The following is a 47,341-nucleotide window of genomic DNA, read 5'->3' as shown; positions in this document are numbered from 1 at the left end:
CTGGCTTTCTCTCGTGACAGTGCTCCAGTTCCTTCCCAGGTGCCGCAGGTTCCAACTGGCAAGGCCGTACAGTCGGATACGTCCCTCAAAACGGTATTATCCAAACCGGAAGCATGGGGACCGCTTGGTGGGCTGATTACCGGCATTGATGCAGTGGCTGTCCCGGATGGGCAGGGTGTCGCCTCTCATAATGCATTCGGGAAAGCGGCGGGGTGCTGGAAGTGACGCCAATGGATGATGAAGCTCGAACCGTCAATCGCATGGGTGAGCTACCAGAGAGGACGAAGGAGTTTCTCTCCAAGCTGGATGAGGACGATACAGAAACGCTGGAGGACGCCATGCAGTTCTATTCTACCGTACGTAACCTTGGCCGGCTTGGCAAATGGACGGTCCTAAACATTCTTGCCATCATCGTTGGCATTGTCTCTCCCTATGAGAACCTTCTGAAAATGTGGGGGTGGTTTCACAAATAAGGCTGTGTCGTGGGGCAAAAATCCCACGATGCAAAAAGTCCCACGAAAATCACTGTGAGACTTACAGTAAAGCCAGCAACGTATTGTTTCTGTTTTGAAATTGGCTCTCAGGGGACTTTTGCCCCAGTCAAGTGCGCTACCGGGCTGCGCTACGCTCCGAGCCGGAGAAAGCCCTAGATTATAACGACTTGGCACGCAAGGGCTAATTTGCCGAAACCGACAAATTGCACATGAGTTTGGTGCAATGTTTCAAATATCAGGAGCGCGGCCCAAAGAGGATGATGCATGTACCCGCGAATGCCATGCAGGCCCCGGCCACATCCCAGCGGTCGGGGCGGGCGCCTTCGGCAAACCAGATCCACAGGATCGAAGCGATGATATAGATGCCGCCATAGGCAGCGTAAGCGCGGCCCGCGACATTACTTTCAATGAGGGTCAGAAGAGAAGCGAACAATGCCAGGCATACCATGCCCGGCGCCAGCCAGAGCGCTGACTTGTCGAGCTTCAGCCATGCCCAGAAGGCAAAGCATCCGGCAATCTCAAACAGCGCTGCTGCGGCGTATATCGCGAATTGCACGATGCTGCTCTCCTGAATGGACTCTGGATCGAAGCGAAAGCTGATACTTGTATTCCAGCCCCGCACAACCCCAGATGATGCCGAAAAGCAGATAAAAATGGCGCCAGTGATCGGTGTCGATGACATTGCCGATCAGGACATGCCCGAGATAGGTTGCGTAGGCGACCAGAAGAAACGGCTGCCAGGGGCGGTTGCGAAACAGAAGCCTGAAGCCGATCCCGAGCGTCAGGAATGTCAGCGTCAGAAAGGCGATGAAGCCGATCCAGCCATAATCGAGCACGGCCTTTAGCCAGATATTGTGCGTGTCTTCACCGAACATGGGGCCGAATTCCAGCGGGCCGATGCCGAGCGGGTGTTGTGTGGCAAGGATCATTCCGAGCCAATGGCGCGCGAAACGTCCAAGCCGCGCACTGTCATAGCTTTGTTCCAGACGCGCGCGCTCGCGCAAGAAATCGCCGACGCCTGGAATTTGCAGGATGATCAGGATCGTGAGGATGATCGCAACGATGGCAAGAAGGCCGATTGCGATCAGGCGCAGCCGAAAGCGGTTGCTGTTGCTCTGGAGAAAAAGCACGCCGAACAATATGGCGAAGGAGAGGGGAACCATCGCCCAGGCCGCGCGCGAGAAGGACACCAGGACGCCGAGCGTGAGCAGGCAGCAGAATGGCAGATAGATCGTCACATCGCGCAAGTTCCCGCGCATGATGCGGTAGAGCGTCCAGGTCAGCGGCAATATCAGGAATGGCCCATAGACATTGGGGTCCTGAAACGCGCCTTGCGCCCGCCCGTAGCGGGTGAAGATATCGGCGCCGGGAAACAGCCCGAGATAGCCGGCAATGCCAAGGAAGGACGACAGTACGCCGACAACAAGATAGGCGTTGAAGATCACCCGCAGACGCCTGTAATCGCCTTCTATGGCAGCGGCGAAAAAGACCGATGTAAAAGCCAGAAACAGCGAAACGGCAATATAAAGCGGGGCCTTCTTCACATCGGCCATCTGCATGACGGAAATCATCCCGCCAAAATTGAACATGGCAAAAAGCGCCAGCAGCACAAGGCTGGTGCGGGTCAGCCGCAGTCCGAACAGCAAGGCCAATGCAATCAGGCCGACCATGTAAAGTTCATAAGGTGCTGGTTCGCTCATCACGAAGCCGAGCAGAAAAACGCCAAACCCGATTGCACAATTGGCGATGAGGCGGTTGAGCGCGCGTCTTCGCGCCACATCCGCCCGCAGCGCCATGGCCGGGGGCGGATTGTCGTCAAGCCTGTGCGCCGCGCCGGTCAATAGGCGTTTTCCGTATTGAGAAGCCGTATCGGCGTCAGGAACAAAATCTTAAGGTCGAGCCAGAGCGACCAGTTTTCGATGTAGTAAAGATCGAATTCCGTGCGCATGCGGATCTTGTTTTCATTGTCGATTTCACCGCGCCAACCGTTGATCTGCGCCCAGCCGGTGACACCCGGCTTTACGCGATGGCGCGCGAAATAACCGTCAACCACCTCATTATAGAGCACATTGTGCGAATGGGCGGCAACCGCATGCGGGCGCGGGCCGACGAGCGACAGGGAACCGGCCAGAACATTGAAGAACTGCGGCAGCTCGTCGATGGAAGCCTTGCGGATGAAGCGTCCGACACGCGTGACGCGAGGGTCGTTCTTGGTCACGGCCTGCTTGGCGGTCGGGTCGCACATTTCGGTATACATGGACCGGAACTTCCACACATTGATGACTTCATTGTTGAAGCCGTGCCGCTTCTGCTTGAAGATCACCGGGCCCTTGCTGTCGAGCTTGATGGCGATGGCCGTGCCCAGCATGATCGGCGACAGAAGAACGATGCCGAGGATGCTGAAGACAACGTCGAAGATGCGCTTGGCGACCGAATCCCAGTCGTTGATGGGCTTGTCGAAAATATCCAGCATCGGCACCGCGCCGACATAGGAATAGGCGCGCGGACGGAAACGCAGGTGATTGTTGAGCGCCGACAGGCGGATATCCACTGGCAGAACCCAAAGCTTCTTGAGCAGGGCCAGCACGCGCGCTTCGGCACTGATCGGCAGGGACACGATCAGCATGTCGATATGCGCGATGCGGGCAAACTCGATCAATTCGCTGATATTGCCAAGCTTTGGATAGCCGGCAATGATCGGCGGCGAGCGCTTGTCGTCCCGGTCGTCGAAGATGCCGCAGATGCGGATATCATTGTCGGGCTGCTGTTCCAGCGAGCGGATGAGCGCTTCGGCATTCGGACCGCCGCCGACGATGACGGCGCGGCGTTCCATTGTGCCATTGCGCGCCCAGCGCTTGATTTTCCAGGCGATGAACATGCGCGAAAGCAGAAGCAGTACGAAGGCGCTCAGCGCCCAATAGAGGAACCAGCCACGGGAAAAATCCGAGGAAGCCTTCATCAGGAATCCGGCAATGGCAAGCGTTCCAAGCACGGCGGCCCAGCTGATGATAAGCCGTCGCAGATAGCGTCCGGGGCTGCGCATCACATTGATCTGGTAGCCATCGTTGATTTGCATCAGCAGCACGAAAAGCGCGCCGCCCGCGACGACGATGAGCGGATAATAGAAGACGAGATGTGTTTCGATGCCCACATAAAACAGAAAGCTCGCAATGCCGGATAAGAAGACGAGCCCGAACTCCACCATGCGGATGACACCGCTCAGCATCAGCGGCGAAAACGTATCGCGCTGATATTGCTCGGCCATCCGGCGCGCCAGCGGACTGAGCTCCACCGGTACATGCGGTGTGGAATCCTGCCCCGTGCCCTGCTTTCCGCTGGCTTCTATGGCTTTGCGGCCAAAAGGAGAGAGCGCATCATTATCTCGCACAACATTGCCCCTGATCGTAAAATGTCGGCATGACAATTAGACCGACAGTTCTAAGCAGAATATAAACATCGCATGGCAAGTTTTGGACTTAGGTAAACATGCAATTAAGTCTCTGACTGGCACCGTTATTATTAGTGATAACTAAAATAACATGGCTCCTGTTCATTCTGCTACAGTATGGCCGCTGCACCCGAAACCGGATGCGACGCTTGCCTTATCCAATTATATTGCCTAGGACGGTGATATGAAACCGTTGGAAGACAAAGCTGCAAGCGGCATTTCGCCCTCGAACTATTCGGCCCATATTGCCGCCAACAGACCGGCTCTCTTTCCACTCCTGATCGGCACCAGATCGGACGATGTCATGGGGTTGCTGCGCGCCTGACGCACAGCGACCCAAAAAATCCTGATGAGAGCAATTCATGCCGCGATCTTCCGAGGTCGCGTTAACTGTTTGTTTTAATGCGCTTTATGCAAATGCCCTTCGGGCATTGCGGGGCGCGCTGGGGTTGAACATGACAATCTGGGCCGAACTGGCGAGGGCGGGCAATGATGCCGGCGATGAAATTCTGTTGCGAAAACGCGATCACATTTATGAAATCCGTTATAACGGCCTGGAATTGATGTCGAACGTCAATTTCCAGTCCGAGACTGTGCTGGCCGAAAGGTCGCTGCGCCTGCACGGCCGAAAGGTGTCGCATATGCTGATCGGCGGGCTCGGCATGGGCTTCACGCTTCGGGCCGCGCTCGACTTGCTCGGCCCCGATGCGCGCGTGACTATATGCGAGCTTGTGCCGGAGATCGTGGACTGGAACCGGACCCATATCGGTCATCTTGCCGGCCATCCGCTGTATGACCCGCGCGTCGATATCCTGGTTGCCGACGTGATGGATGTTCTGCGCGGCCAGCCCGGCCAATACGATGCCATATTGATGGACACGGATAACGGGCCGGATTTTACGGTTCGCGCGGCCAAATGGCGCCATTTACGGGGATGACGGCCTGCGGCTGGTGAAAAGGGCGCTGAAACCGAATGGCGTTGCCGCCTTCTGGTCGGCCACCGTATCGGAGCCGTTCGAAGACAAGCTGGACATGCTGCCCTGGCAATGGCGGCGCGAGGACATCTCGCTCATCGGCGGGCGCGCCGATGCCTTCCATTATATCTATTTTGCGGCGCGAAGCGGGTTTCGGTTACAATTCGACGGGGCGGTATCCGCAGCCGAACCCCTGGCTGCGATGGCGGGTTGAGGGAATATCCCTCACTCGTCCGGCGCTGCCCGGTCCGGATGCGCCTCGTAATAGATCGTCTCGATCGAGTGCGCCATGGATTGCAGGCTGAAACGCGCCCGCAACCGTGTCGGATCGGGCATTGCGGCGCGAAATGCGGCTTGGTCATCCGCAGCGCCCAGCATCCTGTCTGCAAGTGCCGCCGCCTCGGGCTCGACCAGTGCCGGGGATTGCGGCCCGAACACTTCGGGAATGCCACCGACATTGCCGGCGATGACGGGCTTTCCGGCGGCGAGCGCCTCCAGCACGATATAGGGAAATGCTTCGGCGCGCGATGGAACGACCATTGTATGCCCGAGGGCAAAGGCGTCCCGCGCCGCCATTCCGGGCAGAAAGCGAATTTGCCCGGAAACTCCAAGATCGCCGGCCAGGCTGACGAAATCGGGCTTTTCCGCGCCGTCCCCGACAAGCGTTGCGGTGAAACTGCGCCGGTGTTGGTCGCGCAGATGCGCAAGCGCGCGGATCAGAATGTCAGGTCCTTTCAGGCCGCGCATCGTGCCGACGAAAAGAAAATCGCTGGCATCGGGCGCGTCGGCGACGGGCATGAATTCGGCTTCGGTCAGGCCGTTATAAATGACGGCATGGAGGCCATGGGGCCGTCCGACCTTTTCTTCATAGATACGCTTTTCGAAGCTGGAAACGAACATCACCGCGTCGGTCAGCGGGGCCAGCATCCTTTCGACCAGAAAGACTGCACCGCCACGGCGCGTCTTTCGGTCGAAATGCAGGCTGCCGCCATGCGGTGAATAGATACGGGCTACGCGAGACCTGAAAACCCGTAGGACTGAGCCGAACAATCGCGCATAGACGCCGCCTTTGGCGCCATGCCCGTGCAATATGTCCGGCCGCAATTTCTTGACGATACGATATGCCTTGTATGCCGCCGCCGCGTCGCCCAGCCCGACATGGCGCTGCATGGCAATGCGATGAAGGCCGAGCGCGAGCTTTGGCCGCAATTCCTCCAGCAGCGCGTCTTCGCGCGGACCGCCGGTCGTTGCATCGCAGACGATGCCGACCGCGTGGCCTTTTTCCGCCTGCATGCCCACGAGATCGCGAACATGGCGAAAAAGCCCGCCGGTCGGTTCGCGGAAACAGTGAACGATGCGCAGCGCGGAGACATGGGTGTCATCAGCCATCAATCGCCATCAGAACAGACGTTCGCGCACATAGATCGTGTCGCCCGGCAGGATAGGATCGGAAATCAGCACACGGCCGGTCAGGACCTTGCCGTTGAACTGGCGCGTGATGTCGACATTCTCCTGATTGGCGCGCGGGCTGAAACCGCCGGCAGCGGCGATTGCCTTCTGCGCGGTCATGCCCGGAACATAGGAATATTGGCCGGCGGCCCCCACTTCGCCCATCACGAAGATCGGGCGATAGCGGTCGATTTCCGCGCTCACATCGGGATCGCGCAGATAGCCGCCGCGCAGCTTCGATGCGATGATGCCTTCAAGTTGCTTGGATGTCTTGCCGCGCGCCGGAATGCTGCCCACGAGCGGAAAGGCGATATAGCCGGCCTGATCGACGCTATAGGTGTTGGTGAGGCTCGGCTGCTCGAAAACCGTGATGCGCACGCGATCCCCGGCATCCAGCATATAGGGCTGGTTCAGCGCCTCATGAAAAGCGGGCGGGGCAGGGCGATAGCTGGAGCAGGCGGAAAGCGTCATGGCGGCAAGGCCGAGCGCCACGAGCACGGCATGGCCTTTGCGCTTGTTGTGGATTGTCTTCGCCGTCATCTTCCGCCTCGGTTCTTCCGAAAAGCAATAGTCTTAACGCTCGCAATCGGCGCGGCATTGCCGGCGCGATTACGAATATCGGTTGCAAGCGTTATCGATTGATTAGGGTTAATGGCTGGTAAAGAAGTACGGGTTCGGCGGAAAAACTTTGCATCTCGCCGGAGTTGGGAGCTTATCCTGTTTAACCCTCTGGTTACCTTGTTCCTTTACGGTTCCGACAGGAAAACGGGGGGCATTCCCCCACACGGGCGAGAGCGATCATGCGCACAGGCGCATTCGCAAAGCCCATGGAGAATGGGGAATGGCAGAAGTCGATCCTTTGTCAAGGGACGCAGATATCGATATCGGCGCGCTGTTCTCCAGCCTGCGCCGTCACTGGCTGTTCATTGTCGTCGGCGCGCTTCTCATGGCGGCGGTCGCATGGGCCATCTGCCTCCTCCTGACGCCGGATTATCGTGCCGAAGCCCGCATCATGATCGAGGCTCGCGAATCCGTCTATACCCGCCCCAATGGCGAGACGGCAGCCGAACGCCCCGTCTTTGACGCGGAGGGCGTGAAGAGCCAGGTGGAGGTGTTTTCATCCGGCGATCTTCTCAAGAAAGTCTCCGACGAACTCAATCTCACCGGCAATGAAGCCTTCACGACGACGCAGGTGAAGCCGTGGACCCGCGTTCTGATCTGGCTTGGCATGCGCACCGACCCCGCGCGGCTGACCCCGGAAGAACGTGTCTTGCAGAAGCTGCGCAAGAACATGCAGGCTTTTGCCGTCACCGCTTCGCGCGTCATCGTAGTGCAATATCATTCGGCAAGCCCGCAGACGGCGAAGAACGTCGCCAATGCGCTGGCCAATCAGTATATCCGGTTTCAGCAGGCCGCGAAGCTGGAATCGAACGACGATGCCACCGGCTGGCTGGCCCCTGAAATCGATGACCTGCGCAACCGTGTCCGCGATGCGGAAAAGAAGGTTGCGGATTATCGTGCCTCGCGCGGGCTCCTGACCGGGCAGAGCAACAGCACGATTGCGACACAGCAGCTTTCGGAAGTTTCCACCGACCTCACACGGGTTCGCACCGGTCGCGCTTCGGCGGAGGCAAAGGCGGAAAGCATTCGCAAGGCGCTCGACTCCGGCGTGCCCATCGACACGCTGCCGGATGTGGTGGCCTCCGGCATGATGCAGCGCCTTGCCGAAAAGCGCATCGAACTCAATGCCGAGATCGCCGATCTTTCAACGACACTTCTGGACGGTCATCCGCGCATCAAGGCATTGCGCTCGCAGCTTGCCGATCTCGACCGGCAGATCGTGATCGAAGGCCGCAAGCTCGTGGCAAGCCTCGATAATGAAGTCTCCGCGGCAAAGCTTCGGGAAGAGGAACTCAACCGCGAACTGAACCGCGTGAAGGCGCAGGCCGCGCAGGCGGGCGATCAGGAAGTTGAATTGCGCGCATTGGAGCGCGAGGCGGCGGCACAGCGCCAGCTTCTGGAAACCTATCTGACGCGCTATCGCGAAGCCGCATCGCGCACCGACCGCAATTATGTGCCGGTGGATGCGCGGGTGTTCTCTTCCGCCGATAGGCCGGCGGTGCCCTATTATCCGATGATATTGCCGATTGTCGGCGCGACCTTTGCGGCAGGCCTGCTCTTGCTGTCGATCTTCGTTCTCCTGCGGGAACTGTTCAGCGGGCGTGCTTTCGTGGTGGCGGATGGTCAAAGGGCTGCCGCTGTCGAGGAAATCGAAATGCCGGTTATCGCCGCAGCCGTTGAAGCCGCGGCGGTGCCACCATCCGGATCAGCACCTGTTGAGGCCGTTTCCGACGAAACGATTGCGGCGCGACGCCGTTCATGGACGATGCCGTTTACCGCAGGATCGTCGGTTTCCGAAACAAGGAAATCCGTGGAGGAATTTCCCATGATGAAGCAGGGTGACACCAGGCAGCGCAATCCCAACGGCGTGGCGGCGGTTGCCGATCTGCTTGCAGGCGGAAAGCTGAAGCGCATCGTGGTGGTTTCTCCCGAGGGGGATCAGGCATCGGCGGCAACGGTGCGCCTGCTGCGTGAATTCGCCGACCGGGGCAAACGCGCCATTCTGGTCGACATGACCGCGCAGGGAACTGTCGGCCTTGCCATGCTGGACGGCGCGCATCTGCCCGGTATTACGGAGCTTCTGTCCGGCGAGCGCCGCTTCAACGAGGTCATCCACAGTGACCGGTTCTCGCAGGCTCATGTCGTGCCGCTGGGCGAGGCCGATCCCGAACTTGCCATGCGCTCGGCCGATCGCCTGCCGCTCATTCTGGATGCGCTGGAAACGGTCTATGATTTCGTCGTGGTGGAATGCGGTCCGTCGTCGTCGGAACAGATCAGGCGCATCGCCGATGGACCGGCTTCCGTGGTGATGAGCATCGTCGATCCGGATGACAGGGGCGTTGCGCTCGCTGCTCTCGATCTCGATCAGGGCGGTTATGAAGATGTCGTTATTCTGATGGAAGAAACCGATTCAGGAACAACGCATTAGGCTGCGCTCCTGAATCAGCTTGCCAACGGCTTCTACCGCTTTGCCAGCCTGCTGCGCAGCCTCTTGGCAAGGCCCCACAGACGCGGATTGCGCTTGAGACTTCCGGCAATCGCATTGCGGGTTGATTGCAGCGTCGTGAAAAGCCTGCCCCTGGCGGAAAGCGGCACCAGCGTGTCATGGATCGTGCGCTCGATATCGCACCATTCGCGCTTGTACGGCTCATCCCCTATGCCGAAACTGTAGACCGAATGGCCCTCGGTGCAACTGCGGCTTATATCCTCGAAGAAGAGAAACTCGCCCGGACTGGCCGTTATCAGCTCGTCTTCCGCGATTGCGCCGAATTCAACGGTCGGTCCCGCATCGCAGAACAATTTGCCGATGATCGAGCGCACGGTCCCGCCGACTTCCAGAAAGCGCAACGCATTCAGTTCCTGCCCTTTCGCCAATCCTTCGCCGAAGAAAGCCTTGAAGAAATGGCGCACATTCTCGTCGGCAAAAGGATCGCTTATCCCCATCTTCTGGAAGCGCTGTGCCTTCATCGCAAAATAGAGGTCGAGAACCGCGTCCGATTCCGCGCGGTTTTGCGGCCCGGCAATTCTCCAGCCTCCGCTTTCTTCATAGCGGCGGCTGTGCTGGCGATGTTTTTTCAGCTTCCGCTTGCGATTGGCGCGGTCAAGCACGGCATCAAAGCCGCCACTGAGCGAAGCGGCGAGGACCGGGTTTGGATTGGGGGCTTGTCCGAGAGCAAGCAGCGGATTGGCCGCGCCTTGCAGGTCGGAAAGCTGGCGTGTCAGTGACAGCGCATCGATATCAGGCCGTGCCTTGCGGATAGCCTCGGTCAATTGCCGGACGGCTTCGGGTCCGGGAACGCCATCATATTCTTTTCGCAGCCATGGGAAATTGCAATTGGCGTGGCTTCCGCCGGGAAAGCGCGCAATTTTCGCGCCGTTCTGGCGGACGACTTCCAGTGGCACAGCCAAGATTGGACCATCGCTGTCAAAGAGCCCGGCGATAAAACTGTCGGCATTGACGAGTGCGCGCCAGTTATCAATCCACGCAAATGATTGCGGCGCGCCGTGAATGGCGGCAGCACCGGTCCAGAGCCGTTTGACCTCGCTGAAATCCGTCAGAATGCGCGCTGCAACTTCGCCCGCCATCGTCTGCAACATCCTGGAACGGGATCAGTGTTGTTTCTTGCGTGGCGGCTGCGCCATCCACCAGATGATGCCCATGGCTGGCAGAACCCACAGAATGCCGGTCACAAGAAAATAAAGGAGATGCACCCAGGCGCTCGATTGCGCGAGATGCGCCACGGCGATAATGGTCGCGAACACCGCATAGATGATGACCAGTGAAACCAGCAAGAAAGTGCCGATCAGTTTCTTCAGCCGAACGGGCATGATGCATCTCTCCTTTTCCCAGCTCATCACTACCGCGTGAGAAGGGGCAGCGAAAGGGCAAAAACGCGGCGGCATGTCGCGTGACGTCAGCTTGTAACTCAAGGATTGATGCGGCATGTATCCTTCGGCTCATAATCGAAGGGTATATGGCATGACGGCAGCAGCGGCGCAGCGTACAGGGCAGGGTTCCAGGTCATCGAAAGAGGACCGCGACCGCCGCCTTGTGCGATACTGGCTCTATGCGGTTTTCGTCGTGCTGATCGCCATCGTCATGGTCGGCGGCGCCACCCGCATGACGGGGTCGGGCCTTTCCATCACCGAATGGAAGCCCATTCACGGCGTCATTCCGCCGCTTAACCATGCCGAATGGGTGGAAGAGTTCGACAAGTATCGCCAGATCCCGCAATACCAGCAGATCAACAAGGGCATGTCGCTGGAAGAATTCCAGTACATCTTCTGGTGGGAATGGGCGCACCGCCTGCTGGCCCGCTTCGTGGGCTTTCTCGTTGCGGTTCCGCTGGCCTTTTTCTGGGTGACGGGGCGTCTCAAGGGCGGCCTCAAATATCGTATGCTGGGCCTGCTCGCGCTTGGCGGCCTGCAAGGCGCCATCGGCTGGTGGATGGTCGCTTCCGGCCTCAGCGAGCTTACCAGCGTCAGCCAGTATCGTCTGGCGATCCACCTGACGACGGCCTGTATCATCATAACGGCGGTATTCTATATCGCGCGCGGGCTTGTCACCTATAGCGAGCGACCGGCGGACAGGTCCATCCAGCGCTTTGCCGGATGGATCGTATTCGCGGTTCTGGTGCAGATTTATCTAGGCGGTCTGGTGGCCGGACTTCACGCCGGTCTGACCTATAATACATGGCCGCTGATGGATGGTGCCATCATCCCGTCCGATCTGTTCATCCAGTCGCCCTGGTGGCGCAACCTGTTCGAAAACCCGAAAACGGTGCAGTTCGTGCACCGCATGTTCGCCTATACGGTTTTGGTTCTGGCCGTCCTGCATTCCTTGCAGGTCTGGAAACAGGCCCCCGGCACCACCCATGCGCGCCGCACGATTGTTCTGGTTGCTCTCATTCTCGTGCAGGCCATCATCGGCATTGCGACGCTTTTGATGAGCGTTCCGCTGCATCTGGGCCTGACGCACCAGTTCTTCGCGCTGGTCGTGCTGGCCTTCGCGGTGGCGCACTGGCGCGCAACCAAGGGTGCTTATGCCGCATAAAGCAAAGCCCGGCTGCGTTTTTGCGCTGCCGGGCTGAAAACCGGGTATATTGGGCTTATCTGCCAAGCATGAGGTTCATGTTCTGGACGGCTGCGCCCGATGCACCCTTGCCGAGATTGTCGAGCAGCGCCACCAGATTGACCTCACCGTCGCCTTCGGTGCCGAAAACGAAAAGCTTCATGCCGTCCTTGCCTGCGAGTTCCTCCGCATCGACGCGCGGAAGTTTCGCGCTTTCCTCAAGCGGCACGACCTCGACAATATCCTGACCGGCATAATGCTCCGTCAGTGCTGCATGAACCTTGGCAAGCGACGGTGATCCTTCGAGTTCGCTCAGGAACAGCGGAACCTGCACGATCATGCCCTGCGGGAAGCGCCCGACGCTGGGCGAAAAGATCGGACGGCGATCCAGACGGCCATGCAATTGCAGTTCGGGCACATGCTTGTGCCTGAGCGGAAGGCCATAGAGGAAGTTGTTTGCCGCCAGATAATCCGGATTGTTCCTGTCCTCCATCTGGGCGATGAGCTGCTTGCCGCCGCCCGTATAGCCGGAAACCGCATTGACGCTCACCGGATAATCGGCAGGCAGCAGGCCCGCATCGCGCAGCGGGCGCACAAGCGCAATCGCGCCTGTCGGGTAGCAGCCCGGATTGGCAACGAGGCGCGCCTCGGCAATGCGTTCACGCTGGCCCTTGGCCAGTTCCGCAAAGCCATAGGCCCAGTCCGGGTGCACGCGATGGGCGGTCGAGGTGTCGATGATGCGGGTGGAGTTATGGCCTTCGAGCAGGGAAACCGCTTCCCTGGAGGCATCGTCCGGCAGGCATAGGATCGCAATATCGGCAGCGCGCAGATAGTCGGCGCGCAAGTCCTTGTTGCGCCGCTCGGCTTCCGGGATGGAAATCACCTCAAGATCGTCGCGCGCGGCCAGACGGGTGCGGATTTGCAGGCCGGTGGTGCCGTGTTCGCCATCGATGAAGATTTTCGGTTTCATGCGTTTTGCCTTTGAATTCAGAAAGTTGCGACGATATTCGGAATCAGTTTTCGAGCTGCTTGAATCAATCTATGAACAAGCGTGACGCTTCATCGTCGTTCTTTCCGTTCGGCCAGAAGGCCCAGATAGTACATTGCGATCGTCGCTCCCGCGATGGCTGTTATATCGGCATGGTCATAGGCCGGTGCAACCTCGACCACATCGGCGCCCACAAAGTCAAGAGCCGTCAGCTTGCGCAGGACAGACAGCATCTTTGCCGAGGAAGGTCCACCTGCGACCGGCGTGCCGGTTCCAGGCGCAAAAGCCGGATCGAGACAGTCGATGTCGAAGGTCAGATAGGTTTTCCGTCCATTGGTGCGCTTCAGGATTGCATCGGCAATCGCCGCCGCCGGCATATCCTCGACCTCATGGCCATAAATGATCCTGACGCCGCAATCTTCCGGTGCATGCGTGCGGATGCCGATCTGGATCGAATGGTCGGGATCGATGATGCCGTCACGCACCGCGCGGGCCACGAAGGAGCCGTGGTCGATCCGCTTGCCATCATCGAACCATGTATCCTGATGCGCATCGAACTGGACCAGCGCCAGCGGACCATATTTCGCGGCATGGGCCTTGAGAAGCGGCCATGTGATGAAATGATCGCCGCCGAGCGTCAGCAGGAATGCATCGGATTTCAGGATTTTTGCCGCTTCGCGCTCGATAGTGGCTGGGGTCTTATAGTGATTGCCATAGTCGAGCAGGCAGTCGCCATAATCGATGACGGCGAGATTCTCGAAAAGGTCGCGCTCGAACGGATATTGCGGGTCATTGTCGAAGATTGCCGATGCCCGCCGGATCGCCTGCGGGCCGAAGCGCGCGCCGGGCCGGTTGGAGACGGCGGCATCGAAGGGAATGCCCCAGACAACCGCTTCCGCGCCCTTCAGCGACTTCGTGTACACGCGCCGCATGAAGGACTGCACGCCCGCATGGGTCGGGTCCGTGGCTGCGCTTGTCAGGCTGCGGGCAGTGATCGCGTGGTCGATGGTCTTTGAGGGCATGGCCGCTTCCCCGATGATAATCTGGCTTCTATAGCGCTTTCACGCGCCCTTGGCATCAAATCCGTAAGCGCGTTCCACACGGGCAATGCGCACGCGATAGGCTTCGTACCATTTCTGGCGACCAAGCTTCTGCGCTACCAGATGATCCACGTCGCGCTTCCATGCGCGGATGCTTTCCTCATCGGCCCAGAAGGAGTTGGTGATGCCGAAGCCTTCCGCGTCGCGGGCACTTTCAATACCGAGATAGCCCGGCTGTTTGGCCGCAAGTTCTCCCATCTGCACTGCCATGTCGCCATAGCCGTCATCCTCGCCCGTAATACGCTGCGAAGCAAAGGTGACGATCAGATAGGGAGGCTCCGGTGTGGCGGCAAAACGACTGGATGACATTCGGCTGGTTCCGTGCTGGCTTGAGTCTCCTATTACATAACAAAAAAGCGGACCCGAAGGTCCGCTTTTCTGTAAGTCCAAAGCGACAGATATTAGCGCTTCGAGAACTGGAACGAACGGCGGGCCTTGGCCTTACCGTACTTCTTACGTTCAACGACGCGGCTGTCGCGGGTCAGGAAGCCACCCTTCTTGAGAACCGTGCGCAGGCCCGGTTCGTAGTAGGTGAGGGCCTTGGAGATGCCGTGACGAACAGCACCGGCCTGACCGGAGAGACCGCCGCCGGCAACGGTGGCAACGATGTCGAACTGACCAGCGCGATTCGAAGCAACGATCGGCTGCTGCAGGATCATCTGCAGGACCGGACGTGCGAAATACTTTTCGAATTCCTTGTCGTTGACGGTGATCTTGCCGGTGCCCGGCTTGACCCATACGCGTGCAACGGCGTCCTTACGCTTGCCGGTGGCATAAGCGCGGCCCTGTGCGTCCAGCTTCTGGACATGAACCGGAGCGGCAGCTTCGGTCTTGGCAACAGTGCCGAGTTCTTCGAGCGAGTTGAGCTGCTCAGCCATGATTATGCATTCCCTTTGTTCTTGCGGTTCAGCGCTGCGACGTCGAGGACTTCCGGCTGCTGAGCTTCGTGCTGATGGTTCGGGCCTGCATAAACGCGCAGGTTCTTCATCTGGCGACGGCCGAGCGGACCACGCGGGATCATACGCTCAATTGCCTTCTCCAGAACGCGTTCCGGGAAACGGCCTTCGAGAATCTGACGAGCCGTGCGCTCCTTGATGCCGCCCGGATGGCCGGTGTGCCAGTAGTATTTCTTGTCGGCATATTTGTTGCCGGTCAGAACAACCTTGTCGGCATTGATGATGATGACATTGTCGCCATCGTCGACATGCGGGGTGAAGGTTGCCTTGTGCTTGCCACGCAGGCGATTGGCGACGAGCGATGCGAGACGGCCGACGACGAGACCTTCGGCGTCGATCAGCACCCACTTCTTCACCACTTCAGCCGGCTTCTGAGAGAAAGTTGCCATTGAAGTCTTCCTTGACTTGATCCCCGATCTTGAAAATCAGGGCTTTTTTTGTTGCTTGTGTTGGATATTTTCCAACCCGAACGGGCGGGCAAAAGTTTCCTTTCACTCGCTTCCGGCGGGTCGATACACAATGTCCGGGCGCGCGTCAAGCCCTATATTCAAAGCGCTGTTTTAAAAATCAAGCAAAATCAATAGGTTGCTGTATTGGTATTATAATACCTTATCTTTTTGCCCGTTTATCGCGGTGGAATCGAATAGGTTGCGGTTGCATGGGCAACCAGTTCTCCATTTGCGCCATCGGTCAGGCTGATATCGAGAACGGCAAGGCGCTTGCCGAGTTTCAGGAGATGCGCCACGGCCTCCACCGTGCCGGGCGAGGGTTTGCGCAGAAAGTTGATGTTGAGGTTCGTCGTCACGGCAAGGGCTACCGGGCCGATATGGGCCAGAATGGCGGCATAGGCGGTAACGTCGGCAAGCGCGAAAAGCGATGGGCCGGAAACCGTGCCGCCGGGGCGCAGATGCTGTTCATCGGCATGAAGCCGCATTGTAGCCGACCCCTCATCCACGGCCACGACCTCGAAAGCATTGCCAAGCTGCGGAAACTCGCGCTGCATGAAAGCCCGCAGTTCATCGAGGCTCATGACGGGGCTGACGCTTGTAAGCTGCGCGGTATTGATATTCATGCATTCCTCCCAAATTTATTCATCAATAGAGGCAGCGGCGGCTTTCATGCAAGTGCTGGCTCAGGCGATTGAAGAGGACAAGATGCAAAACCCATCCGACGACCAGATCCGCGAAATCCTCCTTTCCGTGAAAACGATTGCGCTTCTCGGCGCATCGCCGAAGCCGGAACGCCCGAGCAATGGCGTGATGGAGTTTCTTCTGTCCAAAGCCTATCGCGTGATTCCGGTCAATCCGGGGCAGGCGGGAAAGCATATTCACGGTGAGCTGGTCGTGGCGCGTCTGGCCGACATCGAAGAGCCGGTGGATATGGTGGATGTCTTTCGCGAACCTTATTCGCTGCCGGGCATTGTCGATGAAGTTCTGGCGATGAGGCATCGGCCGAAGGTCTTGTGGACGCAGCTTGGCGTCGTGCATGAAGAAGCGGGAACGAAGGCGGCTGAGGCAGGACTGACGGTCATCATGGACCGTTGCCCGGCCATCGAATACCCCCGTCTGATCGGTCAATGAGAACTTTCGGATTTAAATTCTGCAATTGCGGGATTGAACGAAAAATCCTCCTTTGCTTTCCTGGCCGCAACGCCTAACGTCCGGTCACGATTGGGGTTTGGGACACAGGAGGAAATGATGTCAAAACGCTCTCCCGGAATTGAAACGCTTGCGGTTCACGCCGGCGCACGGCCAGATCCGACGACAGGCGCGCGCGCAACGCCGATCTATCAGACGACGTCTTTTGTATTCGAGGATGCCGACCACGCGGCCTCCCTGTTCGGGCTTCAGGCGTTCGGCAATATCTATACGCGCATCACCAATCCAACCACCGCCGTTCTGGAAGAACGCATCGCCGCGCTTGAAGGCGGAACGGCAGCGGTGGCGACGGCATCCGGCCATGCCGCGCAGCTTCTCGTCTTCCATACGCTGTTGCAGCCGGGCGATAATTTCGTCGCCGCGCGCCAGCTTTATGGCGGCTCGATCAACCAGTTCGGCCAGTCGTTCAAATCCTTCGGCTGGCAGGTGCGCTGGGCCGACGCCACCCATCCGACCGATTTTGCCAAGCAGATCGATGACAGGACGCGCGCCATCTTCATCGAAAGCTTTGCCAATCCCGGCGGCATTGTGGTGGATATCGAGGCGATTGCAGAAATCGCACACAGGAATGGCCTGCCGCTCATCGTGGACAACACGCTTGCCTCGCCCTATCTGGTGCGCCCGATCGAGCACGGCGCGGATATCGTCGTGCACTCGCTGACCAAGTTCATCGGCGGGCACGGCAATTCCATGGGCGGCATTCTGGTTGATGGCGGCACGTTCGACTGGGCCAAATCCGGCAATTATCCGCTTCTGACCGAGCCGCGCCCGGATTATGCCGGGCTGGAACTGCACAAGACCTTCGGCAATATCTCCTTTGCGATTGCCGCCCGCGTATTGGGCCTGCGCGATTTCGGCCCTGCCATTTCGCCGTTCAATGCGTTCCAGATTCTCACCGGCGCGGAAACCCTGCCGCTGCGCATGCAGCGCCACAGCGACAATGCGCTGAAGGTCGCATCCTGGCTGCACGGCCATGAAAAAGTGTCCTGGGTGAACTATGCCGGACTGCCGCATGATAAATATCATGCATTGCAACAGAGATATGCGCCAAAAGGCGCGGGCTCCGTTTTCACTTTCGGCATCAAGGGCGGCTATGAAGCAGGCGTGAAATTCGTGGACAGCCTCGAACTCTTCTCGCTGCTTGCCAATCTGGGTGACACGCGCTCGCTGGTCATCCATCCGGCTTCCACGACGCACCGCCAGTTGAGCGACGAGCAGAAAGTGGCCGCTGGCGCCGGGCCGGACGTGGTACGGCTGTCGATCGGCATCGAGGATGCAGACGACATCATCGCCGATCTGGAACAGGCGTTGGCAAAGGCTTGAGATGATGAGCCGGTTTCTCGATTTCGACCTGACCGGCATTGAAGCGGAAGAAGGCGCGCCCTTGCCGGAGCGCGTTCTTTCTGGCGCTCCCAAATTTCGTACATGGAATCTCGACGAGAATGCCGACGGCACGCTTTTTGCGGGCATATGGGAGAGCACGCCGGGCAAATGGCGGATCGAGTATGACGAATGGGAGTTCTGTCACATTCTGTCCGGCAGGTCTGTCATCCGCGAAGAGGGCGGAAAAACCCGCGAAGTCAAGGCCGGAGACAGTTTCGTCATCCGGCCCGGTTTCAGGGGAAGCTGGGAGGTGCTCGAAACCACCCGCAAGGAATATGTCATCAAGCTCTGACATTGGCTCCTTTTATGCAAAACACCCGCCGAATTTCGGCGGGTGTTGTTGTTTCAGTTGTTCGGACCGCGCTTGATTTGTCGAATAATCGAGGGACTGTTCGGGCTCGGACGACCAGCATTGTCGGACGGCGGACGGTCTGGACGTGGCGGGCGCGGACGATCCGGCCTGCTGTGCGGTGGGCGCCCCGGACGGTTGTGGTGGTGATACCGATCCCGATAATAGCGCGAGCTTCTGTAATAGCGCGGATAGTTCCGGTAATAGCCGCCACTATTATAGATGACGCCTGTGCCGACATAGCCGCCGCGCACATAATAAGGATCATAATTGCCAGAGCCGTAATAGCCCTCGGAAACACAGCCGCTGAGCGTCAGACCGGCAACGCCGATGCCGAGCGCCAACAAGATGGATTTCAATGACATGTTTGCTACTCCCGAACGGCCGGGGCTAGCGCTGGAATACGCAACAACCACGCGGCGGGCCACTATTTAGAGGGATTATGCGCGTTTCGATATAAAGCCCATAATCAATAAAGATTGCAGAGCGTTAGCTTGGTTAGTTAGGATCAAGCCTCCGCGCCAGGTCATGAAATATGGCTCCATGCACGTTCGCTAAACGCTTTGGGATTTCAAAAGTTGCTGCTGAATGGCAAAAGGTTTCTGCAAAAGCAAAACCGCCCCGAAGGGCGGTAGCATTGTTGTAGAGTGCGAATGCTGATTATTTGCCCGCGTCTTCTACTGTTTTCGCAATCTCTGTGAATTTCTGGCTGATGTTTGTTCCCAGCGTTGTTGCTCCGCCGATAATGACGACGGCGATAAGGCCGGCAATCAGTGCGTATTCAATAGCGGTTGCGCCGGATTCGTCCTTACGGAAACGCGCGAAAAACTTGGTCATGTGTTGCTCCTGAGATCATTCTTGTTTGTTGAGTGGTCGCTGTGACCTGGGAGCAAACTATCCCACAATTATGTGCACCCTCTTAAGTTGCATGGTAAATGGAAGATGAGTATCGTGTATGCTTAATAAATTACTGAATTTAAAACGGAAATAGCGGATGAGGCCTTTCATTTATTTAAGCGATTACTGTTATAAATAGCCGCACACCTCAACTGTGTTTGCCGGGCTGCACCAGATTGGCCATGAGGTGGAAAGCACCCGGCACGAGCTTGTCGAGCTGGGGATGCAGGACGAGGCTCGTATGCGTGTGGTGTCCCTTACCGATCGGCGCTGTAATGAGCGCGCCGCAGAGCGGCTGCTCTTCGTCATTATGCATGGAAAGGAGCGGCTGATAATTATTGGGGACGGCGGTTGAATGCCTGTTGCCCGGGCCACTCGTTTTATTCGCTTTTCCCGGCATTAATGGTGTTTGATCGCCGATTCCGCCCGACTATTTGCACCGTTTTTTGGTTGTTCTCATTGCTATCGGCTTGTGCGTTGGTGCGGGCATGGAAGGGTTTGCAGAAAATCGTAAGAAAGACACCGAATGCTGATTTTTGCACTTGCGCTTGTCGCACGAATTGCCTAAACGGCTCACACAACGGCTGGCCAGACATTTGGCGAAACAGTCGGGCGATTAGCTCAGTTGGTAGAGCGCTTCGTTTACACCGAAGATGTCGGGAGTTCGAGTCTCTCATCGCCCACCATTTATCCCTTTGATATTATTTACGAATATAGGTTTGCCGAGCTACGACTATCGTGAAAGCTCCGGTGCTACTGCGTGCGCAGTTTTCCTTTTTATCGCCCGAATTGCTCAAAAAGGCGGCCTAGTTCCTCAACAGGGACGGTTGGCAATGAAAGGCAAAGGAGAATTCGCGCCTTGGGACCGCTCAGCCGCCCGGCGAAGATTGCTCCGGCCTTTTCAAGGTCGCGTCCGCCTCCATCACCGTAGACAGGCAGCACCCGGCCTTCCGGGCAGCGTGAGGTGATGAGTGTCACGATGCCCCGTTCCGTTGCCCGGGCGACGGCATTGACGACTGCGGGCGTGGCGTTGCCCCGACCGAATGTTTCCAGTACAAAGCCGCGTGTGCCGGAATTGACCGCCGCTTCGATAAGACGGGCATCGGCACCCATCGCGAGCGTGATGAGATCGACCCGAGTTTCGATCGAGCGGGCGGCAATCGTCAGATAGCCTAGCGGTTTTCTTGTGATGAATACCGAGCCGCGATCCACCATGCCGAGCGGCCCATATCCGGGGGAATCGTAGGCTTCGAGCTTCGACGTATGAATTTTTGTCGCGTCGATAGCGGAGAGCACCTTCCCGGCGAAGACGACGAGGGTGCCGAGATCGCGAGCCGCGGGCGAGGCCGCAACAGAGATTGCGTCGGCAATATTACGTGGTCCGTCGGCATCCGGTTCGTCTGCGCTGCGCTGGGCTCCGGTAAAGACCACCGGCTTTCGCGAGGATATCGTGAGTTGTGCGAGGAATGCGCTTTCCTCCAGCGTGTCCGTGCCGTGTGTGACCACACACCCGTCGACCGTTTGGTCCCTAAGCCGTTCAGCTATATGGTGTGCAAGCCTGAAAGACGTATCGAGATCGATGCGATTGCTGCCAAGATTGCAGAATTCTTCAAGAACAAGATCAACCGCAGGCGCAAGCGCACCGAGAGAGGATAGAAGTTCCTTTCCCGTCGAAACGCTCAACAGCGAATCCGTTTGCGGATCGTAACGCGAGGCGATGGTTCCGCCGGTGGAAACGACGAGAATTCTGGGGCGATTCGTCCTGTCTGTCTTCATGCCGGGCCTAATGCAATATCTGGCTGAGAAAGAGCCGGGTCCGTTCATGTTTCGGCGCGTCGAAGAATATGGACGGTTCCGCGCTTTCGATGATGTTGCCCTGATCCATGAATATGACGCGGTCGGCGACCCGGCGCGCAAAGCCCATTTCATGGGTTACGCAGATCATGGTCATCCCCTCGTCAGCAAGGCTGACCATGGTGTCCAGCACCTCCGATACCATTTCCGGGTCGAGGGCCGAGGTTGGCTCGTCGAAAAGCATGATTTTCGGGTTCATGCAGAGCGCGCGGGCAATGGCTGCGCGCTGCTGCTGCCCACCGGAGATTTGCGACGGATATTTGTGACTGTGATCCGCGATCCTGACGCGGGACAGATAGTTCATGGCGATCTCGGTTGCGGCCTTGCGGCTCATGCCGCGCACCGACATGGGCGCGAGCGTACAGTTTTCCAGAATGGTCAGGTGGGGAAAGAGATTGAAATGCTGGAACACCATGCCCACTTCGCGCCGCACCTCGTCCACCGATTTCGCCTCATCCGTGAGTGCAATGCCATCGACGATAATCTGGCCGTCCTGATAAGGCTCCAGCCGGTTGATGCAGCGGATCAGCGTGGATTTTCCCGATCCCGATGGACCGCAAATCACCACGCGCTCGCCTCTGGCGACATCGAAATCAATGTCCTTGAGAACCTGAAATTGCCCGTACCATTTGCTGACCGCGCGCATGGCGACGGCACTGGAGGGCTTCTTAGCCGACAGATGCATGATTTGCCTCCTTTTCGTGCGTTTCCGATGGGAATGCCATTCTCAAAGGATCGAGCATTATCGTGAGCGCCGATGCATCCAGCCCCTCGGAAATTGCCACTTCCATGACGGTCTGTCCTGATGCAAGCGCCTGCTTGGCGATCTCTGCCGCCCTGGCATAGCCCACGACCGGGACGAGGGCGGTTGCCAGAGAAATGCTTTCCTCCGCGCCTGCGCGGCAGCGTTCCACATTGGCTTCAATTCCGTCGACGCAACGTTCGGCCAGATTGGTCATGGCGCGGCCGAGCAGCCGCATTGAACTGAGGATATTGTAGACGATCAGCGGCTCGAACGCGTTGAGCTGCAATTGCCCGCTTTCGGCTGCCATTGTGACGGTCAGGTCGTTGCCGATCACCTGATAGCAGACCTGGTTGACCGATTCCGGTATGACCGGATTGACCTTTCCCGGCATGATCGACGATCCGGGCTGAACCGCAGGCAGGCGGATTTCACCAAGGCCGCTTCGCGGTCCGCTTGAAAGCAGCCGCAGATCATTGGCGATTTTGGAAAGCTTGACCGCGATCCGGCGCAATATCCCGGAAAATGTGACGAACGCGCCCGTATCCCAGCTCGCTTCCACCAGATTGCCGGCGGCTTTCAGTTCGATACCGGAAATCTGCGAAAGTTCCGCGATGGCCTGTTCGGCATAGGCTTGCGAGGCGTTGATGCGCGTGCCGATAGCGGTTCCACCGAGGTTTACCTCGCGGAAAAGCACGGCAACCTCCTCCAGCCGGGCTGTGTCTTCCCGCAACGTTGCGGCAAATGCCTCGAACTCTTGTCCAAGAGTGATCGGAACCGCATCTTGCAACTGCGTGCGCCCGATCTTGATGACCGTCGCGAATTCCCGTCCTTTTGCTTCAAAGGCGGCAATCAGCCGGTGCAGCGCCGTCTGAACCTGGTTCTGGCTCAGAAGAAGCGCCAGCCGTACTGCGGTTGGATACACATCATTGGTGGACTGGGACATGTTGACGTCATCATTGGGATGGATCGTCTGGTAGTCGCCTCGCGGCCGCCCCAGATGTTCAAGGGCGCGGTTCGCGATAACCTCATTCGCATTCATATTGCTTGAGGTGCCCGCGCCGCCCTGAAAGACATCCACGACGAATTGCTCCATCAAACGCCCGTCAATGATGTCGTCGCAGGCGGCGACGATGGCCGCATATTTGGGCTCCGTTAGCTGCCGCAGCTTGTAATTGGCGGTGGCAGCCGCTTTCTTGACCATTGCAAGGGCGCGAACGAGGGCTGGAATATGGTTCAGCGCAACATCGGAAAGCGAGAAGTTTTCAACTGCCCGCAGGGTCTGGATGCCGAAATAGGCATCCATGGGAATATCGCGCTCCCCAAGGGAATCCTGCTCGCGCCGCGTCAGGAGATGAATGTTTTCAGGGGTTGTCATGATGGCTCTCAGGCTGCGGCGCTGGCCGGTTTCATGGTTTTGCCGGCGGCCGTTTCAAGCTCCGCTTTCGTGCCGAAATAGTCGGCGCGCACGGCGGCACCAATCAGGTTGACGAAAAAACGCCCGGCGGCGATCGCGGTAAGCTGGTTTACATCCTTGGAAGGCGTGATCTCCACGATATCCATGCCGACGACGCGCCCTTTCCTGACAAGGCCATGCAGGAGTTTGCGCGTCTGGGCATAGGTCACGCCGCCAAAGGCGGGACCGGCCACCGCAGGCATGACGGAAGGATCGATCCCGTCGGCATCGATGGTGATGTAATAGCGCCCGCCATCGGGAATACGATCGAGAATGGCGTCCATGCCGACATCATGCAGCTCGTAGGCCGTGATGATATTGGAGCCGTAAGCCCTGGCGGCCTCGTATTCTTCGGGGCGCGCCGTGCCCTGGGCACGGATGCCGATCTGGAAGATATCCTTGACATGCGCCATTTCCGAAGCGCGGCGGATCGGACTTGAAAGACCGTCATGCACACCATTGATGTGATCGCGCCAGTCCAGATGGGCGTCGATCTGGATCAGGGTGATCGGCCCCTGATCGTCATAAGCGCGCAGGACCGGGATCGGGATGCCGTGATCGCCTCCGATGATGAGGGGCAGGGCGCCGGCGGCGAGAATCTTGCGAACGGCTGCTTCCGCATTGCGGTAATGTGCGCCGGGGTCCTTGGGATCGCCCATCACATCGCCGCAATCGACCGCCTTGACGGCACGTCCATCGTAAAGAGGGCCATCGACGTCGAAGTCATACCGGTCGAGATTGCGGACGGCACGGTCGGTTGCCTGGCGCACTGCGGTCGGCGCCCGCGTCTGGTCGTTGGTGACTTCATCGATCGTATAGGCGGAGCCGTAAGGAATACCAAGAAAGGCGATGTGAGCGTCGAGCGTGTCGAGATCCGTATGGACCTTGGAATAGAGCATGCTCGTATGTCCATGCTTCGGCGCAGAGGTAAGCTTGTCGGTCATGGTACTGTCCTTTTATTTGTCTCTGGCATCGGCCCAAAAATCGAAATCGATTTTTGGAAAGCACAATGCGTGGTTTCAATGAGTTAGGGCGACCTTTGTGCGTCCAAATGGACGCACGGCGCTCTAATGCGTTGCAGCGGGCGAAAACACGCCGCCTGCATGGGAATGATCGGATGAAATCTGCGAGAGAAACTCCCGCAGGCGCGGATTGGCGGGATTGGAAAGCACGTCCTCGGAAGGGCCGGTTTCCGCAACGACGCCCTTGTCCAGAAAGACGATCCGGTCGGCGACGTGGCGCGCAAAGCCGATTTCATGCGTCACAATCACCATCGTGACGCCGGAATCGGCAAGTTCACGCAGGAAAAGCAGTACTTCCTTGACGATCTCGGGATCGAGCGCGGATGTCGGCTCATCGAAAAGCATCAGCTCCGGCCCCATGGCAAGCGCGCGTGCAATGGCGACGCGCTGCTTCTGCCCGCCTGAAAGCGCGGCAGGAAACATATGGGCCTTGTCGCGCAGGCCGAAGCGCTGCAACAGGGTGAGCGCCTGGGCTTCCGCTTCCGCCCGGGGGCGTTTCTGCACCTTGATCGGGCCTTTCACGATGTTTTCCAGAACGCTCAAATGGGGCCACAGATTGAACTGCTGGAACACGAAACCCATTTTCGGGCGCATGAGGTCGATTTTGTGATGCGACTGCATGCGCACCGTTCCGTCAGGCTTGCGTTCGCGGCCGATATATTCGCCGCCAACTTCGACGAAGCCCCCGTCGGGTGCGGTGAGATGATTGATGCAGCGCAATAATGTGCTCTTGCCGCAGCCGCTGGGGCCGATGATGCAGACCACTTCACCCGCTGATACATCGAAGCTGATATCGCGAAGAGCGGTCACATTGCCGAAGCTTTTGGCCAGATTGGAAATCCTGAGCAAGGGGGTGGTCATGCCGGTCTCCTTTCGCCGATCAAGAGATATTTGTCGGCCTGGCTGCTGCGGGCGTGATGCGCGCCCTGGCTGGCGCCGAAGGCTTTTTCGGTGCGGTGCATGAGATAGGCGAAGATGGCGGTGATTACCCAGTAAATGGCTGCGGTGGTCAGGAAGATTTCAAACGGCGCGAAAGTTTCGCCCTGTATGACGAGCCCCTGATAGGTCAGCTCCGCCACGGTGATGGTGCTGAGCACGGAGGTTTCCTTGACCATGGAGATGCTGGTGTTGGTCGAGGGCGGCAGCAGAAGGCGGACAGTCTGCGGCGCCACGATTTCATAAAGGCCCTGAAAGTAGGACATGCCGATGGCTCTGGCCGCTTCCATCTGGCCTTTGGGAACGGCGAGGATCGCGCCGCGGATGATTTCGGCGAAATAGGAGCTTGCGAAAAAGGCAAGCGCGATGGTGCCGACGATCGATTCCGGCAGGCGCACGCCCATAAAGGGCAGCCCATAAAAGAAGAGATAGAGGACGACGATGAAGGGAATGTTGCGGAACCATTCGACATAGGCGGTCGAAATCCAGCGCAACGGCCTGCGGTGCGACAGCGCCATGAGCGCGATGGGGATCGAGATCAGGAAGCCTGTGGCGATTGCCACGACCGCGATGACGATCGTAAGCCAGGTGCCGCGCGCGAAGAGCGTCCAATTGTCGAAGATGACGGAAAAATCGAAGTTCATGGCTTTACCCTCTGCGCGCTGCGAAGCGCATTTCCAGTACCCGGCCGCATTGGCTGAGGACGAAGTTCACGGCAAAGAGGATGATGGCTGCGCACAGCAGGGTTTCGAGAGGCCGGAACGAAGCATTCGCTACCTGCTGTGCGGTGCGCAGCACTTCAACCACGGTGATGACGGAGAGAAGCGCCGTGCCCTTGACGATGGTGGTGAGTTCGTTGACGAGCGGCGGCATGATGCGGATATAGAGTTGCGGCAGGATCACCTTGGTCCAGATCACCTTGCCCTTGATGCCGAGCGCGATCGCCGCTTCCACCGGCCCTGAATCCATGCCGGAAAGCCCGCCGCGCATGATCTCCGTTATGAAGATCGAACTGTTGAAGGCGATGGCCAGAATACCGGCCTGAATGGGAGAAAGGTCGAGCCCGAGCGCGGGAAGGCCATAATAGAACAGGAATATCTGCACCAGAATTGGCGTGCCGCGTATGAAGCTGATGACGACGCCGATCACGGCATTGAGGGGGGCTATGCCGAGCGTGCGCAGGATCGTCAGGGCGGTGCCGCCGATCAGCGCCAGGATCATGGCGATAATGGAAATGACCAGATTGGTGCCTATGGCTGGCAGAAGCTGGGGAAAGGCACCGCCCAGGGCGGAGACGCTGAAGTCCATCGTCGTTTCCTTCGATGTGATCGTTTGATGATTTGTCATGCGGGCCGGCCCGGACGCCGGCGAACCGCTGGGGCATGTCCGCCGAAATCGGAACCCGGCTCCGGCATCAGGACATGCGTGAAATTTCAGCGCGCACCGTCCGGCAAATAATCCTTTTCGGGCAACGCATAGGTCATGCCGAGCCACTTCTGCTGGAGCTTCGCAAAGGTGCCGTCCTGCTTGATCTTGAGAATGGCCTTGTTGAGCGCGTCCCGCAGGTCCTGATCTTCGGGGCGGACGACCCATGCATTATAGCTTGGAATGTCCGACGCCTTGCCGATCAGTTCGAATATGCCGGGGCGCTCGTTCATCAGGTTCTGCAAAACCGGCAGCCCGGCCAGGGCGGCATCCGAGGTGCCGTTGGCGACGGCGAGGAAGGAATCGTTGAAGGTCGGGAAGAGCTTGAGGTCGGCAAAACCTTCGCCGCTGCTCGCTTCAAGCCGCTTGTCGAGTTGCTTTGCAACCGGATCGACGGCAGACGCAAGCTGCGTCGAGACCACTTTGCCCTTCAGATCCTCCACGGTCTTGATATCGTCATTACCAGCCTTCTTGATCGCATAGGCGGTGCTGTCGGCGATGGGCAGCGTATAGGCATAGCGCTTGGCGCGCTCGGGATTGATGCCGACCGACGTGGCCACGAAATCGAACTTGCCTGCGATCAGGCCCGGCAGGATGCCCTGGAAGGGCAGGTCGAGCTGCTCGACTTCCACGCCCCATTGCTTGGCGATCTCGTCCAGGAGATCCCTGCCGAAGCCGACGATCTTGCCATCCTTGACGAATTCGAAGGGCGGATAGGCCGCTTCCGTGCCGACAGTGACTTTCTTTGTGCGCTGGATTTTTTCCAGCGTCGTTTCAGCCATGCCGGGGGCGATAGCGGATATCGCGCAGCTGACGCCAAGCAGGGCAATCGCGAGAATTTTCTTCTTATGCATCGGGTTCACTCCTCCAGAAAACCGTAGCTTCTGAATAATGGAACTATGCAGCTGCTGCAAACATAATGAGTTTTCTGCATCTGGCTGTGGCGGTTCGATCCAGCGTGCGGATTAAGAAAATTGCGGCGATGAACGAATGTTGCCTTAAAAATAATCTAGATATTTCAAATATTTATTATTCTTTGTCTTGCGATTTAGTATCTTTTTCCACTGCTGTCGGGCGATTGACGATTACCGATATTTCTGATTAGTATGATTGAAATTCATGATTACGGCGCGAGCGGCGGCTGATGAGCGAAGAAAGCCAGATGGTGGTCAGCCGGTTGGGCTTTGACCTGCAATCCCTGGAAATATTCATTGCAGTCTGCAAAACCGGCAGCATGACGGCTGCCGCCGCCTATAGCGACCTCACCCAGTCAGCCGTTTCGCGACAGATACACAATCTGGAAAAGCGCCTTGGCGTCGGCCTGATCGAGCGAGGCTCGCGCCCATTGAAACCGACGCTCGCCGGACAGAAGCTGATCAAGGCGGCTGAACATCTGATTTCGGAAGCTGCGGCCATACCGGCGCAATTGCAGGGCGCGGATACGCGCATGATCCCGCAATTCCGGCTGGGGCTGATCGATTCCCTGTCGGACCCGCTCGTGCCGATGCTGATAAAGGCGCTGCGTGATCGTGTCGGCTCGGTTTCGGTGGCGACTGGCTTCATGGCGCCCCTGCGCCAGCGCCTGCTCAAGCGCGAACTCGATGCGGTGATTTCGGCCGATCCTTTCGATGATGTCGACGGTTTTGAGCGGTTTGAACTGTTTCAGGAACAATTCGTGGTGCTGGCCTCGCGCGGTGAGCAGCCGTTTGGCGACGAGGCTGAATTTCGCAATTTTGCCGCTCATTTTCCGATGATCCGGTCCGGTACATCTTCCGGCATCGCGCAGCGGGTCGAGCAGCATTTCCGCCGCATGAAACTCGACGTGCCTCCGGCATTTTCCTGCGAAACGGTCGAATCCATCGTCAGTCTTGTGGCTTCCGGTGTGGGATGGTCCATTCTGACGCCTGTATGCGTTCGCAAATGTATCGCGCTTGCGCCCGCCATTCAGGTTCTGCAATTTCCGGGCGCGGGCTTCTCGCGGCGCATCTATCTCGTCGTCCGCCGGGGCGAGCTTGACCCCTTCGCCAGGCAATTGTCGGTCATATGCCGGCGCATCATCCAGAAAAGCTATATCCCGCAGCTTGCGGCTCTCGCTCCCTGGATGGTCGATGCCATTGCGCTTGATTGATTGTCAGTCATAGCCCGCCTGCCATCCTTCTTCCGACAATTGCGTTCCGGTTCAAGACAGGTTGCCCGCCGGGAGTATTTAAGCTATAGGTAATCCACTTATCCTATATCATATAGGCAATGTGATGAAGCTGAGTTTTCTGGGTGTCAGTCACTGGCATTCAACCATGCATGCCGAAGCGGCACTGGCAGCGGGGGCAAAGGTCAGTGTGGCCTGGGATCCGGATATGGCGGCTGCGGCGGCCTTCGCCGATAGATTTTCCTGTGCTGCCGCTTCAAGCCTTGAGGATGCGCTCAAGGATGCCGATTTTGCCGTGGTGATGGGACGCCCGTTCGAGATCGCGGATCGCGGCCTTGCCGTGATCGAAGCCGGCCTACCTCTGCTCATCGAAAAGCCCATCGGCATAGCGGCTGCGGCGTCGGCCCCTCTCATCGCGTCGGCCCGGCGCAACAAGGCCTTTGTCGCCGTGGCGCTGCCGCATGGGCTGGGCATGATGAATGCAGTGCGCAACCTCGCGGAGGCGGGACGGCTCGGTGCGATCTCGCATTCGCATTTCCGGCTGATAAATGGTCCCCCGCAGCGTTATGTGAATGACGGCGTATCCTGGGTACTTGATCGCGGCATTGGTGGAGGAGGGGCCTTGCGCAACCTCGGCATCCATGGCGTCAATGCGTTCCTCACCCTTGCGGGCGAGCAGCCCGTCGAGATCGTCAGCAGTTCGCTCGGGCGCCCGCTTCATGGAACCGAGGTTGAGGATTATGCCGCTGTGGTTTTGCGCGCGTCCGACGGGATGATCGGCCTCGTCGAGGCCGGTTACACATTTGCTTCCATGACACGCGGTCTGTTCGAATGGCGGATTTCCGCGAAAAATGCGTCATTGACCGATGCTGGCGACCGGCTGACGCTCGTGACGCTCGATGACGGGGGCGAGCGGAATTTGCCGGTCACCTTGCCCGCCCATCGTTACAATGACGTCATGGCCGACGCATTGCAGCGTTTTTCCCATGGCTTGCCGCCTGCCACATCGCTGGCTGATTGCCGTCGCGCCATGGAGATCATCGATCATTGCTACGCCCTGCAAGGAGACTGACATGCTTGGCATCGGTATCATCGGCGCAGGCCATTTTGGCGCGGCCCATGCAAGGGCGCTCCGGTCTGTCTCCAATGCAAGGCTGGTTGCGGCCTGCCGCAACGATGCGGAAGGCCTTGCGGCCTTCACTGGGGCTTTCGGCGGCAAGGGCTATCTCGATTATCGCGAATTATTGTCCGATCCCGATGTCGATGCCGTGGTGATTGCGCTGCCGCACCATCTGCACACCGATGTCGCGATAGCCTGCGCAGAAGCGGGCAAGCACATCATGATAGAAAAGCCCATGGCACCGACCGTTGCCGAATGCCGCGCCATTCTTGCCGCCGTCCGTAAGGCCGGTGTCACGCTCATGCCTGGTCATACAATGCGCTTTTCTCTGCCTTTCCTGGCTGCGAAACAGATCATCGACACGGGAGAGCTTGGCAGCATGCGCTATGGGTCGAGCCGCATGGTCAAGCTGTGGATGGAAGGAAACCGCCGCGACTGGCATCTCGATCCGGCATCCGGCGGCGGCATGCTTTTTACCGCCGGCATCCACGCGCTGGACCGCCTGCTTGCTTTTGCCGGGCGTCGCGCCACCCATGTCAGCGCCATCACGGCCACGGCATTCCACCAGCAGAAGGCGGATGATGTAGCTTTGCTGCTCATGCGCTTTGGAGATGAGGCCGCGGGACAGGTTGCCAGCATCGGCTATTCGGACGGTGCCTTCATATCGGGCGATGAACTGGTCCTTGACCATGGCGTTCTGACGGTGGATTTCTTCAAGGGTGTCGCATTGGGACGCGCCCTCAAATGGCAGCCGGTCGAAAACTCGATCGAGCCGGACGTGCCCGAACAGGCGCTTGTCCGCCAGTGGCGCGCCTTCATTCATGCGGTCGAAACGGGCACTGTGCCTCCGGTGACAGGCGAGGACGGCCTTCATGTGGTGGCCTGCATCGAAGCCGCCTTCAAGGCCTCACGCGAGCGCCGGGAGGTCGCGGTCGAGGCATGAGCGCTTTCGCCGGGATGAAGCGCCGTGCGCCCGGATGGGTGTGCGGCGCCTCCTGACGATCAATCCGAAACGCTGCCCATCCAGATTTTGGGCGTGCGGATGCCGGGGCGGATTTCACCGGAAGGCAGGATCAGCTTGTCCTTCCAGCGTACAGGCTGGGTGGTGACGGGCGACGCGCCGGGAAAGGAACCGATCTGCGCCCATGTCCGGTCCTTCGTATCATAGGCCAGAATTTCGGTGTTGAAGCCGAAATGATGGTCGGCCAGAAAGGTCAGGGCTGCATTGGCTTTTTCCCATTCGGGCGTTCCGCTTTCATGCTTGGCGCGCTCGGTTTCAAGCCTGGTCAGCATGTTCCAGCGCTCCACATCCTTGTCGCCGCCGACGATGACCATATAGCGATCCTTCACGCCGAATGCTTCGCCGGCCATGGCGGGAAACGGCATATCGGGCAGTTTTTCCCATGTCTGGCTGGCCGGATCGAAGGCATAGGCGTCGTTGTGGATATGCCAGGCATCGTCTTTCTTGTTGCGTCCGGAAGCGACGATGAACTTTCCGCCGACGGCAGCGGCAAGGGCTGTGTCACGCGCTTCGCCGGGGAAGGCGGGAAGCGGTTTCCAGCCCGCATCGGGCTTGCCGAGGTCAAGCGCGTAGACGTCCTTGCCGGTCTGGTAATAGACCGTATCGCCGATCAGGGCGGCTGCGCCATAGCTGCTGGCGGCGGGAAGCGGCGGATAATCCTTGAACGTGACCTCGTCCTTCTGCGGGTCATAGCGCATCAGGAAAACGCCTGCCGACTTTTCGACTTTCGCGCTTTTTGTGCCATTCGGCCCGGCCTTGAAACCTTCCCCGCCAATGACCAATACGCCGTCTGGCAGGCTCACCGTCGCTGCGTAACCGATGGCTGAAGGCAGCAGAAATTCCTTCTTGCTCCAGCTCTTGCCGTTGAGATCAAGGACGAAAAGCTCGTTCCAGTAAACCTTGCCGAGCGTGTTGGCCTCATTGGGCATCTTGCCCGGCTCGGGAAAATTCGCGCCGCCGCCGACCAGAAGATAATCGCCGTGAACGCCGGTGATGGGGCCTGCAAGCCCGATCTGCCGCCAGTATTTTTCCTTCACCGGAATGGCATCGTTCCATGCCTTTGTGTTGGCGGGTATGGATGGCAGTTCCTTCCATTGAAGCGCAATGCCATCCGCAAGCGCCGGGGTTGCGCAGGCAAGCGCCAGCGCAAGGCCGGCGCCGGAAACATATCTGGATAGTATTTTCACGTCGCTACTCCCATTTTGACAGAAATATCCATTGGTGATCGCGGGTTTGTGGCGTGTTCCTGGTGCAGTCGCACAGGGCGACTTTTGGAACGGGCTCTCATTCATATGTCGTCGCGGATACAAGCCTTGAACTGGCCGGGCCGCACCTCGCGCAATGGCGGAACGGCTGCGGCGCAGGCATCGATGGCCATGGGGCAGCGGGTGCGGAAAACGCAGCCGCTCGGCGGATTGGCGGGGCTTGGAATGTCGCCGCGCAGGATCTGCCGTTCGGTTCTGGCGTCCGGGTCCGGGGAGGGGATGGCGGAGAGCAGCGCCCGTGTGTAGGGGTGCTCCGGGCGGGCGTAGAGGTCCTCGCTGCTTGCGATTTCCATGATGCGGCCAAGATAAAGCACGATCACGCGGTCACAGATATATTCGACCACCGCCAGATCGTGCGAAATGAACAGCATGGTCAGGCCAAGCCGCTGCTGGAGATCGCGCAGAAGGTTGACCACCTGCGCCTGAATGGAAACATCGAGCGCGGAAACCGGCTCGTCGGCCACGATGAAATCCGGTTCCAGCGTGAGCGCGCGGGCAATGCCGATGCGCTGGCGCTGCCCGCCGGAAAATTCATGGGCATAGCGATTGATGGCGTCGGGCGGCAGTTCCACCTGTTCCAGCGCCTTGCGTGCCCGTTCCTGCCGCTCGGCTTTGGTGCCGATGCCCTGGATATTGAGGCCTTCCATAAGGATTTCACCGATCGTCATGCGCGGCGAAAGCGAGGCGAACGGGTCCTGGAAGATATATTGCATCCGCCGCCGCTGGCCGCGCATCTCACGTGCCGAAAGGGTCGCGACATCGGTGCCGTCGAACATGATCCGCCCTGCGGTCGGTTCGATGAGGCGCAGGACCGAGCGGCCGATCGTCGTCTTGCCGCTGCCGGATTCCCCCACCAGTCCGACCACTTCGCCGCGCGCGATGTCGAAGGAGATATTGTCCAGAATTTTCAGCGTGGCGCTGCGGGCCTCATAATGTTTGGCAAGCCCGCGCACGGACAGAAGGGGTGTTTCGGTCATGCGGCGATCTCCTGCCAGCGAATGCAGCGGCTGCCATGGTGTTCGTTGACGGATGCGAGCGGCGGAACGGCGGCGCGGCACGCCTCGATGGCGAAGGAACAGCGCGGCGCGAAGGCGCAGCCCGACGGCAGATTGGCAAGCCCCGGCACCATGCCGGGAATGGTGTTCAGTTTTTCGCCGCGCCGCTTCATTTGCGTGGCGTCGCCAAGCCGCGGCATGGAGCGCAGCAGCCCCATCGTGTAGGGATGGCGCGGATTGCGGAATACTTCCTTCACCGGGCCGCTCTCGACGATCCGGCCGGCATACATCACCACCACCCGCTGCGCGATTTCGGCGACAACGCCCAGATTATGGGTGACGAACAGCATGCCCATGCCGCTTTCGTTTTGAAGCTTTTGCATGAGGTCCAGAATCTGGGCCTGAATGGTGACGTCCAGTGCGGTCGTGGGTTCATCGGCGATCAGGAGCGTCGGATTGCATATCAGCGCCATGGCTATCGTTGCGCGCTGGCGCATGCCGCCCGACAATTCGTGCGGATATTGCCCGGCGCGGCGGCGGGCATCGGGAATGCCCACCCTGTCGAGGAGTTCCACCGCCGCCTCAAGCGCCTCGCGGCGGCTTGCGCCCCGGTGAACCCGCAAGGGTTCGCCGATCTGGTCGCCGATCGTATAGACCGGGTTGAGGCTCGTCATGGGCTCCTGGAAAACCATGCCGATATCGTTGCCGCGAATGCGGCGCATGGCTTCCTCATCGATGGCGGCAAGGTCCACGGTCTGCCCGCTCTTGCCGCACAGGACAATGGAGCCCGCATCGATGAAGCCCACCTTTCGGGCAAGAAGCCGCATGATGGAGAGGCTCGTCACCGATTTGCCTGAGCCGGATTCACCGACAAGCGCCACGGTCTCGCCGGGATTGACGGTGATGTCCACGCCGTTGACCGCGACGATCTCACGCGCGCGGGTACGGAAGACGGTGCGCAGTCCCTTGATGTCGAGGATCGGTTGCCGGCTCATGACGCTCGCCTCAATCCAGAAGGCCGACGCTGCGCAGGATGGCATCGATACGGCCTGCCTCCGCCGCATCCAGCGCCTGGCGCGGGCGCGCCATCCTGTTGGTGGATATAATGCCGAGACTGCGCATCGCGGTCTTGAAGCCGCCGACGCCGGTGGCCCCGCCGCTGACGCGGCTTGCGCCAACCCAGACGATTTCGAAAAGGCGGCACAGGCGCTCCTGCTCCTTGCGTGCAGCCACCCAATCGCCGCGCTGCGCGGCATCCCAAAGCCGCACATAGCCTGCCGGATCGACATTGGCGAGGCCGGGAACAACGCCATGCGCACCCATCAAAAGCGCGTTGTCCACCACGATTTCCGAGCCGGTCATGAGAAAGACGTTCCTGTTTTCGGCCAGATCGAGCAGCGCATAGCGGAAATTGCCGTCATCGCCGGAGGAATCCTTGAGGCCGATGATCGTGCCTTCATTGGCAAGCGTCACCACGGTCTGGCGCGCAAGCTTGGCATGGACGCAGACCGGAATGTCATAGGCAATCAGCGGAATGTCGACCGCATCGCGCACCATGCGGAAATGATCGATGATTTCGGACTGGCTGGTGATTGTGTAGAAGGGAGCGGTGACGACGACGGCATCGGCGCCGACATCCTTCGCGGCTTTTGCGTGTGCGATCACGCGGTCGGTGGCCGGGTCTATGACACCGGCAATGACCGGAACGCGGCCATTCGTCACTTTCACCGTATGTTCGAGAATCCTGCGCCTTTCTGCCGCGTCATGGAACACCACCTCGCTCGTGGAGCCGAGGGCGAAAAGACCATGGCAGCCGCCTTCGATCAGATGTTCGAGAACGCGGGTATAGGAGTCGTAGTCGACCGAGTGGTCGTCATTGAGCGGGGTGACGACCGGAGGGACAACGCCAAAGAATTTCGACATTTCATATTCGCTTTCTGGTTCAGTTGAGTTCTGCGCGGGGGTCGAAGGCATCCCTCAGACCATCACCGATGAAGTTGATCGCCAGTACAGCCAGCACGAGAGCGCCTCCGGGGAAGAGCCATTGCCAAGGGAACTGTTCCAGCACGGCGGTGGAGCGGGCGGCGTTGAGCATGTTGCCCCAGCTTGCGGCCGGTGGCGGCACGCCGAGGCCAAGGAAGGAGAGGCCGGCTTCCAGCAGGATGGCATTGGCCACCTGGAGCGTTGCATAGACGACGAGAATATCGATGGAGTTGGGCAGGCCATGGCGGAACAGGAGATGGCCGAGGCCCGCCCCCATGCCGCGCGACGCCATGACGAATTCACGTTCGCGCAGCTCCAGAAGGCGTGCGCGGATCATGCGTGAAAGCACAGGCCACGACAAAAGCGCGATGACGACGACGGTGGACCAGATGCCCGAACCGATGATGGAGGCCAGCACCAGCAGGAAGATGACGGGCGGCAGCGTCATGGCCAGATCGACCGAGCGCATGGCAATCGCATCCGCCCAGCGCCCGCCAAGGGCGGAGATCGCGCCGATCAGGAAGCCGATGGCCGTGGAAAGCACCACCGACGACACGGCGACGAGGAGCGAAATGCGCCCGCCTTCCATCGTCCGGGCGAAGACGTCGCGGCCGACCCCGTCGGTTCCGAACCAGTGCTTCCAGCTTGGGCCGGAATTCATCGCCAGAAGGTCGATATCGTTCGGCTTGTAGGGCAGCCACAGCGGATAGGTCAGCACCGCGAGCAGAAGCGGGACAAGCAGGACGAGGCCGAATATCGCGGCGCGGTTCTGTATGAAGCGGTTTGCGGAGCGGGCCATCGGCCCTGCGGAGGAGGTAACGGACTGGCCCATCTTACGTAACCTTGATGCGCGGATCGATGACCGCATAGGCCAGATCGGTCAGGATGTTGACGATAATGACACAGGCGCCGATCACAAGCGTTGCGCCCATGATGACCGGATAGTCGCGGGTTTCGACCGCATTGATGAGGAGAAGCCCCATGCCCGGCCAGTTGAAGACGCTTTCGATGAAGATCGCGCCGCCGACGGCAAGCCCGATGGTGGAACCGATGAGGGTCACGACCGGCAGCATGGCGTTTCGCAGCGTATGTTTCACCACCACCCAGAATTCGCGCACGCCCTTGGCGCGTGCGGTGCGCACATAATCCTGATTGAGCGTTTCCAGCATGGAGGAGCGCATATAGCGCATGATGAGCGCGGCATGGCCGATGGACAGAACAAGGGCCGGCAATGCCAGATGGCGCAGCAGATCGGGTATGGAGAAATCCGTTGCCGGTGTCAGCATTCCGCCGGACGGCGCCCATTTGAGGCGCACGGCAAAGATATAGAGGCCAAGCAGCGCCGTGAGGAAGGCGGGACTGGAAATCCCGAGCAGGGCCAGCACCGAGAAGGAATAGTCGGGGAGCGAATTGCGGCGCACGGCGCTGATGATGCCGGTCGTGACGCCGATGACGATGGCAATGACAAGCCCCGCCGCCATCAGGAGGAGCGTCGGCCCGATGCGCGAGGCGATGAGGCCGGAAACGGTTTCGTTGAAGCGTTGCAGCGAATGGCCGAGATTGCCCTGCACGGCCTGTCCGAGCCAGGCGAGATATTGCACCGGCAGGGGGCGGTCGAGGCCGAGCTGTGCCCGCAATGCATCCATTTCCGCCTGGGTCATGGCGACATTGGGGTTGATATAGGCGTCGATCGGATCGCCGGGCGTCAGTTGCAGCAGGACGAAGATCAATATCGTCAGCGCCAGCAACATGCCGAGCCCTATGAGCAGGCGATGAAGGCAATAGCGAAGCATGAAGTTTCTACAGCCTGTCGTTGGTGTTTGGGTGCAAGGAACCGGGACGGCGTCTTCACAAGACGCCGCCAGCCCTGTCTGGTTGCAAATCCGGCGCTGTTATTCGGCTATCGACCACTTTTCCGGGTGGGCCTGATAGGGGCCGCCCGCCGGTGCCGGTGTCCAGACGAAATCCTTGAGCTTGCCGGACGCCACGCCGTAACGGTTGGCGACCCACATCGTCCCCCAGGGAAGATTGGCATTGGTCGCCTTGCACACATCCTGATAGCGTGCATCGCGCTTGGCGGGGTCGGTTTCGGCAAGGGCGGCGTCAAGCGCCTGCGTCACTTCCGGCATGCGGATGCGCATGATGTTGGAGCCCGCGGGCGGGATCTGCTTTTCGTTGAGGCCGATATTGATGTTGGACGGATCGGGACCGTTCTGCAGGCCGGCAAAGATCAGCGGAAATTCATCCGCATTGCCGCCCTGCTTGTAGACGATGGAATTATAGGTCGGGGTATCGACCGTGCGCGGAACGATGTTGATGCCGACCTGTGCCAGCATGGCCTGCATCGCGGCCAGCACATTGGCGACCAGCGGCGAATTGTAATAGGTCAGGATCGGGATGGGCTTGTCGCCATTGATCTTGTCCCAGCCCGCCTCATTGAGAAGCTGCTTGGCCTTTTCCGGATCGTAGGCATAGGCGTCGATATCCTTCGGCACCAGACGGTCGGCGACATAGACGCAGTTCGCAGGTTTTGCCGCGCCGCCGTAGAGGCTCTGGATGATTGCATCGCGGTTGATCGCGTGCATGAAGGCCTGCCGTACTTTCAGCTCCTTCCAGAGCGGAACCTCCTGATTGAAGCCGACATAATTGACCACGAAGGAATCGCCCTCGATCACGCGAAAGGCGCTGTCGCTGCTGAAGGTCGAGACATCGTTGGAATCGACATAGGTAAACTGGATTTCACCGGAGCGCAGCGCGGCGATGGCCGCAGCCGGATCGGCGAAATAACGATTGATGAGCTTGTCCACCTGGGGCTTGCCGCCGCGATAATCGGGGTTGGCGGCAAGTTCGACATATTGATCGGTGACATATTTGTTGAACTTGAACGGGCCGGTTCCAATCGGCGAGCTGGACCACCAGGCGTTTTTGGCAAGCTGTTCCGGCGGGATGGATGCCAGCGCATGTTCAGGCAGCATCATCACTTTCGTGAGCGTGTCGAGCATGGAGGCGCTCGGGTCCTTGAGCTTTATCACCACCGTCTTGTCATCGGGCGTGTCCACCGATGCGATGGAGGCAAGCCGTGCCGCGAAGACCGATCCTGTCTTGCCGTCCTTGGCCAGGTCGAAGGTGAATTTCACATCCTTCGATGTAAAGGGTTTGCCGTCGTGCCATTTGGCGTCGGCCAGCTTGAACGTATAGGTCAGCTGGTCGGGGCTGACCTCGAAGGATTCCGCCAGGTCGCCCACGATGTTTTCCAGCTTGTCGTCATAGATCACCAAGGGTTCGAAATAGGTGACAAGCCATGTGAAGCCGCCGGTGGCGGCGAGCGGGTTGAAATTGCCCTGAAACCCGCCGGGCCCGACATCGAACCCGCCGGAAATCGTGCCTGCGGCCATGGCCGGGGCGGTGGCGTGAAACGGCCCGGCGAGAACCGCCGCCGATAAGGCAAGCGCCGAGTAAAAATTGCGCAACTTCATGTCTTCCTCCCAGTCAACGAAGCGCTTCTGTTGCGGGCGATCACGTGATTGATGCCCGTATAGTGGCGGTCGAGCTGCTTGCGCACCGCGACCACATCGCCTGCTTCGATCGCATCCACGATGGCGACATGATCGCGCCATGTCGCCAGCGGATCGATATTCTCCAGATTCATGAAATTCGACGCCTTGTAGAAGGCAAGCCAGAATACCTCGATCAGCCGAAGCAGCATTTCATTGCCCTGACAGCGGAACAGGAGCTGGTGAAAGTGCCTGTCCTCTTCAGGAAAACCTTCGCCGCGCTTCGCCCGCCGATGCATTTTCTCCAGCGTGTCGCGCAGTTCCCTGATGTCGTCTTCACCGATCAATTCCAGCGTCTTGTCGATGAGGCCCACTTCAAGGGCACGGCGAATGGCCGTCACTTCCTCGATCTGGCGCAATGCGTCGCCAAGGCCATAGGCCAGGTTTTCAAGCAGCGGCTCGAAAGAAAAGGCTTTCACGAAGACGCCGATGCCCCGGCGCGATTCCAGCACGCCGACCGATTCCAGCGCCTTGATCGCCTCGCGCACCGAATTGCGGCTGACGCCGAGCTGGGCCGCCAGTTCGCCCTCCGGCGGAAGGGGTGCCCCCGCCTTGAGGCCATTATCCTCAATATAGCCGCGCAGGCTCTCCTGAACCGTTACATGAAGCAGGGGGGCGCGCTTCAGGGGCTTGATCGGGTTGGTCATCTTCGTCTCCGGTTTGGACATGCGGGACTCCGATTGGCAGATAGTCATTAATTATCCACTTGTAGGATATCTGTCAATCGGATATTTAGAAATCCGTTATTCGACTGTCGAGAGAGATACGACAAATGGCAATTCGAGCGAAGAGGCAATCTCGCACATGCGCGGCTTGCCATCGGGCGTGTGCAAGGGAGCAAGCATGAGCAAGGCGACACTCGACAGGCTGCGGGGCAGGCTCATCGTCTCATGCCAGCCGGTGCCGGGCGGTCCGTTTGACAATGTGGCTTCCATCGTCGCCTATGCGCGCGCAGCCGGCGCGTCGGGAGCAGGCGGACTGCGCATCGAAGGCGCGGCCAATGTCGCGGCGGTCATGCGGGCAAGCGATCTGCCGGTGATCGGTCTTATCAAGCGCGATCTCGATGGCAGCCCGGTCCGCATCACGCCGTTTCTGGATGATGTGAAGGCGCTTTGCGATGCGGGTGCGGCGATTGTCGCGGTTGATGCGACAGATCGGTCGCGCCCCGTTCCCGCAGCGGCGCTGATTGCCGAAATCAAGCGGTGCGGGCGGATCGCCATGGCCGATATTTCAACCCTGGCGGAGGCACGCAATGCCCTTGCGGCAGGCGCCGACATTATCGGCACCACGATGTCGGGCTATACGGGCGATGCGCCGACGCCCAAAAACCCCGATCTCGATCTGGTCGCGCACTGTTCCGGTCTGGGCGGCTTTCTCATCGCGGAAGGCCGTTACAACAGCCCGCAGCAGGCGGGAGAGGCAATTCTCGCCGGAGCGGACGCCGTGGTCGTCGGCTCCGCCATCACGCGGCCGGAGCATGTTACCGGCTGGTTCCGTGATGCGGTTGAAGGTGTGGCAGTACCGTCCTCGCCGGTGCTTGCCTTCGATATTGGCGGAACCAAGACGCTGGCGGCGCTGGTTCGGGGTCGTGAGATCGTGGAACGCCGTGTCATGGCAACGCCGGTTCCGGTCGGCGGTGAACAATGGATCGAGGCCGTCACCAGCCTTGCGGCTGACTGGCGGGGGCGTTACCAGCGTGCAGCAATTGCCGTGACGGGGCGCGTGGACGGGGAAGGGTGGTCTTCGCTCAATCCCGTAACGCTCGCCATTCCGCAGGATTATCCGCTGGGGCGCCGCGTCGGGGCCGTGCTTGGCGTTCCCGTCGAGGTGGTCAATGATGCGCAGGCTGCGGCATGGGGCGAATATCGCTTCGGTGCGGCGCGCGGGCGCGACATGGTGTTTCTGACAATTTCCAGCGGCATTGGCGGCGGCATCGTCCTCAATGGACGCCTGCTGCGCGGTGCGCGCGGCCTTGCCGGAAGTCTGGGCCAGATGCCGGTCGCGGGGCCATCGGGTCTTGTAAGGCTCGAAACCCTGGGGTCCGGCTTCGGCATTGCCAAAAGGGCGCTTGAAGAGGGCCACGCGGGCGATGCGCGTGCGGTTTTTTTCGCTGCTGCCGCGGGGGAAAACTGGGCGCTGGGCATTCTTCAGGATGCGGCGTCGCGCCTGGCCGCAGCGATTGCGGGTTTGCAGGCGATCATCGATCCCCAATGCCTCGTGATTGGCGGTGGGGTCGGCCTGGCGGACGGTTTCCTTGACATGCTGCGCGCGGCGCTTGCCGGCCATCCCGCCGCCATGGTCCCTGATCTCGTTGCCGCCGAACTGGGGGTGGATGCCGGAATTATCGGTGTGGCCGATCTGGCAGGGATGAATTGCCGCCGCGATCGATAGGTGCAGGCGGAGAGCCTGAATCAAAAAGCGGCGGGTCGGTCTGGCAACGGCGTATTCTGCTGCGGAAGAATATGAAGGATTGCTGTCGTAAGCCGACATGTCTGTGGCAGTAGTTGGGTTCGCTCTCTGGTCGATGTCGGTGCTCTCATTGCGTGCCGACAATATAGAAACCCATATATTCGATATAGCTCACGTAACTTTCAAAAATCTCACTTTCAAGCTCCTGTTGTATTTAATACCTTTCTAATAAATACGGGATTTTAGTTTGAAAGTATCAAAGAGTGCATTCTTATCGGAATATCTGCTTCTCATCTACCATCGTGGCGCAAAATGCGCTGCGTATCCAGCCTTTGCGATGAGAGCGTCTTTCATTCCCAATCCGCCCCATCAGCGATTTGGGATGAATGCCCTTATGGCTTCTCGTGGAATCTGCTCCGTTCGGAGGGGAGGAAGTTTTTTCTACAGTAGTAAATGGATTATCCGAGCATCGGAATATTATATTCTGTTAATATTTTTTATGTTAATTAATAAAAATTATGATTTTAGAGAGAGTTAGCGCTGATATATTAGTTATATATTGGAGTTTATGTAGAATTTATTCAAATGGTGAGGAGTGATCTATGTCTGACTCATTATATGTGAACGGCGTATATAATATAGGTGGTCCGAAGAATAGATCGAATTCATCTATAAGCACAGCCAGCGTGGAGAGGTGTTTCAGGGAAAATCAGACACGCTACGAATATTCTTTCCTTGAATTTTATGCTGAACATCTTTGCGATGTCAGCCGGACGTTCAAGGGTGACATGCAGATGGTTCTCCTGCTGGCGACGATTGCGCAGGTAGCGTTGCGCGCAGACCTGATCGTCGCGAATTCGGGTGGAAGAGTACAGGAACTTCCTCCATCCCGGCGCGGCATCACGACCTATCGGCTGGCGGACGTAACCGGGATTCCGAGGGAAACCACACGGCGCAAGCTCACGGCCATGGAAAAGAAAGGCTGGCTGGTGCGTGAGAATAATTTCTGGTGCCTGGCCTATGAGGGAGAGAGCACCAGAATTCATATCGATCTGGCCGATGTTATCAACCGGTCATATCGCCGGGCTGCGCGTTTTTACGTGACGGTAACGCCATTGGTGGATGCGTGAGCGCGTAGGGTTGAAGAATAAAAGAGACCGGAAATGCATGGAGGCATTTCCGATCTCTTTTATTTGTCGACGTGCATTCGGTTTGGTCAGGGATTGGGTACCGCGGTCTGGAGCGCATTCAGCATCCAGCCGTCGCGGGAAATCTTCTCGTTCTTTGCCGCGTCATCGATCCGGTCGAGCAGCTTCTGCGTCAGCGGCAAAGTCACCAGAACATCGAGTTCGTCGGCGCTCGGCGCTGTATAGGCCAGGGCCGCGACTTCGGCTGCAAAGCGGCGCACATGTTCCGTTTTCTGGGCGTCGTTCAGGCTTTTATCCGCCACGACCGACGGACAATAGGCCCAGACGAAATGGTCCACGATGAGCGCGGGCGCAACCTTTTCCGATACGAGTTTCTGAACCATTTCGGCGAGACGCTGGTGAAACACGCTGGGAGTGAGGCCACCTTCGAGATATTTCACGTCGGGCGCATGTTTCATGCCGTTCGGCGCCTTTTTATAGGCGCATTCGAAACCGGCTGCTGCGGCCGGGGCGGCTGGAACGGACAAAGCGATGCCGGATAGAAGCAGCGCGGAGAGGAGGGGTTTCATCTTGGGCACCTTTCACGTTGATGCGGCTGAGGAAATCAATCGGCGGGCCGGGTAGGCGGAGTGGCTGGCCCGGATGCATCGTCCGGCGTTTCCTCCCCCATTTTTCCGTCATAGAGCGGTTTGCGCATGATGCGGGCGTGCCCCCATTCGCGCACCCGTTCCAGCACCACATAGAGCATCGGAATGAGGAAAATGCCGATGGCCGAAGCAGCGATCATTCCGCCGAAGACGGATGTGCCGACAGCCCGCCTGCTGGCGGCTGCGGCGCCGACCGCGATGACAAGCGGCACGAGGCCCAGAATGAAGGCGAAGCTCGTCATCATCACCGGACGGAACCGCTGGCGCGCACCGACAATGGCGGCTTCCTCGAGCGGCATGCCTTCCTCGCGGCGCTCCTTGGCGAACTCTACGATGAGGATGCCGTTCTTGCTGGCAAGGGCGATCAGGACAACGATGCCGATCTGCGCATAAACATCATTGGCAAGGCCGGTTATCCATAGCGCGAACATGGCGCCCGCCAGGCCGGCGGATACGGAAAGAAGGACACCGACAGGGATGGTCCAGCTTTCATAAAGCCCCACCAGAAACAGATAGGCGAACAGCACGGCCAGGCCCAGAATGACGCTGGTTTGGCCCGCGGCCTGCAATTCCTGCAGGGCGGTGCCGCTCCATTCATATCCGTAGCCGGACGGAAGCGTCGCCTTGGAAACCTGCGCCATGGCGGCAAGCGCCTCGCCCGAGCTTACGCCGGGAGCGGCATTGCCCATGATGCTGGCGCTTCGAAAATTGTTGTAACGGGTGATGTAGAGCGGTCCGAGGCGTTCTTCCACGCTAACCAGCGAGCGAAGCGGCACCATATCGCCATGCGAGGAGCGCACGAAGATGCGGTAGATATCCTCGACGGTTTTGCGGTCCTGCTGCTCGCCCTGGATGATGACCTGCCAGGTGCGGCCCAGCGTGTTGAAGTTGTTGACGAAATATCCGCCGAGCGTCGATTGCAGCGCCTGGAACACATCATTGGGCGACACGCCGAGGCTCAGCGCCTTTTCGCGGTCGAGTTTCAGGTTGAGTTGCGGTGTATCGGTTGCGAAAGTGGTGAAGACGCGCGACAGCTTCGGGTCCTGGTTGGCGGCCATGACCAGCCCCTGGGCGACCGATGCCAGTTGCTGCGGCGAGCTTCCTTCCTGATCCTCGAGCTGATACTGGAAGCCGCCCGACGATCCAAGGCCAAGGATCGGCGGCAGGTTCAGGGTGATCGCGACGGCGCTTGGAATGGCGGCTGTCTGGCGGTTGACTTCGGCTATGACGTCGAAGACGGTGATATTTTCCTTCAGCCGCTCCTCGAAGGGTTTCAGGGTCACGATCAAAAGGCCGGCATTGGAAACCGCCAGCCCGTCGATGAAGCTGAAGCCGGTCACGCTCGTCACGTCGGCCACGCCCGCAAGCTGGCGGACATCGCTCTCGACCTGGGAAACGACGGCGGCCGTGCGGCTCTGGGATGCCGCGGGCGGGAGGTTGACCTGCACGAAGAACAGGCCCTGGTCTTCTTCCGGCAGGAAGCCCGTTGGCACGACAGTGTTGAGAAAATAGGCCGTTCCGCCGAGTGCCGCGACCAGCACGATGGACAGAAGCGCAAAGCGCACGAGCCGCCGCACCACATAGGCATAGCCGTCGCTGATCTTTTCGATGCCGAGCGAAAGCCTGTCCATTGTGCGGCCATAAAGGCCTTTCCTGTGGCCGTGCCCGTGTTTCAGGAAGACGCCGCACAAGGCCGGACTCAGTGTCAGCGCGTTGATCGCCGAAATGAGCATCGCGACCGAGACGGTGATTGCGAACTGGGCATAGAGCGCACCCGTAATGCCGGGAATGAAGGCGACCGGAACGAAAACGGACAGAAGAACGAGCGTGATCGCGATGATGGGCGCCGTGATCTCGCGCATGGCCTGTTTTGCGGCTTCCTTGGGCGGAAGCCCGGTTTCGGCCATCACGCGCTCGACATTTTCGACGACCACGATGGCGTCGTCCACGACGATGCCGATGGCAAGGATCATGGCGAAGAGCGATATCGTGTTGGCCGTATAGCCGAAGGCCAGCAGCACCGCGAATGTGCCGATCAGCGAAACCGGCACGGCGATCGCGGGAATGAGCGTTGCCCGGAAATTGCCGAGGAAAATGAACACCACCACCACGACCAGAACGAAGGCTTCCATCAGGGTCTTGATGACCTCATGGATGGTCGAGGAAACGAAAACTGTCGTGTCGTAGGTGATCTTGTAATCGATGCCCGCGGGGAAGCTCTGCTTCAGCTGTTCCATGACATTGCGGACGCCTTCGGCAGCCGCGACGGCATTGGAACCGGGCGCCTGATAGACGGCGATAACCGATGCGGGCTTGCCGTTGAGCCTGCCAATCGTGTCATAGGATTGGGCGGCAAGCTCGACACGGGCGATATCCTTCAGGCGCACGGCCGATCCGTCAGGATTGGCGCGGATGATGATATCCTCGAACTCCTTGGCGCTGGTCAGGCGGCCTTGGGTGGTGAGGTTGAGCTGTATCTGCTGCTGGTCGGTCATCGGCGGCGCGCCGAGCCGTCCGATGGCGGCCTGCACATTCTGGCTGCTGACGGCGGTGACGATATCGTTCGGCGTCAGGCCAAGGCTGGTCAGCGCATCCGTATCGAACCAGATGCGCATGCTGTAGTTGAACGTGCCGAAGGACTGCGCCTGGCCGACGCCGGGCACACGCGCCAGCCGGTCGACCACATTGATGATGCCGTAATTGTTGAGAAACAGCTCGTCATAACGGCTGTCCGGCGAATAGAGCGTGATGATCTGGAGGAAGGACGAGGATTGTTTCTTGACGGTGACGCCAAGGCGCGTCACCTCCTGCGGCAGATTGGCTTCGGCCAGCCGCACGCGGTTCTGCACATTCACTGTATTCAGGTTCGGATCGGTTCCGACCTTGAATGTGATGGTGAGCGTGTAGGTGCCGTTATTGCCGCTGGTCGAATTCATGTAGATCATGTCGTCGACGCCGTTGACCTGCGCCTCGATCGGCTGCGCGATGGTGGCTTCGATGACTTCCGCGCTTGCTCCCGGATAGCTGGCGGTGACGGAGACCTGCGGGGGCACGATATCCGGGAACTGGGCGACGGGAATCCGCGTGACCGCAATCAGCCCGGCAAGCGTGATGACGATGGCTATGACGATGGCGAGGCGCGGCCTGTTAATGAAAATGGATGCCAACATGGGTCACTTCCCCACCGATATTGCTTTCTGGGCAGGCGTGGTCGGGTCGACCATTTGCGGCGCCACCTTCTGGCCGGGCCGGATGCGCTGGAGGCCGTCGACGATGACGACATCGCCCGCCTGCAAGCCGGACGTGACCACCACATTGCTGCCGAATGTCGAGCCCTGGCGGATCTGGCGCTGGACGACCTTGTCGCCTTCACCCACGGCCAGCACAAAATTGCCGCTCTGGTCCGTCATGATTGCCTTTTGGGGAACCATCAGCGCTTCCATCGGCTTTTTGCTGGCTGCCGTGACCTGCACATATTGCCCGTCGAGCAGCACATTGTCCGGGTTGGAAAACTGCGCCCGCACCATCAGCGTATCGGTATTGGGATCGATCTTGAGGCCGGTGAAATCGATGGCGCCCGTTTCGGGATAGGGCATGCCGTTCGACAGGGTCAGGCTGACCGCGACATTGTTTCTGTCGGTCGCGGCCCGGTTGCCTTCGGTGAGTTCGAGAATGGTTTTGTCGCTGACCGGAAAGGTCACATAGATCGGGTTTTGGCTGACAATGGTTGCCAGCGGGCCAGAACTTGGCCCGACAAGGGCGCCGACGCTGAAATTGGCCTTGCCGATGCGCCCGGCAAAGGGTGCGCGGATGTCGGTATAGCCGAGATTGATCCGGGCCTGCTCCAGTGAAGCCTGCGCCTGCTGCACGACGGCGAGCGCCTGTTTTTCCGCCGCCAGGCGGTCATCGAGCGTGGCCTGCGAAACGGTCTGCTGCTTGTAGAGCGACCGGGCGCGTTCGGTCTGGATTTTCAGATTGTCGGCATCGGCCTGTGCTTTGGCAAGATTGGCCTGTGCTGCGTCGACGGCTGCCTGAAGCGCGTCTTTTTGCAGGACGAACAGAAGATCGCCGGCCTTGACCATCTGCCCTTCGGTAAAGGCACGCTTGTCGAGAAAGCCGTCGACGCGCGCCATGAGATCGACACTATCGGTTGCCTCGACGCGCCCGACGAAGGAAAGCTGGGGATGGGTGGGCTGCTCATCGATCCTGATGGTGCCGGCAGGGATCGGG

General features: G+C 59.2%; 48 protein-coding genes, 1 tRNA gene and 2 pseudogenes. 16 read left to right on the top strand and 35 right to left on the bottom strand.

Features of this window, described 5'->3' with window-relative positions:
• Both AVM02_RS12145 and AVM02_RS12140 read left to right on the top strand, forming a co-directional pair.
• Positions 1–225, top strand: a pseudogene (locus tag AVM02_RS12145) (hypothetical protein); the annotation flags it as partial.
• A complete protein-coding gene (locus AVM02_RS12140) occupies positions 213–473 on the top strand; it encodes a hypothetical protein (protein ID WP_411507205.1) in 261 nt (86 codons plus the stop codon). The pseudogene AVM02_RS12145 and the gene AVM02_RS12140, both read left to right, overlap by 13 nt.
• Before the next feature lie 256 nt (positions 474–729).
• Here the strand turns inward: AVM02_RS12140 and AVM02_RS12135 are convergent, their stop codons facing one another.
• The 3 genes from AVM02_RS12135 to AVM02_RS12125 are packed head-to-tail and all read right to left on the bottom strand — an operon-like array spanning position 730 to position 3,882.
• Positions 730–1,050 (bottom strand): YnfA family protein, encoded by a 321-nt coding sequence (locus AVM02_RS12135; protein ID WP_411507204.1) that lies wholly within the window; start codon positions 1,048–1,050, stop codon positions 730–732.
• Positions 1,013–2,335 (bottom strand): O-antigen ligase family protein, encoded by a 1,323-nt coding sequence (locus AVM02_RS12130; RefSeq protein WP_411507203.1) that lies wholly within the window; start codon positions 2,333–2,335, stop codon positions 1,013–1,015. The genes AVM02_RS12135 and AVM02_RS12130 overlap by 38 nt, the downstream gene beginning before the upstream one ends.
• Positions 2,332–3,882, bottom strand: a complete 1,551-nt coding sequence (locus AVM02_RS12125; protein ID WP_411507202.1) for an undecaprenyl-phosphate glucose phosphotransferase — start codon at positions 3,880–3,882, stop codon at positions 2,332–2,334. The genes AVM02_RS12130 and AVM02_RS12125 overlap by 4 nt, the downstream gene beginning before the upstream one ends.
• A 244-nt stretch (positions 3,883–4,126) precedes the next feature.
• Here AVM02_RS12125 and AVM02_RS12120 point away from each other — a divergent pair, with 244 nt between their 5' ends.
• The 3 genes from AVM02_RS12120 to AVM02_RS12110 all read left to right on the top strand — a co-directional run bounded on the left by AVM02_RS12120 (position 4,127) and on the right by AVM02_RS12110 (position 5,130).
• A complete protein-coding gene (locus AVM02_RS12120; protein ID WP_411507201.1) occupies positions 4,127–4,267 on the top strand; it encodes a hypothetical protein in 141 nt (46 codons plus the stop codon).
• A gap of 130 nt (positions 4,268–4,397) precedes the next feature.
• The gene (locus tag AVM02_RS12115) at positions 4,398–4,880 is read left to right on the top strand and encodes a hypothetical protein (protein WP_411507200.1); all 483 of its coding nucleotides are present in this window, start codon (positions 4,398–4,400) and stop codon (positions 4,878–4,880) included.
• A 13-nt stretch (positions 4,881–4,893) separates the two neighbouring features.
• Positions 4,894–5,130 (top strand): hypothetical protein, encoded by a 237-nt coding sequence (locus AVM02_RS12110; RefSeq protein WP_411507199.1) that lies wholly within the window; start codon positions 4,894–4,896, stop codon positions 5,128–5,130.
• An 11-nt stretch (positions 5,131–5,141) separates the two neighbouring features.
• Here the strand turns inward: AVM02_RS12110 and AVM02_RS12105 are convergent, their stop codons facing one another.
• Positions 5,142–6,305, bottom strand: coding sequence for a glycosyltransferase (locus AVM02_RS12105; protein ID WP_411507198.1), 1,164 nt, complete (start codon positions 6,303–6,305; stop codon positions 5,142–5,144).
• Between the two features lie 9 nt (positions 6,306–6,314).
• Complete coding sequence (locus AVM02_RS12100; RefSeq protein ID WP_411507197.1) at positions 6,315–6,905, bottom strand: polysaccharide biosynthesis/export family protein; 591 nt, start codon at positions 6,903–6,905, stop codon at positions 6,315–6,317.
• Between the two features lie 301 nt (positions 6,906–7,206).
• Between AVM02_RS12100 and AVM02_RS12095 the strand changes: the two genes are divergently transcribed.
• Positions 7,207–9,414 (top strand): GumC family protein, encoded by a 2,208-nt coding sequence (locus AVM02_RS12095; RefSeq protein ID WP_411507196.1) that lies wholly within the window; start codon positions 7,207–7,209, stop codon positions 9,412–9,414.
• 32 nt (positions 9,415–9,446) lie between these two features.
• Here the strand turns inward: AVM02_RS12095 and AVM02_RS12090 are convergent, their stop codons facing one another.
• Together AVM02_RS12090 and AVM02_RS12085 are read right to left on the bottom strand one after the other, a co-directional pair.
• Positions 9,447–10,571 (bottom strand): GNAT family N-acetyltransferase, encoded by a 1,125-nt coding sequence (locus AVM02_RS12090; protein ID WP_411507195.1) that lies wholly within the window; start codon positions 10,569–10,571, stop codon positions 9,447–9,449.
• Between the two features lie 24 nt (positions 10,572–10,595).
• A complete protein-coding gene (locus AVM02_RS12085; RefSeq protein ID WP_411507194.1) occupies positions 10,596–10,814 on the bottom strand; it encodes a DUF2842 domain-containing protein in 219 nt (72 codons plus the stop codon).
• Between the two features lie 151 nt (positions 10,815–10,965).
• On the opposite strand from AVM02_RS12085, the gene AVM02_RS12080 reads away from it, so the two are divergent.
• Positions 10,966–12,039: a COX15/CtaA family protein gene (locus AVM02_RS12080; protein WP_411507193.1), complete on the top strand. Its 1,074-nt coding sequence runs from the start codon at positions 10,966–10,968 to the stop codon at positions 12,037–12,039.
• 55 nt (positions 12,040–12,094) lie between these two features.
• On the opposite strand, the gene argC is transcribed toward AVM02_RS12080, so the two are convergent.
• From argC to AVM02_RS12050, 6 genes are all read right to left on the bottom strand, one after another.
• Complete coding sequence (gene argC / locus AVM02_RS12075; RefSeq protein ID WP_411507192.1) at positions 12,095–13,027, bottom strand: N-acetyl-gamma-glutamyl-phosphate reductase; 933 nt, start codon at positions 13,025–13,027, stop codon at positions 12,095–12,097.
• 89 nt (positions 13,028–13,116) lie between these two features.
• Positions 13,117–14,067 carry an agmatinase gene (gene speB, locus AVM02_RS12070; RefSeq protein ID WP_411507191.1) on the bottom strand — a complete coding sequence of 317 codons (951 nt, stop codon included), beginning with the start codon at positions 14,065–14,067 and terminating at the stop codon, positions 13,117–13,119.
• Between the two features lie 39 nt (positions 14,068–14,106).
• Positions 14,107–14,454 (bottom strand): antibiotic biosynthesis monooxygenase family protein, encoded by a 348-nt coding sequence (locus AVM02_RS12065; RefSeq protein ID WP_411507190.1) that lies wholly within the window; start codon positions 14,452–14,454, stop codon positions 14,107–14,109.
• A 92-nt stretch (positions 14,455–14,546) separates the two neighbouring features.
• Complete coding sequence (rpsI, locus tag AVM02_RS12060) at positions 14,547–15,023, bottom strand: 30S ribosomal protein S9 (protein WP_006466519.1); 477 nt, start codon at positions 15,021–15,023, stop codon at positions 14,547–14,549.
• A gap of 2 nt (positions 15,024–15,025) precedes the next feature.
• Positions 15,026–15,490, bottom strand: a complete 465-nt coding sequence (gene rplM / locus AVM02_RS12055; RefSeq protein WP_006472812.1) for a 50S ribosomal protein L13 — start codon at positions 15,488–15,490, stop codon at positions 15,026–15,028.
• A gap of 236 nt (positions 15,491–15,726) precedes the next feature.
• Positions 15,727–16,173: a PaaI family thioesterase gene (locus tag AVM02_RS12050; protein ID WP_411507189.1), complete on the bottom strand. Its 447-nt coding sequence runs from the start codon at positions 16,171–16,173 to the stop codon at positions 15,727–15,729.
• 46 nt (positions 16,174–16,219) lie between these two features.
• On the opposite strand from AVM02_RS12050, the gene AVM02_RS12045 reads away from it, so the two are divergent.
• From AVM02_RS12045 to AVM02_RS12035, 3 genes are all read left to right on the top strand, one after another.
• Positions 16,220–16,681 (top strand): CoA-binding protein, encoded by a 462-nt coding sequence (locus tag AVM02_RS12045; RefSeq protein ID WP_411507188.1) that lies wholly within the window; start codon positions 16,220–16,222, stop codon positions 16,679–16,681.
• 117 nt (positions 16,682–16,798) lie between these two features.
• The gene (locus AVM02_RS12040; RefSeq protein ID WP_411507187.1) at positions 16,799–18,082 is read left to right on the top strand and encodes an O-acetylhomoserine aminocarboxypropyltransferase; all 1,284 of its coding nucleotides are present in this window, start codon (positions 16,799–16,801) and stop codon (positions 18,080–18,082) included.
• Between the two features lie 4 nt (positions 18,083–18,086).
• Positions 18,087–18,434 (top strand): cupin domain-containing protein, encoded by a 348-nt coding sequence (locus AVM02_RS12035; RefSeq protein ID WP_411507206.1) that lies wholly within the window; start codon positions 18,087–18,089, stop codon positions 18,432–18,434.
• A 53-nt stretch (positions 18,435–18,487) separates the two neighbouring features.
• On the opposite strand, the gene AVM02_RS12030 is transcribed toward AVM02_RS12035, so the two are convergent.
• The 3 genes and pseudogenes from AVM02_RS12030 to AVM02_RS12020 form a co-directional block, all read right to left on the bottom strand.
• Positions 18,488–18,856 (bottom strand): hypothetical protein, encoded by a 369-nt coding sequence (locus AVM02_RS12030; RefSeq protein WP_411507186.1) that lies wholly within the window; start codon positions 18,854–18,856, stop codon positions 18,488–18,490.
• A 295-nt stretch (positions 18,857–19,151) separates the two neighbouring features.
• On the bottom strand, positions 19,152–19,328 hold the full coding sequence (locus AVM02_RS12025; protein ID WP_411507185.1) for a Flp family type IVb pilin: 177 nt from the start codon (positions 19,326–19,328) through the stop codon (positions 19,152–19,154).
• A gap of 208 nt (positions 19,329–19,536) precedes the next feature.
• Positions 19,537–19,722, bottom strand: a pseudogene (locus AVM02_RS12020) (hypothetical protein); the annotation flags it as partial.
• A 276-nt stretch (positions 19,723–19,998) separates the two neighbouring features.
• On the opposite strand from AVM02_RS12020, the gene AVM02_RS12015 reads away from it, so the two are divergent.
• A tRNA-Val gene (locus tag AVM02_RS12015) sits at positions 19,999–20,074 on the top strand.
• A gap of 91 nt (positions 20,075–20,165) precedes the next feature.
• On the opposite strand, the gene AVM02_RS12010 is transcribed toward AVM02_RS12015, so the two are convergent.
• The 8 genes from AVM02_RS12010 to AVM02_RS11975 form a co-directional block, all read right to left on the bottom strand.
• Positions 20,166–21,164 carry an asparaginase gene (locus tag AVM02_RS12010; RefSeq protein WP_411507184.1) on the bottom strand — a complete coding sequence of 333 codons (999 nt, stop codon included), beginning with the start codon at positions 21,162–21,164 and terminating at the stop codon, positions 20,166–20,168.
• Positions 21,165–21,171: 7 nt separating this feature from the next.
• Positions 21,172–21,927, bottom strand: a complete 756-nt coding sequence (locus AVM02_RS12005; RefSeq protein ID WP_411507183.1) for an amino acid ABC transporter ATP-binding protein — start codon at positions 21,925–21,927, stop codon at positions 21,172–21,174.
• Complete coding sequence (locus AVM02_RS12000; RefSeq protein WP_411507182.1) at positions 21,911–23,362, bottom strand: aspartate ammonia-lyase; 1,452 nt, start codon at positions 23,360–23,362, stop codon at positions 21,911–21,913. Before AVM02_RS12000 ends, AVM02_RS12005 begins: the two co-directional genes overlap by 17 nt.
• A gap of 8 nt (positions 23,363–23,370) precedes the next feature.
• Positions 23,371–24,384 carry an agmatinase gene (locus tag AVM02_RS11995; protein ID WP_411507181.1) on the bottom strand — a complete coding sequence of 338 codons (1,014 nt, stop codon included), beginning with the start codon at positions 24,382–24,384 and terminating at the stop codon, positions 23,371–23,373.
• Positions 24,385–24,507: 123 nt separating this feature from the next.
• Positions 24,508–25,323: an amino acid ABC transporter ATP-binding protein gene (locus AVM02_RS11990; protein ID WP_411507180.1), complete on the bottom strand. Its 816-nt coding sequence runs from the start codon at positions 25,321–25,323 to the stop codon at positions 24,508–24,510.
• Positions 25,320–26,042 (bottom strand): amino acid ABC transporter permease, encoded by a 723-nt coding sequence (locus AVM02_RS11985; protein WP_411507179.1) that lies wholly within the window; start codon positions 26,040–26,042, stop codon positions 25,320–25,322. Before AVM02_RS11985 ends, AVM02_RS11990 begins: the two co-directional genes overlap by 4 nt.
• 4 nt (positions 26,043–26,046) lie before the next feature.
• Entirely contained in the window at positions 26,047–26,706 is a 660-nt protein-coding gene (locus tag AVM02_RS11980; protein ID WP_076771930.1) for an amino acid ABC transporter permease, read from the bottom strand.
• Between the two features lie 125 nt (positions 26,707–26,831).
• On the bottom strand, positions 26,832–27,677 hold the full coding sequence (locus tag AVM02_RS11975; RefSeq protein ID WP_411507178.1) for a transporter substrate-binding domain-containing protein: 846 nt from the start codon (positions 27,675–27,677) through the stop codon (positions 26,832–26,834).
• A 290-nt stretch (positions 27,678–27,967) separates the two neighbouring features.
• On the opposite strand from AVM02_RS11975, the gene AVM02_RS11970 reads away from it, so the two are divergent.
• The 3 genes from AVM02_RS11970 (at position 27,968) to AVM02_RS11960 (ending at position 31,032) form a co-directional block, all read left to right on the top strand.
• Positions 27,968–28,951 carry a LysR family transcriptional regulator gene (locus tag AVM02_RS11970; RefSeq protein WP_411507177.1) on the top strand — a complete coding sequence of 328 codons (984 nt, stop codon included), beginning with the start codon at positions 27,968–27,970 and terminating at the stop codon, positions 28,949–28,951.
• A gap of 124 nt (positions 28,952–29,075) precedes the next feature.
• Positions 29,076–30,041: a Gfo/Idh/MocA family protein gene (locus tag AVM02_RS11965; RefSeq protein WP_411507176.1), complete on the top strand. Its 966-nt coding sequence runs from the start codon at positions 29,076–29,078 to the stop codon at positions 30,039–30,041.
• 1 nt (position 30,042) lies between these two features.
• Positions 30,043–31,032, top strand: a complete 990-nt coding sequence (locus tag AVM02_RS11960; protein WP_411507175.1) for a Gfo/Idh/MocA family protein — start codon at positions 30,043–30,045, stop codon at positions 31,030–31,032.
• A gap of 59 nt (positions 31,033–31,091) precedes the next feature.
• Here the strand turns inward: AVM02_RS11960 and AVM02_RS11955 are convergent, their stop codons facing one another.
• The 8 genes from AVM02_RS11955 to AVM02_RS11920 form a co-directional block, all read right to left on the bottom strand.
• Complete coding sequence (locus AVM02_RS11955; protein ID WP_411507174.1) at positions 31,092–32,297, bottom strand: kelch repeat-containing protein; 1,206 nt, start codon at positions 32,295–32,297, stop codon at positions 31,092–31,094.
• A gap of 101 nt (positions 32,298–32,398) precedes the next feature.
• Entirely contained in the window at positions 32,399–33,352 is a 954-nt protein-coding gene (locus tag AVM02_RS11950) for an ABC transporter ATP-binding protein (RefSeq protein WP_411507173.1), read from the bottom strand.
• On the bottom strand, positions 33,349–34,365 hold the full coding sequence (locus AVM02_RS11945) for an ABC transporter ATP-binding protein (RefSeq protein WP_411507172.1): 1,017 nt from the start codon (positions 34,363–34,365) through the stop codon (positions 33,349–33,351). Before AVM02_RS11945 ends, AVM02_RS11950 begins: the two co-directional genes overlap by 4 nt.
• 10 nt (positions 34,366–34,375) lie before the next feature.
• Positions 34,376–35,293, bottom strand: a complete 918-nt coding sequence (locus AVM02_RS11940; RefSeq protein ID WP_411507171.1) for a dihydrodipicolinate synthase family protein — start codon at positions 35,291–35,293, stop codon at positions 34,376–34,378.
• A gap of 19 nt (positions 35,294–35,312) precedes the next feature.
• Positions 35,313–36,185, bottom strand: a complete 873-nt coding sequence (locus tag AVM02_RS11935) for an ABC transporter permease (protein WP_104754571.1) — start codon at positions 36,183–36,185, stop codon at positions 35,313–35,315.
• Position 36,186: 1 nt separating this feature from the next.
• On the bottom strand, positions 36,187–37,146 hold the full coding sequence (locus AVM02_RS11930; RefSeq protein WP_411507170.1) for an ABC transporter permease: 960 nt from the start codon (positions 37,144–37,146) through the stop codon (positions 36,187–36,189).
• 99 nt (positions 37,147–37,245) lie between these two features.
• Positions 37,246–38,829 (bottom strand): ABC transporter substrate-binding protein, encoded by a 1,584-nt coding sequence (locus AVM02_RS11925; protein WP_411507169.1) that lies wholly within the window; start codon positions 38,827–38,829, stop codon positions 37,246–37,248.
• Positions 38,826–39,575, bottom strand: a complete 750-nt coding sequence (locus tag AVM02_RS11920; protein WP_411507168.1) for a FadR/GntR family transcriptional regulator — start codon at positions 39,573–39,575, stop codon at positions 38,826–38,828. The genes AVM02_RS11925 and AVM02_RS11920 overlap by 4 nt, the downstream gene beginning before the upstream one ends.
• Positions 39,576–39,750: 175 nt before the next feature.
• Here AVM02_RS11920 and AVM02_RS11915 point away from each other — a divergent pair, with 175 nt between their 5' ends.
• Positions 39,751–41,298 carry a putative N-acetylmannosamine-6-phosphate 2-epimerase gene (locus AVM02_RS11915; RefSeq protein ID WP_411507167.1) on the top strand — a complete coding sequence of 516 codons (1,548 nt, stop codon included), beginning with the start codon at positions 39,751–39,753 and terminating at the stop codon, positions 41,296–41,298.
• 620 nt (positions 41,299–41,918) lie between these two features.
• On the top strand, positions 41,919–42,446 hold the full coding sequence (locus AVM02_RS11910) for a hypothetical protein (RefSeq protein ID WP_411507166.1): 528 nt from the start codon (positions 41,919–41,921) through the stop codon (positions 42,444–42,446).
• An 86-nt stretch (positions 42,447–42,532) separates the two neighbouring features.
• Here AVM02_RS11910 and AVM02_RS11905 read toward each other — a convergent pair whose 3' ends face one another.
• From AVM02_RS11905 to AVM02_RS11895, 3 genes are all read right to left on the bottom strand, one after another.
• Positions 42,533–43,033 carry a glutelin gene (locus AVM02_RS11905; RefSeq protein ID WP_411507165.1) on the bottom strand — a complete coding sequence of 167 codons (501 nt, stop codon included), beginning with the start codon at positions 43,031–43,033 and terminating at the stop codon, positions 42,533–42,535.
• 35 nt (positions 43,034–43,068) lie between these two features.
• Positions 43,069–46,281, bottom strand: a complete 3,213-nt coding sequence (locus AVM02_RS11900; RefSeq protein WP_411507164.1) for an efflux RND transporter permease subunit — start codon at positions 46,279–46,281, stop codon at positions 43,069–43,071.
• Between the two features lie 3 nt (positions 46,282–46,284).
• Positions 46,285–47,341 (bottom strand): efflux RND transporter periplasmic adaptor subunit (locus AVM02_RS11895; protein WP_411507163.1); only part of this gene is annotated, 1,057 nt, incomplete at its 5' end.

Origin of the sequence: Brucella anthropi, assembly GCF_046630315.1 — a bacterium.
Lineage (GTDB): Bacteria > Pseudomonadota > Alphaproteobacteria > Rhizobiales > Rhizobiaceae > Brucella > Brucella anthropi_A.
The sequence above is the reverse complement of the archived record's forward strand: the minus strand, read 5'-3'. Positions and strand labels throughout refer to the sequence as shown.

Coding starts and splice junctions, on each gene's coding strand:
- rpsI (WP_006466519.1), bottom strand. CDS start 15,023: ATGGCTGAGCAGCTCAACTCGCTCGAAGAACTCGGCACTGTTGCCAAG.
- AVM02_RS11930 (WP_411507170.1), bottom strand. CDS start 37,146: ATGCTTCGCTATTGCCTTCATCGCCTGCTCATAGGGCTCGGCATGTTG.
- AVM02_RS12100 (WP_411507197.1), bottom strand. CDS start 6,905: ATGACGGCGAAGACAATCCACAACAAGCGCAAAGGCCATGCCGTGCTC.
- AVM02_RS11995 (WP_411507181.1), bottom strand. CDS start 24,384: ATGACCGACAAGCTTACCTCTGCGCCGAAGCATGGACATACGAGCATG.
- AVM02_RS12040 (WP_411507187.1), top strand. CDS start 16,799: ATGTCAAAACGCTCTCCCGGAATTGAAACGCTTGCGGTTCACGCCGGC.
- argC (WP_411507192.1), bottom strand. CDS start 13,027: ATGAAACCGAAAATCTTCATCGATGGCGAACACGGCACCACCGGCCTG.
- AVM02_RS12085 (WP_411507194.1), bottom strand. CDS start 10,814: ATGCCCGTTCGGCTGAAGAAACTGATCGGCACTTTCTTGCTGGTTTCA.
- AVM02_RS12105 (WP_411507198.1), bottom strand. CDS start 6,305: ATGGCTGATGACACCCATGTCTCCGCGCTGCGCATCGTTCACTGTTTC.
- AVM02_RS12080 (WP_411507193.1), top strand. CDS start 10,966: ATGACGGCAGCAGCGGCGCAGCGTACAGGGCAGGGTTCCAGGTCATCG.
- AVM02_RS11945 (WP_411507172.1), bottom strand. CDS start 34,365: ATGAGCCGGCAACCGATCCTCGACATCAAGGGACTGCGCACCGTCTTC.
- AVM02_RS11920 (WP_411507168.1), bottom strand. CDS start 39,575: ATGTCCAAACCGGAGACGAAGATGACCAACCCGATCAAGCCCCTGAAG.
- AVM02_RS11910 (WP_411507166.1), top strand. CDS start 41,919: ATGTCTGACTCATTATATGTGAACGGCGTATATAATATAGGTGGTCCG.
- AVM02_RS11900 (WP_411507164.1), bottom strand. CDS start 46,281: ATGTTGGCATCCATTTTCATTAACAGGCCGCGCCTCGCCATCGTCATA.
- AVM02_RS12010 (WP_411507184.1), bottom strand. CDS start 21,164: ATGAAGACAGACAGGACGAATCGCCCCAGAATTCTCGTCGTTTCCACC.
- AVM02_RS12065 (WP_411507190.1), bottom strand. CDS start 14,454: ATGTCATCCAGTCGTTTTGCCGCCACACCGGAGCCTCCCTATCTGATC.
- AVM02_RS11905 (WP_411507165.1), bottom strand. CDS start 43,033: ATGAAACCCCTCCTCTCCGCGCTGCTTCTATCCGGCATCGCTTTGTCC.
- AVM02_RS11925 (WP_411507169.1), bottom strand. CDS start 38,829: ATGAAGTTGCGCAATTTTTACTCGGCGCTTGCCTTATCGGCGGCGGTT.
- AVM02_RS12000 (WP_411507182.1), bottom strand. CDS start 23,362: ATGACAACCCCTGAAAACATTCATCTCCTGACGCGGCGCGAGCAGGAT.
- AVM02_RS12045 (WP_411507188.1), top strand. CDS start 16,220: ATGCAAGTGCTGGCTCAGGCGATTGAAGAGGACAAGATGCAAAACCCA.
- AVM02_RS11935 (WP_104754571.1), bottom strand. CDS start 36,185: ATGGGCCAGTCCGTTACCTCCTCCGCAGGGCCGATGGCCCGCTCCGCA.
- AVM02_RS12005 (WP_411507183.1), bottom strand. CDS start 21,927: ATGCATCTGTCGGCTAAGAAGCCCTCCAGTGCCGTCGCCATGCGCGCG.
- AVM02_RS11915 (WP_411507167.1), top strand. CDS start 39,751: ATGAGCAAGGCGACACTCGACAGGCTGCGGGGCAGGCTCATCGTCTCA.
- AVM02_RS12120 (WP_411507201.1), top strand. CDS start 4,127: ATGAAACCGTTGGAAGACAAAGCTGCAAGCGGCATTTCGCCCTCGAAC.
- AVM02_RS12115 (WP_411507200.1), top strand. CDS start 4,398: ATGACAATCTGGGCCGAACTGGCGAGGGCGGGCAATGATGCCGGCGAT.
- speB (WP_411507191.1), bottom strand. CDS start 14,067: ATGCCCTCAAAGACCATCGACCACGCGATCACTGCCCGCAGCCTGACA.
- AVM02_RS12090 (WP_411507195.1), bottom strand. CDS start 10,571: ATGGCGGGCGAAGTTGCAGCGCGCATTCTGACGGATTTCAGCGAGGTC.
- rplM (WP_006472812.1), bottom strand. CDS start 15,490: ATGGCAACTTTCTCTCAGAAGCCGGCTGAAGTGGTGAAGAAGTGGGTG.
- AVM02_RS11980 (WP_076771930.1), bottom strand. CDS start 26,706: ATGGACTTCAGCGTCTCCGCCCTGGGCGGTGCCTTTCCCCAGCTTCTG.
- AVM02_RS11985 (WP_411507179.1), bottom strand. CDS start 26,042: ATGAACTTCGATTTTTCCGTCATCTTCGACAATTGGACGCTCTTCGCG.
- AVM02_RS11990 (WP_411507180.1), bottom strand. CDS start 25,323: ATGACCACCCCCTTGCTCAGGATTTCCAATCTGGCCAAAAGCTTCGGC.
- AVM02_RS12025 (WP_411507185.1), bottom strand. CDS start 19,328: ATGACCAAGTTTTTCGCGCGTTTCCGTAAGGACGAATCCGGCGCAACC.
- AVM02_RS12035 (WP_411507206.1), top strand. CDS start 18,087: ATGAGCCGGTTTCTCGATTTCGACCTGACCGGCATTGAAGCGGAAGAA.
- AVM02_RS12030 (WP_411507186.1), bottom strand. CDS start 18,856: ATGTCATTGAAATCCATCTTGTTGGCGCTCGGCATCGGCGTTGCCGGT.
- AVM02_RS11965 (WP_411507176.1), top strand. CDS start 29,076: ATGAAGCTGAGTTTTCTGGGTGTCAGTCACTGGCATTCAACCATGCAT.
- AVM02_RS12095 (WP_411507196.1), top strand. CDS start 7,207: ATGGCAGAAGTCGATCCTTTGTCAAGGGACGCAGATATCGATATCGGC.
- AVM02_RS11950 (WP_411507173.1), bottom strand. CDS start 33,352: ATGACCGAAACACCCCTTCTGTCCGTGCGCGGGCTTGCCAAACATTAT.
- AVM02_RS12050 (WP_411507189.1), bottom strand. CDS start 16,173: ATGAATATCAATACCGCGCAGCTTACAAGCGTCAGCCCCGTCATGAGC.
- AVM02_RS11940 (WP_411507171.1), bottom strand. CDS start 35,293: ATGTCGAAATTCTTTGGCGTTGTCCCTCCGGTCGTCACCCCGCTCAAT.
- AVM02_RS11960 (WP_411507175.1), top strand. CDS start 30,043: ATGCTTGGCATCGGTATCATCGGCGCAGGCCATTTTGGCGCGGCCCAT.
- AVM02_RS11975 (WP_411507178.1), bottom strand. CDS start 27,677: ATGCATAAGAAGAAAATTCTCGCGATTGCCCTGCTTGGCGTCAGCTGC.
- AVM02_RS11970 (WP_411507177.1), top strand. CDS start 27,968: ATGAGCGAAGAAAGCCAGATGGTGGTCAGCCGGTTGGGCTTTGACCTG.